This window comes from Acetobacter conturbans (assembly GCF_011516755.1).
GTDB lineage: Bacteria > Pseudomonadota > Alphaproteobacteria > Acetobacterales > Acetobacteraceae > Acetobacter > Acetobacter conturbans.
Window position 1 is genome coordinate 1 of record NZ_WOSY01000016.1, and the last position, 51,459, is coordinate 51,459.

Genomic DNA, 51,459 nt, shown 5'->3' on the forward strand with positions numbered 1-51,459 from the left:
GTCTCCGAACGAAGCTCGTCCGCAACCTGCTTCAGTTGATCAATCGACAGGTTCCGAAGATCAACAGGATACGAAACACGGTCCAGTAACGGAAAACGACCCCGCGTGGGGATATCAGGCGACGCGCCACCTGAGGAAGTGGAGGAAGCGATCGTGTTGTGAGCCATAACGTGTCACATCCGTTTCTGCGGTCGCCAACACACCCGGACACACGGAGTTCAGGACTTCCGTGGCCTGGAAAGATATGGCTGGACGAACGAACTCCAGGTGGTGGAGTTTTAAACGATCTTGTCCGGCAAACTCTCCGTCGGGCGATCGAACGGCTGGGGTTCGAAAAAACTGGCGGTTTGCTTGGTCGCCTTTAGGTCTGTCTGACAAGCATCATTTTCCGAATGGCCGGCCAGTGTGGTGTTATTGCAACATATATCCAATCAGCACTTGAGTGCTTCAAGCGGGTTATTCTATACGCCGTCCATTAAAGATGCGTCGTGCCGTATCTATGCACGCACGCCATGACTTGTCCGCAGGCCTGAGCCCCGAGACAGTTTCTTATTCTTTTTACCGGACATGGCCATATTATGTCCGCAACTTGACTGGAGGTTGGTCGCGTCTGACCAACCTGAGGAGCAGAGCGTAATGGCGGTACCCTTGATGCAGGCCGTCCGGGTCGGCGCATATGTTGTGAAACAGCATGTCACCCGGCGGAAGCGTTATCCTCTTGTTCTCATGCTGGAGCCGCTGTTCCGGTGTAATCTTGCGTGTGCCGGCTGCGGCAAGATCGACTATCCGGCTGCTATCCTGAACCAGCGCCTGAGCCTTCAGGAGTGTCTGGATGCGGATGCGGAGGCGGGTGCGCCCGTCATCGCGATCGCCGGAGGCGAGCCGCTTCTCCACAAGGAGATGCCGGAACTTGTCCGGGCGCTGATCGCCCGCAAGAAGTATGTCTATCTCTGCACGAACGCCCTTCTTCTGGAAAAGAAGATGGACGATTTCGAGCCGAACCCGTTCTTCTCCTGGGACGTCCATCTGGATGGCGACATGGAGATGCACGACGCTTCGGTGTGTCAGGAAGGCGTCTATGAGCGTGCGGTCGTGGCTATCAAGAAAGCCAAGGCCCGCGGCTTCCGTGTGTCGATCAACTGCACCCTGTTCGATGGTGCCGATCCGAAGCGGGTTGCTCACTTCTTCGATGAAGTGATGGCAATGGGCGTCGATGGCATCATGACCGCCCCGGGCTATGCCTACGAGCGCGCACCGGATCAGGAGCACTTCCTCAATCGGCAGAAGACCAAGCAGCTTTTCCGTGAGGTCTTCCGTCTGGGCAAAGGACACAAGTGGCGCTTTACACAGTCGCCGCTGTTCCTGAACTTCCTTGCGGGCAATGAAAATTATCATTGCACCCCGTGGGGCAAGCCGCTGCGGAACGTCTTCGGCTGGCAGCGTCCGTGCTATCTGCTGGGCGAAGGCTATGCCAAGTCGTTCGACGAACTGATGAGCGACACGAAGTGGGATGATTACGGCACCGGCAACTATGAAAAGTGCGCCGACTGCATGGTCCATTCCGGCTATGAAGCTACAGCCGTAAGGGACGCGGTACGTCGCCCTTGGCATATTGCGAAAGTCGCTCTCTTCGGGCCTCAGACCGAAGGTCCCATGGCTCCGGAAATCTCTCTCGCGAACCAGCGTCCGGCTCAGTACAATTATTCTGAGCAGGTCGATGAGCAGATGGAGGAGATCACGTCCCGCAAGAAGCCGGCAAAGCCGCCGCGCGTGACGAAAGTCGTCAGTTCCGCAACTCCGGCAGCCGCAGTTCCTGCGGATGCAGCGGACTGACCAGTCCCTCAGTTCGGTAATCCGATACGAGTCGGTTATACGGGGGCAGGACCTGCGGGTTCTGCCCTTTTTCTGTTTATTCGGGTGTCATGACTGTTTCGATTCTGATCATTCTGCTCCTTGTCGTGCTGAACGGCGTCTTCGCGATGGGCGAACTGGCCCTGATTTCCGTGAAGCGACCCCGCCTTGTCATGCTTCAGACGCAGGGCGTGCGCGGGGCGGACAGAGCACTCAAGCTGGCCGACGATCCTCAGAGCTTCCTGCCCACAGTGCAGATCGGCATGACACTCGTGTCGATTCTGGAGGGCACGTTCGGCGGTGTGAAAATCGAAGCCGCACTGACGCCCTGGCTGGCTCAGTTTCCGGCAATCGCGCCTTTTGCCGAAGATGTGTCCATGATCGTTGTGGTCGTCGCGATCACGGCCCTCATGCTGGTTCTCGGCGAACTCGTCCCGAAACAACTGGCGCTCCAGTTTCCCGAGCAGATTGCGGCGGCACTGTCGTTCCCTCTGGACATACTGGCGCTGGTCACGCGGCCGATCGTATGGTTCCTGAGGCTTTCTTCCAATCTGGTGCTGAAGATTCTACGCATCTCGACCGGCGACAAACGCGCCCTGACGGAAGAAGAGTTGCGCGCCGTGCTTCTGGAAGGCACGCAGGCAGGTGTGCTGGAGCATGAAGAACGCACGATGATCGAGCGGCTGCTCAGGCTGGCGGACCGCCCCGTGCGGGCCATCATGACGCCCCGCAACGAAATCATCTCGATCGAGCGCCATGCTCCCCGCGACCTGCTCATTTCAACGCTGCGCACCACGACCTTTTCACGTCTGGTGGTCTGCGAGGGAGGAGTGGACAATCCCGTGGGGGTGATCCTTGCCAGCGATATGTTGGACCGGCTCCTCGACGGTATGCCCGTGTCCGTCGAGGCGGGGCTGCGTCAGCCTGTTGTCGTGCCGGATACGATCTCCGCGCTCGATATGCTGGAAAGAATGCGATCCATTCCGCTGGGCATCGCGCTGGTCGTTGATGAATACGGCTCGTTCGAAGGGATCGTGACGGCGTCCGACCTGTTCGATGCCATTGTCGGCGAGGTCAAGGAACATGGGCAGCACGCACTGTTGCCGGTGAAGCCCGGTGATGTCGTGATGCTGGAAGGCTCGGAGCCGGCGGACGAGGTGAAGGACCGTCTTAATCTCGGACCCTTGCCGGGTGAGGGCGATTATCACACCCTTGGCGGCCTCATCCTCGCATTGCTGCGCCGCGTACCCGCCGTGGGTGACAAGGTGGTGTTCTCGGCATGGCTGTTTGAAGTCCTTGAAATGGAAGGCCGCCGCGTGATCCGTGTGAAGGCGAGTCGTCAGGCGCTCGCCGAAAACTGATACGGCCCGGCTGGGAATGTTATTCCACAGCCGCCCGTAACCCGGCTCCCGCAGCCAGCGGACAAAGCGGGAGCGCCCCTGCGAAGAAGGCCAGCAGAAGTTCCATGTCAGGCGCGTAGGGGAGGCCGGTTCGTGCAGCATCGACTGCAGCCGCCCCGAAAATCAGCACCGGCGTCACCAGAGGCAGCACCAGCAGCGGCAGCAAAACACCACCACGTCGCGCCCCCAGAACGATAGAAGCGGCCATTCCTCCAAACAGGGACAGGGCCATCGTGCCCGGGATCAGGCCAGCCATGAGCGCCGGGAGCGCACTGGTCGGCAGACCCAGCATCACCGCCATCGGAAAGGCGGCTATCAGTAGGGGCAGGCCCGTCGTCAGCCAGTGCGCCGCCATTTTCGCGAGAGCGACGAGGGCAGGAGGCAGGCCGATCAGCATCAGCTGATCCAGCGAGCCGTCTTCCAGTTCTGAACCAAAGAGCCGGTCCAGCGGCAGGAGAGACGCCAGCAGCGCGCAGACCCAGATCACGCCGGGCGCCATCCGTCGCAGCAGTTCGGGCGACGGGCCGAGGGCGAGCGGAAAGAGAGCCGCCGCCAGAATGAAAAACAGCACCGCCCCCAGCGTATCTGCGCCATGACGCAGGGCAAGGCGCAGATCACGCCCGATGATGCCGAAAAAGAGCTGCCCCACACTCATGCCCAGGCACCCTCATCTGCCCATTCATCCACGGGTTCTTCCTCCACGGGGGCCCCGGGGAGAGCCAGATGGCGCACATTGTCGAGAGGCAGTGGAACATGGGTGGTGGCGATGATCATGCCTCCGTCTTCGCGATGGCGGCGCAGGACGTCCCCGAGCCGTTCGACCGAATGCACGTCAAGTCCCAGACTCGGCTCGTCCAGCAGCCACAGAGGCGCTTGGGCCAGCATGATTCGGGCGAGAGCCGCACGTCTTTTCTGGCCAGCGGAGAAAAGGCGCACCGGGGCATCGGCAAGGTGCCGCAACTCGAAGGCATCCAGAGCCTCGTCCAGAGGAGCGCCATGCGAGAAGATGGTCAGATTTTCGATCAGGGTGAGACCGGGCTTCAGGGCGTCCTGATGGCCGAGATAAGCAATGCGGTGCGCATGGTTCGTGCGGTCCGCGAAGGCATTCTCCCCATCCCAGAGCAACTGGCCCGCATCCGGCTTCCTCAGACCTGCCAGCACTCGCAGCAGCGTGGATTTTCCCGCCCCGTTCGGACCCGTCAGCAGCAGGGCCTCTCCTGAGGAAAGAGACAGGCCGACAGTGTCGAGAACCAGCCGTTCACCGCGGAAAACCGAGATGTCCTGCGCCAGCAGGGTCGGAGAAAGAGGGGATGAAGCGGTAATGAGCCTGTTCCCTTATTTGTGACCTCGGGACACCGGCTTTTCGCGCTGCTCGCGTTCTTGTGGTCACCGGTACGCTTGTGCGGAAGCGCGCTCCCGGTATGTTCTAGCCCCGATCAGAGATCAAGCTGGCGACCCGGGACGCTTCCCGGGTAAAGGGCATCCACCGCCTGATTGTGGGGGGTGCTGCCGGTTCGACATACCAGCGGGATGCTGTTGTCGCGGAGGGAAGTTTTATGAAAGCGGTTGGGCACGATTCGTTGAAAACCGGGCGCGAGCTCAAGGTTGACGGCAAGACCTACCATTATTTCTCAATCCCGGAGGCCGAGAAAACCATCGGCAAGGTCGAGCGCCTGCCGGTGAGCCTCAAGGTGCTGCTCGAGAACGTCCTGCGTTTCGAAGACGGTCGCTCCTACACTCAGAATGACGCCAAAGCCATTGCCAGTTGGCTGGAGCATGCGCGCAGCACGAAGGAAGTCCCCTTCAAGCCATCGCGTATCCTGATGCAGGATTTCACCGGTGTTCCGGGGGTGGTCGACCTCGCTGCGATGCGCGATGGCATCGTGCAGCTGAAGGGCAACCCGGATAAGGTGAACCCGCTGGTTCCGGTCAACCTCGTTATCGATCACTCGGTGATGGTGGATGTCTACGGCACCCCAGATGCACTCCAGAAGAACATCACCATCGAGTTCGACCGGAACGGCGAGCGCTATGCGTTCCTGCGCTGGGGTCAGGAAGCGTTCGAGAACTTCTCGGTCGTTCCGCCCGATACCGGCATTTGCCATCAGGTGAACCTCGAATATATCGCACAGGTCGCCTGGACCGCCGAGGTTGGCGGCAAGGAATATGTCTACCCGGACACGCTGTACGGCACCGACTCCCACACGACCATGGTCAACGGTCTGGGCGTTCTGGGCTGGGGCGTTGGTGGCATCGAGGCTGAAGCGGCCATGCTCGGCCAGCCGATTGCCATGCTGATCCCCGATGTCATCGGCTTCCGACTGACCAATAAGCTCCCAGAGGGCGCTACGGCGACCGATCTGGTGCTGACCGTCACGCAGATGCTCCGCAAGAAGGGTGTTGTCGGCAAGTTCGTCGAATTCTACGGTCCGGCTCTCGATCACCTTCCGGTTGCTGATCGTGCGACCATCGCCAACATGGCACCGGAATATGGTGCGACCTGCGGGTTCTTCCCGGTCGATAAGCTGACGCTCGACTATCTGCATGACACGGGCCGTGATGCACACCGCATCAAGGTGGTCGAGGAATACTACAAGGCGCAGGGCATGTTCCGCACGGCGGAAACACCGGAGCCGGTCTTCACCGATACACTTGAACTCGATCTGTCCACGGTAGTTCCGTCCATCTCGGGTCCGAAGCGTCCGCAGGATCGTGTTGTCCTCACCGATGCGACAACCGCGTTCGAGAAAGAACTGACCAGCAGCCTCGGCGTGCCGGCAGCGGAAGCCAACAAGAAAGTTCCCGTCGCCAACACGAACTACGAGCTTGGCAGCGGCGATATCGTCATCGCGGCAATCACGTCCTGCACCAACACGTCAAACCCTGCCGTGCTGATTGCCGCCGGTCTCGTCGCCCGCAAGGCGCGTGCCCTCGGTCTGAAGCCGAAGCCATGGGTGAAGACATCGCTGGCTCCGGGATCGCAGGTTGTCACCGACTACCTCAACCGCGCCAAGCTGAGCGAAGACCTCGATGCTCTGGGCTTCAACACGGTCGGTTACGGTTGCACGACCTGCATCGGTAACTCCGGTCCGCTGGCTGAGAACATTGTCGACGCCATCGAGAACAACAAGCTGGTCGCTGTGTCCGTCCTGTCCGGCAACCGTAACTTCGAAGGTCGTATCTCCCCGAACGTGCGGGCGAACTACCTCGCGAGCCCGCCGCTCGTTGTGGCCTATTCGCTGCTCGGCACGATGCGCAAGGATATCACGAAGGAGCCGCTCGGCACGTCCAAGGACGGCAAGCCGGTTTACCTGAAGGACATCTGGCCTTCGAACAAGGAAATCGCTGCGCTGATGGGTTCCTCCATCAATCGTGACGAGTTCATCAAGCGTTACAGCACAGTGGATAAGGGCACGAAGGAGTGGCAGGATCTCAAGGTCGCCACGGGTTCCGAAACCTATAAGTGGGATGAGAAATCCACCTACGTGCAGGATCCTCCGTACTTCAAGGACATGCCGGCGGAACCTTCCGAGACGACGACCAACATCAAGGGCGCGCGTCTTCTGGCCCTGCTCGGCGACAACATCACCACCGACCATATTTCCCCGGCCGGTGCCATCAAGAAGGACTCGCCCGCAGGCAAGTATCTGATGGAGCATGGTGTCGAAGCGAAGGACTTCAACTCCTACGGTTCACGTCGTGGCAATGACCGCATCATGGTGCGTGGCACGTTCGCCAACATCCGCATCAAGAACGAGATGTGCCCCGGCACGGAAGGTGGTTTCTCGAAGCACTTCCCGGACGGTAAGCAGGGCTTCATCTACGATGTGGCCATGGAGTACAAGAAGGAAGGCACGCCCCTCGTCGTCATCGGCGGCAAGGAATACGGCATGGGGTCTTCCCGTGACTGGGCCGCGAAAGGCACCCTGCTTCTCGGCGTGAAAGCCGTGATTGCCGAGAGCTTCGAGCGTATCCATCGTTCCAACCTTGTCGGAATGGGCGTTCTGCCGCTGCTCTTCAAGGACGGCACGAGCCGCACGTCACTCAATCTCAAGGGTGACGAAGTCTTCGATATCATCGGTCTGGAGAAGATCTCGCCACGCATGGACGTGACGCTGGTCATCACGCGGGCTGACGGTTCGAAGGAAGAAGTGTCACTACTTTGTCGCATAGATACGCTGGACGAGGTCGAATATTACCGCCATGGTGGTATTCTTCAGTATGTTCTTCGTGGGATGCTAAAAGCTGCCTGATACACTTCCGTCTTACGACGACAGCAAAATGGCTGGCCCGGAATTTTCCGGGCCAGCTTTTTGCGTAGAAACGGTCCTTTGTGCTGAGTCGATCAGCAAGTCTTTTGACTCAAACAAGGTGCTCAATGGCGTTTCCCTGACAGTCGAGCGCGGGGAACTCATTTCCATCATCGGTCCGTCGGGCTGCGGGAAATCCACCTTTCTCCGGTGTCTGAATTTCCTCGAAATCCCCGATGAAGGCACCGTCACCATTGCTGATGACAGCATCCGGCGCGCCGGTGGCGCATGGAAAGCCTCCGACGAAGCACTGGCGCACAGGTTGCGCGCCCATGTCGGCATGGTGTTCCAGTCCTTCAACCTGTTTCCCCATCGCACCGTCCTCGACAACGTAATGCTCGCACCCCGCGTGGTGAAGAAGGTAGCGCCCAGCGTGGCCGAAGCTGAAGCCCGTGAACTGCTCGCCAAGGTCGGACTTGAGGCTGCCATCCTGCGCTACCCGGCCACGCTGTCGGGTGGCCAGCAGCAGCGTGCGGCCATTGCCCGGGCGCTCGCCATGCGACCCGATGTGATGCTGTATGACGAGCCGACTTCCGCCCTCGACCCCCGTGTGGCGGAGGAAGTGCTGGAAGTCATGCGGGCGCTCGATCGTGAGGGCATGACGCAGATCGTCGTCACGCACGACATTCATTTTGCCCGCGCTGCCTCGGACCGGATTGTGTTCATGGATGGCGGTGAGATCATCGAGATCGGCGACCCCGACGAAATGTGTGACAACCCCCGCGATCCCCGCACGCGGCGTTTTCTCGGAGCTTCATCATGAAGGCCGTCCTGTTCCGGGCCCGTAGCCTTCTGATGTCCGGCATCCTCGCGCTTGGCCTGCCTGCCTTGTCGAGCGCCACCGTCTGGGCGCAGGACACAGTCGCTGCTCCGGCTCCGGCTTCTGTCACGGTCCCGGTTTCGCCTGAATCCACTACCGTCCTGAAATGGGGCGCTGACGGCACCTCGAACGTCCCCTACACATTCCATGATCCGTCGGACGAAAACCGCATGAGCGGGTTCGAATACGACATCATGGAAGAAATCGGCCGTCGATTGGGCCGTGACGCCCAGTTCGTCCAGAACGACTGGGACGGTCTGATCCCCGGCCTCGAACGCAATTTCTACCTGATGGTCATTTGCGGCATCGAAATGACTCCGGAGCACATCGAGGCTGTCGATTTCAGCCAACCCTACTACATGACCTCGGAACGGATCGTCGTGCGCCGCGATCAGGCAGGTCTGGACTCATACGACCGTCTCGGCGGTCATACGATCGGCACGGTCAAGGACACGCTGGCCGAGCGCATGATGGGTGACCGACACGACATCACCGTGCGTGGCTATGATGAAGAATCCAACATGTTCGAGGATCTGCGCAACAAGCGCCTCGATGCGATTCTCATCGATGGCCCCATTGCGCTCTATTACGGCGAAGCCGATCCGGCCTTCCGGATCGTTGGCCCCCCGGTCGGGCATCTGTCCTACGGAATCGCTTTCGCCAAGGGCGGGAACATGGAGTTGCGCCAGCAGGTCGATGCAGCCCTGAAGTCGATGATCGTCGATGGCACGCTGCATCGTATTCTGGCGCGCTGGAACCTGTGGACACCGGAAATGGCCGCTTGGACAGGCGATCATTCCCAGCCCGGAATCACGCCGACGGAATGGGAGCGCTACATTGCCGCGACCTCTCCGCCAAAAGGCTGGAAAGCCCGCTTCGACCGCTATGTCAGCTTCCTGCCGCTGATCGGTCGTGGTGCCGTCATGACGCTTGCTGTCTCGGCCTGCGCGATGGTTCTCGCCGTGGCTCTGGGGCTGGTTCTGGCTCTTGCGCGACGGTATGGGCCGGGCTGGATGGCTGCGGTCGCAACGATTTACATCGAAATCGTGCGCGGCACGCCACTGCTGATCCAGGTGCTGTTCATTTTCTACGGATTGCCGGGAATCGGGATCAGACTTTCGCCTTTCGTGGCGGGTGTCATCAGTCTGGGCCTGAATTACGCGGCTTATGAGGCCGAGAATTATCGTGCCGGGCTGCAATCCGTCGCACGGGGGCAGATGGAGGCGGCTACAGCTCTGAACATGAGCCACACGCAGTCGCTTCGTTACGTCGTCGTGCCGCAGGCGTTCCGGGTCGTTGTGCCGGTGATGACGAATGACTTCATCTCGCTGCTGAAGGATTCGTCACTGGTCAGCATCATCACTCTGACCGAACTCAGCCAGACCTACGTCAGGCTGTCCTCGACCTATTTCGATTATTTCGGAACGGGGATGATGGTCGGCGGCGCTTATCTGCTGCTGGGATTGCCGTTTGTTCGCATGGCGAAACTCGCCGAGCGGCGGCTTGCTGTCAGTGAACGCCGCAGCGGTAACGAAAAATACTGAGTGCCAGAGAGTAGGGCGTCGGAGGGGGGCATCTTTATGTCTCCTCCCTCCTATGCGTTTCTGGTATATGAACCTTCGTTTTCGACATATTGTGTATAAATAAACAGTTTGTCATCATCGGCTGCACCTTTGAATTGCGATTGCGCCGATGGATCTTCTTTCCGCACTCCATAGTTTTGTCCGTGTCGCTGCGACCGGATCATTTTCCGCTGTCTCGCGTGAGACCGGAGCCAGTCAGCCCACCATCTCCCGCCATATTGCATTGCTGGAAGCTCATTACGGCACGACGCTGTTCGCCCGAACGACGCGCAGCCTGATGATGACGGAAGATGGACGGAGTCTGCTCCCTCATGCCTATGAGGTGCTGGAGATTCTTGAGACAGCCGAGACGGTCCTTGGTCGTCGGCGCGCTTCAGTCTCAGGGCTTGTAAGGCTGGGCGTCACGACGGCCTTCGGTCTTTACCTGACCAACCGGATCAATGATCTCCTCACCAAACACCCGGACCTGTCCGTGGAACTGATCATGCGTGACGGTTTCGGGGATCTGGTGGAGGAGGGGCTGGACCTTGCCATCCGCGTGGGTGAAATCGCGGAAGGTTCGCTGATCGCCCGCAAACTGGGGGCGGTTCGGCGTTCGCTGGTGATGTCGCCCCGCAATTTTCACCCGAAAGTAAAGCTCGACCATCCGCGCGATCTGGTGGGAGAATCCTGCGTCGTGTTCACTTACGGGGGAGGGCGGCAGGACTGGCATTTCTTCAATGACGGAGAAGAGAGCGTCGTTGCTCCGCCAACCGTATTCCGGGCCAATTCCAGCGAAGCAGCATTACATGCGGTGCAGGCTGGCGTGGGAATCGGATTGCTACCGGAATTTCAGGTGCGCGATCTGCTGATCGCAGGCGATCTGGTCGAGGTCCTGCCGAACTGGAAGGTTCCGCCTATGCCGCTGTATGCAGTGCATACAGGGCCGCGTACGTTGCCGCTGCGCACTCGCACGGTCCTGGATTTCCTCATCCAGATTTCCTCGGACGTTCTTACGCCGGGATGAGGCTCAGGTGGGTGGCATGTCGGCGCTGCCGTGCCAGGCAGGGTCGGCGGCGCCGGGGCGGATAGTGCCGCTCGCAACGGGCTGGAGCTTTCCCTGATAACCTTGAAGAAGGATGGGTGCCCACTGAAGCAGCCAGTTGTGCAGGTTGTTCATGAAACGTCCGGAAAACGGCGAGTTGCCAAGACCTTCGGGAGTCCAGTCGGCCAGAGGTGTGCTGAGTTTGGCTGTCCCCGGTTCCGCAGGACTGAGTGCGATGGAGACGACTTCGAAGTCCTTTCCGCCATCGGCTGCGTTGGCTTCATAGACCCATAGCCCGAGCCCCATGAGGGGAGGCATGGGGAAACCGAGAAGATTGAGACGGTGAAAAGCCCAGTCGATATCATCTCGTGAAGCTTTCTCATCGTGGGGCATGAAACCCACCCCGGTCGCCGCGCATTGAGTCGCGCCGCTCGGTGCCGCAAGAAGATGGCGAGAAACGCTGCGATCCTTCGGGCAGAAAGGTTCAAGGTTGCTGGCTTCTTTTGCGGGGACGCTCGCGGTGGTCGCCCGGACGAGGATGACCCCCGTGACGACGCCACGATCCGTGCGCACAAGGATATTGCTGGAGATCTCTCCATGCGGACCGCTTTCTTCGGTCAGTACGGGGTGCCATACGCCCGCAGGAAGAGGCAACTGACGCCCGGCGATCGGAATGATATCCCGCAGTTCCGCATCAATCGGAGGCGCGGCCGCCTTGCTGGATGTGGTGTAATCGCCACGATGACCGTTGTCGCCGCCTGCCGCGGCTGTCTGCTGCGGGGCTCGACCTGCGGGTGGCGGTGGCGGCGCAGCTCCCTGCGAAGCATCCGTATCCTGTTCTTCCGACGAGGAAGGGGTGTCGCCACCGCTGTCAGCCGAAGCGGCCGGATGATGTACGAGCGTGCCGATGGGGGGGTAGAGCTTCACCAGCCAATGCGGAGGATAAAGAACGGTCAGGCCGCTGAATGCGACCATTCCGAAAAGAGACAGACGCCACACGGGGGCGCGACGCCAGAGACGGGAAAATGCGGACATGCGGCGTCAGGTGGTCAGATGGGCGCGGGTCGGGGCAAGCGGCTCGGTCACGACCTGCGCCGTCACGCCATTTTCGGTCTGGATGATGCGAACCATCTTGGCTCCCTGCTGGCGGGCGACGATCAGGGATTCGCTGATCATGTCCTCAATCGAACGGGCCAGATCACGTGCCGACGCTCCGTCACCAAGGCGATTCTGCCGGCGCATGACATCGAACAGGATGCTCGGCTCGATGCCGCCCGGTTCGATCGACAGCCCGTAGCTGTCGATCATCGTCTCGATTTCGAGAGCCGAGACACGCGCGATATCGAGGCCTCTCAAGGGGCGGAACACGAAAATGCGGTCGATACGGTTGAGTACTTCCGGCGCGAAACCGGCCTGACGAAGTGCTTCCACCGATTCGGCACGCATCCGGTCAGGGTCGTCGCCCAGACGGTTGGCGATTTCGGTGAGAGCCTCGGTGGCGATATTGGACGTGAGGATGAAGATGGCCTGCGTGGCGGAGACGTGCGCACCAGTCGAGGCTTCCGTCACATAGCCATCGTTCCATGCCACGAGGAACTGCTTGAAGACATCCGGGTGCGCTTTCTCGATTTCATCGAGGAGCACGACGGAGTCGGGCTTTTCCTTGAGGCCGCCGGTCAGCTTGCCATAGGTGTCAGACCCCACATATCCCTTCGGCGAGCCGAAAAGCTGGGTCGCGGCGTGCGGGCTGCCCATCTGCGTCATGTCGAAATGCATGAGCGGACGGTCAAGCTGACGCGCCAGCTGCTTGGCAAGATAGGTTTTGCCGGTGCCCGGTGGTCCCGCAAGCAGGAAGATGCCCACGGGCTTGCCGCGAACCTGCAGGGCCAGACGTCGGCGAAGCTGGGTCGCCATGTCTTCGCAGACCTGATCCTGACCGATCACGCGGGCGCGCAGATTGGCGGCGAGTTCCTCAGCATCGATAGTAGAGTCCCGCTGTTCACGGGCCATCATTTCTTCCAGAGCCTGTCGGTTTGTGAGCCGCGCCAGAACGTCCATCATCCACCCCCGTCTCGGAATAAGCCCTTTGCGGGACAATTTTTCTGCACGCGTTTCATAGAGAAGACCCATCAGCGTGAAGAACGTCCCCGCTGCGGCCAGAACAGGCCAGAGCGGAGCACACCATTTCATGAAATGATCCAGCGTGGCGAGCGAAAGATGCAGGCTGACAGCAGCCTGAATGCTCGCAAGGATCAGAAAGATCACCATCATCACCGGCATGAACCGGTTGAGCATGGGAATCAGGCCCTTCATGGGACGATCATCCGAGGAGGGAGCATGAAAAGTCCCGTGACTGTCACTGCACGAGCACCGAAAGAAGCAGTGCTTCGTCCTGATGCAGGACCGGCAGCGCTTCGGGGCCGAGAACGGTGATGGCGCCGGTGGCTATGCCCGTGACGCCGGGATTGGAAAGAGGCGTGATGGTGACTTCTCCAGCGACTGTAATGGGCAGAACAATGCTCTGGGGCTTGGGTGAAAGCACGACGACCTTGCGCATGGATCCCGACTGAATCGCGATGGTGCCACCCGTATTGCCCGCGTCAAACACGGGCATGATGGCCAGACGATATTCGCGACGTTTGATGCCCGCCATGATCCGGGCCTGCTCCTCGGTGGAATACCCTGCTTTTCGCAGGGCCTGAGCGGCATGTTCCGGAGCGATGTAGGCCAGTTGCGCGGTCGCCGCGAGTTGTCCTTCCGCAAGTGCCGATCCTGATGTTTGCTGGGTCCCGCTTGCTGCGGCGCTCGCTTCGCTTCGGGTTTCGGCAGGAGCGGAGTGGTTGTTCGCCATCCATGATGCCCCCCCACCGATGACAAGCAGAGCAGCGATCGTAGCCACCATGAGCCGTGGCCCCTGATTGCCGGGATCCTTCTCCGGTTGTCTCTCTGGTGTGGGTGAAAAATGACCACTCATAGCGAATGTCATCAGACATCCGCCGTCGCCTCCACGCAAGAGGCAAACGGAAAGGTTACAAAGCTTTACCTCTCGGAACGTAAACCGAGGGGGCGCTGTTCAGTGTTGCGCTTCTTGGCCCGATGGCTTACAAGCAATTATTCCTTTTCATCTTCCGTTGTTTTGGGGGGTGGCCGTTTCGGCCGCCTTTTTTGTTATGGACGAAGACAACTCGACTCACGTCGGCCTTGAAGGCCGCATCCTGGCAATGATTGCTCCCACGCTGGAGGATCTCGGCTTCGAGATCGTGCGCGTGTCGGTGCTCGGTCGTGAGGTGCCGACGGTACAGGTCATGGCCGACCGTGCGGATGGCATGCTCATCACTGTTGAAGACTGTGAGCAGATCAGCCACGCGGTGGGTGCTGTCCTCGACGTTGAGGACCCTATTCCCGGTAACTGGACGCTTGAAGTTTCATCGGCGGGAATCGACAGGCCTCTGACGCGTCCGAAAGACTGGGACCGTTTCGCCGGTCATCTGGTCAAGGCGGAAGTGCTGGTGCCGGTCAGTGGGCGGCGCCGGTTCTCCGGTGTTGTGCTGGGAGCTTCGGAAGAAGGCGGTCGCCTTCGTCTGGATGACGGGACTGAAGTCGTTCTGCCGTTTCGGGAACTGAAAAAGGCCCGTCTGATCCTCACGGACGCCCTGATTGCCGCCACGCAGGCAGGTGATGAGCAGTCGGAGTCCGAAGAGGTGACGGAAAAGAAAAAGAAGTCCGAACCTCGCCATTAAGACTGGCAGGGGTGGTAAAATCGGGCTTTTGATATCATATGCAGCCCAGAGACTGGTTCGGAGCGATGGCTTCGACGGAATTCTGGCTTGCGGGATTGGGCTGATGCCGGGCGTCAGTTTCTGGTCTGTCGTGGAGTGGTGATGAGTATGGATACCTCTGTTGCACGTCCCGAGTTGCTTTTGGTGGCTGACGCTGTTGCGCGTGAGAAGCTGATCGACCGCGAGGAAGTTCTCGAGGCGATGGAGCAGGCCATTCAGAAGGCCGGTCGTGCCAAGTATGGCCACGAAAAAGATATCCGTGCGACCATTGACCGCAAGACCGGAGAAGTGCGTCTCTCCCGCTGGACGGAAGCTGTCGAGGCAGTCGAGAACGAAGAAACACAGATCCCGCTTCATATCGCCCGCAAGTTCAAGGCTGATATTGAGCTTGGCGAGCATCTGATCGATCCGCTGCCGCCGATTGATTTCGGTCGTATTTCCGCCCAGACCGCCAAGCAGGTCATCGTGCAGCGCGTGCGTGAATACGAGCGCAAGCGCCAGTATGACGAATTCAAGGATCGCGTGGGCGAGATCGTCAACGGCACGGTCAAGCGTACAGAATACGGCAACCTCATGGTCGAGATCGGTTCCGCCGAGGCGCTTCTGCGTCGCGATGAGCTGATTCCCCGTGAGACGTTCCGTAATTCGGACCGTGTTCGCGCCTACATCTATGATGTGCGTGACGAGCCGCGCGGGCCGCAGATTTTCCTGTCCCGCACCCATCCCGCCTTCCTTGCGAAGCTGTTCGCGCAGGAAGTGCCGGAAATCTATGACGGCATCATCGAAATCAAGGCCGTGGCCCGTGATCCGGGCTCCCGCGCCAAGATGGCCGTCATTTCGCGAGACGCTTCGATTGATCCTGTGGGTGCCTGCGTTGGTATGCGCGGTTCGCGTGTGCAGGCCGTGGTCGCCGAGCTTCAGGGCGAGAAGATCGACATCATCCCGTGGAGCCCACAGGCCGCGACCTTCGTGGTCAATGCCCTCGCTCCGGCTGAAGTCAGCAAGGTGGTGATGGATGAGGATGCCGGGCGCGTCGAGGTCGTTGTGCCTGATGACCAGCTCAGTCTCGCCATCGGTCGTCGTGGTCAGAACGTGCGTCTCGCCAGCCAGCTTACGCGCTGGGACATTGATATCCTGACGGAGGCCGAGGAATCGGAGCGCCGTCAGGAAGAGTTCCGTCGCCGCACGGGGCTCTTTGTCGAGGCGCTTGACGTCGATGACGTCATTGCCGGTCTTCTGGTGACGGAAGGCTTCGATACCATTGAGGATCTCGCGTATGCCGATCCCGATGAGCTCGGCAACATCGAAGGTTTCGATGAGTCGGTCGTTGAAGAGCTGATGCGCCGCGCTGAAGGTTCTCTTGTCCGCAAGGAAGAGGAACTCGACGAGAAGCGTCAGGAACTTGGCGTGACGGATGAAATCGTCGCCCTGAATGCGTTCACCAACCAGATGCTGGTGACGCTGGGTGAAAAGGGCGTGAAGACGCTTGATGACCTGGCTGATCTGGCTGGCGATGAGTTGATCGAGATTCTCGGCACCGAGTCCATTGATGAAGAGGCGGCGAACGAGATCATCATGCTTGCTCGTGCGCACTGGTTCGAAGATGAAAGCGAAGAGGCTCCGGTAGTCTCTGAGGAGGTGTCTTCTGAACACGACACCCACCAATGAACATTTCTGTGATATAAACGTCGGAGACGCCGGTTCGCCGGCGACCTCGTCGGAAACGGTAAATGCCGTTGACGAGGGCGACGTCTATGAAGAAAATGAAAAGGGGCCGTTGCGCAGGTGCGTTGTAACGCGCGCGCGGCTGGCTCCCGGGCAGATGATCCGTTTCGTGGTGGCACCCGGCCTCAGGTTGGTGCCTGATCTGGATGCGCGTCTGCCCGGACGGGGAATCTGGTTGAGTGCGCGGCGGGATGTGCTAGAAACCGCACGGACTCGCGGAGCCTTTGCACGGGCAGCCCGTTGTCAGGTTATCATTCCTTCTGATTTGGCGGGTGTGATCGAAGCCGGGCTTCTGCGTCGTGTGACGGAGACGCTCGGGTTGGCGCGTCGGGCAGGGCAAACGGTATGTGGCTATGCCAAGGTCCGGGAAAGGATCGAGGCAAAGTCTGCTGGCCTTGTGGTGCAGGCGTCGGACGGAAGTCCGGATGAGTGCGTCAGGCTGTTGTCTGGTGCACGCAGTCTGCCGGTGGTGAAGCCGCTGGCAGCTGCGGAATTGGGTAAGGTATTCAGTCGCGAGCGCATAGTGCACGCGGCGCTGCGGGCCGGGGCATTAGCTGACCGGTTGCAGCAGGACAGTGAACGTTTGGCAGGGCTGGTCGGTATGACCGAACTGCGTGCGCCGGGAATTTCCGGCGATCGGGTTGAACAGGCGGATAGATGAGCGAAGGCAACGATCAGGATCAGGGTAAGGGGCGTTTGTCCCTGCGGCCGGCAGGCCGTTCTGAAGTAGGACACACGGTCGATGCCGGATCTGTGCGCCAGAGCTTCAGCCATGGTCGCTCGAAGGTAGTGCAGGTCGAGGTTCGGAAAAATCGCAAGCCGGTTTCCGGCGCTCCCAAGGCAGGTGTGTCTGGTGGGCGCGGGGCCGGTGGGCGTCAGCCGGGAAAACGCGGCCTGACCGATACGGAACTGGCAGTCCGGCAGCGGGTGCTTGAGGAGCAGCGTAAGGAAACTGCGCTGAAGGAAGCCCAGCGCATAGAGCAGGAAAAGATTCAGATTCTTTCTGCGGCTGAAGAAGCGCGTCGTCGTGAAGACGACGAGCGTCGTGCGGCTGAAGAGAGAGAGCGCGAAGCGATCGAGGCTCAGCAGCAAGAGACGAGCAGCGACGCTGAAAGTTCGGAGGCCGCGGTTGCCTCTCCATCTGATGAGCGCGGGCCTGTTGTTTCTGCGCAGCCCATTCCCGGTGTCGTAACACTGGCACCTCCGCCGGGACGTCTGCGTCCTCTGGCGGAACGCGCCATCATGCCAACTAAGCCGCTTGTGCAGACGCGTCCGGCTCCGGCTCCTTCTGCCACGCCAGCAAGCGGCGCGGGCGAAACGCTGCGTCTGCGGACTGGTCGCGAGGGTGCTGAGGAAGAGCGTCGCGGGCCAGCTCGTAAGGGTGCAACGCCGCCTCCGAAAAGAAACGCTGGTCCTGCCAAAAAGGATACGGGTCGTCGTTCCGGGCGGATTGACGTTCAGGCCGCGATTGAAGGTGACGACGACAAGACTCGTTCACTGGCGTCCGTCCGTCGTCAGCGCGAGCGCGAGCGGCGGCAGGCCGAGCTCGAGCGTCTGCGCACGGATCAGGTGCGTGTCGTTCGTGACGTCGTGCTTCCGGAAACCATTACGGTGCAGGAACTCGCCAACCGTATGGCCGCCCGTCAGGGTGAGGTCATCAAGTCGCTCATGAAAATGGGCGTCATGGCGACCGTCACCCAGTCGATCGATGCCGATACGGCGCAGCTCATTGTCGAGGAATTCGGCCATCGCGTTCGCCGTGTGTCCGAAAGCGATGTCGAAATCGGCATTCAGGGCGTCGAGGATATCGAAGACGATATGACGTCCCGGCCGCCTGTCGTCACGATCATGGGCCATGTCGATCACGGCAAGACCTCCTTGCTCGATGCGCTCCGCACAACGGATATCGCAGCTGGCGAGGCCGGTGGCATTACACAGCATATCGGTGCCTATCAGGTGAAACTGGCTTCCGGTGCGAAGATCACGTTCATCGACACACCGGGTCATGAAGCCTTCACGGCCATGCGTGCCCGTGGTGCGTCCGTAACTGATGTGGTGGTGCTGGTGGTGGCGGCGGATGACGGCGTGATGCCGCAGACGGCTGAAGCCATCAAGCACGCCAAGGCTGCGAATGCCCCGATCATCGTGGCGATCAACAAGATCGACAAGCCGGGTGCAAATGCTGACCGTGTGCGTCAGGAACTCCTGAGCTACGAGCTTGTGGTCGAGTCCATGGGTGGTGATGTTCAGGATGTGGAAGTATCTGCGCTGAAGAGAACCAATCTCGACAAGCTTGAGGAAGCGATCCTGCTGCAGGCCGAGATTCTCGACCTCAAGGCAAACCCGGAGCGTGCAGCCGAAGGTGCTGTCATCGAGGGACGTCTTGATCGTGGTCGCGGGCCGGTTTCGACCGTCCTTGTCCAGAAAGGCACACTCCGCAAAGGTGACATCGTTGTCGCCGGTGCTGAATGGGGCCGCGTGCGTGCGCTGGTGGATGATCGGAACCGTCAGGTTTCGGATGCGCCTCCGTCCATGCCGGTCGAAATCCTCGGTATCGCAGGCGTGCCGGAAGCCGGTTCGTCCTTCGTGGTCGTCGAGAATGAAAACCGGGCCCGTGAGATTTCCGAGTTCCGTCAGCGGAAGATCAAGGAACATGCCGCAGCCGGTAAGACGGCGGCGCGCGGAACACTTGATCAGATGCTTGCTCGTATCCAGGCGGGTGCGCAGAAGGAAGTCGCTGTTCTCATCAAGGCGGACGTTCAGGGTTCTGCCGAGGCCATCAAGCTCACGGTCGAGAAGCTCGCTCACGAAGAAGTCGCGGTGCGTGTGCTGAATGACACTGTCGGTCAGATCACCGAGAGCGATGTTCAGCTTGCCAAGGCATCTGACGGCCTCATCATCGCCTTCAACGTGCGTGCAACATCGCAGGCCCGCGAGATGGCTCAGCGCGACGGTGTCGAGATCCGCTACTATTCCATCATCTATCAGGTGGCGGATGACATTGAGCAGCTGGTCAAAGGCAAGGTCGCGCCGAAGCATCGCGAGAAGTTCCTCGGCTATGCGGAAATCCGGCAGGTCTTCAACATCACGAAGGTCGGCAAGGTTGCGGGCTCCTACATCACGGAAGGCGTCGTCAAGCGCGGCTGTGGTGTGCGTCTGCTGCGTGACGGTGTGGTCATCCATGAGGGTGATCTCAGCCAGCTCAAGCGCTTCAAGGATGACGTCAAGGAAGTCGCACGTGGTTATGAGTGCGGTCTTTCCTTCGCAGGTTACAATGACCTGCGCGAAGGCGACGTTGTTGAGTGCTTCGAGATGGAACTGGTGCCAGCGTGACCCGGGGTTCCAACAAACGCCAGGACGCAAAGGGGCCGGCGGGGAGACTCGCCGGCCTCGCCGCTTCCGGTCCTTCCCAGCGACAGCTTCGCGTCGGTGAGGAAGTGAGGCGTGTGCTGGCGGAAGTGTTTGCCCGTACCGAGTTCCGTGATCCGGATCTGGCGGGTGTCATGATCACGGTGACAGAAGTGCGTATTTCTCCCGATCTGAAACATGCGACAGCTTTTGTTTCTGATCTTGGAAAAGGCGACATTGAAGCCCTGCTGCCTGGGTTGAAGCGTGTCTCCCCGTTCCTGCGCACCCAGCTTGCTCACACACTGCGCTTGCGCATCGCTCCTGAGCTTCATTTCCAGCCGGATACGGCGCTCGATTATGCGATGGAAGTGGATACTCTGCTGCGGCAGCCGGAAGTTCTGCGTGACCTAGGCAAGCACGAGGAAGAATAGCTCCTCGTCTCTTTCTACGCGCGTGATTCTATAAAAGCCGGGAGAGAAAAATTCTCCCGGCTTTTTATTTGCCGCTATGCCCATCTGGGGTAGGCGACCCGAAGGCACAAAAAAGGCCGACGCGGCGTGAACCGTGTCGGCCTTTCTTCGGCGCGGATCAATATCAGCCGTCGATCTGGCTGAAATCCGCAATGAGACGCGCCATGCGCACCAGTTCCGAAAGCAGCTTCAGACGATTGCCGCGTACCTGCGGATCGTCGCTGTTCACCGTCACTTTGTCGAAGAACGTGTCGAGCACGGGACGAAGGCTTGCGGCCTCACGCATGGCGTCAGCATAGCGTTCATCCCCGAAAGCCGCTTCCACCTTGGGAATGACTGCTCCCAGAGCATTGGCGAGAGCGATCTCTTCAGGCTGGGTGTAGAGCGCCGCATCCGGAGTGCCTTCGTGCGGTCCGTCCTTCTTGTCTTCGATGCGAAGAATGTTGGCGGCGCGCTTCGTCGCAGCCAGCAGGTTCTTTCCGTCTTCGGTCGCGAGCATCGACGCCAGAGCATCCGTGCGGGCCAGCAGACGGACGATATCGCTGTCCGTATTGCCGACCGACACGGCGGCGAGAATGTCGTGGCGCGCACCTTCACTTCGAAGCTGCACCCGCAGACGCTCCGCGATGAAGCCCGGAAGAAGATCCAGATCCGGCGCATTCTGAAGGGCAGGGGGGAGTGCCTCGGAGGCTTTGACGAACAGGGCCACAAGATCGAGCCGCAGGCCATTGGTGCGGATCAGGTTGATGATCCCCAATGCTGCACGCCGCAGACCATACGGATCGCCGGAACCGCTTGGTTTCGCGCCCACAGCGAAGAACCCGACGAGCATGTCGAACCGGTCAGCCAGCGCGAGAGCAATGGAGACGGGTGCAGTCGGGACACGGTCTGTCGGACCGCGTGGCATGTAATGCTCGGCGATGGCGGAGCAGACATCTCCGGCCTCGTGGTCATGGCGAGCATAATATCCGCCCATCACGCCCTGAAGTTCCGGGAACTCGCCGACCATGCCGGTGGAGAGATCGCTTTTGCACAATAGGGCGGCCCGGCCTGCGTGTTGCACGCTGGCACCCACCATTGGCGCGATGATCTCCGCCATACGCACGATACGCTTCACGCGCTCGCCCTGACTGCCGAGATCGGCGTGGAAGGTTACCCGGTCCAGTCCGGCCACACGGGATTCGAGAGTCTGCTTGCGATCGAGATCCCAGAAATGACGCGCATCCGAGAAGCGGGCACGGAGGACGCGCTCATTGCCGGCGATCACCTGAACACCACCATCACGCGGCTCGATATTGGCGACGAACGCAAAGCGTGGCGCCGCCGTCCCGTCACTGTGACGCAGCGCGAAATAGCGCTGATTCACCCGCATGGAGACCTGCATCACCTCGGCGGGCAGTTCCATGAATGTCTCGTCGATGCGACCGAGCAGGGGAACGGGCCATTCGACCAGACCCGCAACTTCATCCACAAGACCGCTATCGGGGACGATGCTCAGGCCCTCCTGCGTTGTCAACTCGGTGATGCCTTTGATAATGGTCTGACGCCGCTCTTCCGCGTTCACCATCACGCGCCGGGCACGCAGGCCATCACGCCAGTCCGTGAAACTTTTGACCGCGAACGGTTCAGGCCGGGTCGAACCAGCCGGGAAGAAGCGATGCCCTTCCGTCAGGTTGCCACTGGTCAGCCCATGACCCGTATCCGTGTCGGTCGCCAGCGAGAACGGCACAACCGTTCCGTCCAGAAGACAGAGGATGCGACGCAGCGGACGCACCCAGGTGAAGCTGCTGCCCGTGCCCCAGCGCATGGATTTCGGCCAGGGGAACTGACGCAGAATCTCGGGAAGGCGCTCAGCCAGATAGACTTCGGCTGAGATGGCCGGTGTCTGGCGGTTGAGCACCCAGAACCCGTTCTGCGGAACGAGATCGTCCTTGCTGGCGCCATGTTTGCGCAGGAAGCCAGCCAGCGCCTGTTCCGGCGCGCTCTCACGCGGACCACGCTCCGAGACGGTTTCGGCCGGAACCTCGGCGTTCATGTCGCAGGTGAGGGCAATGCGACGCGGACCGGTGAAGGTTTTCACATCACGCGGGTTGAGGGCCGTGAGTGCTTTCTGGAGCAGGCGCGCCAGATCCTCGCCCGCAGCTTCCTGCATACGGGCAGGGATTTCTTCCGAGAAGAGTTCGAGCAGAAGTTCGGCCATGGCTCAGCCCTCCACCTTCTTTGCGGCGACTTCTTCAGCCAGCCAGGTTTCGCAGCAGAGTTTCGCCAGAGTGCGGACACGGCCGATATAGGAGGCGCGTTCGCTCACGCTGATCACACCGCGCGCATCAAGCAGGTTGAACAGGTGACTGGCCTTCAGGCACTGGTCATAGGCTGGTTGGGCCACGCCCGCTTCCGCCAGAGCCACCGACTCTTTCTCGGCGTCGATGAAGTGGCGGTGGAGCATCTCCGTGTTCGCCAGTTCGAAATTGTGCCGCGAATAGTCTCGCTCGGCGCGCAGGAACACGTCACCGTAACGCAGGCCAGCGTCATTGAAGGCGAGGTCATAGACGTTCTCGACACCCTGCACATACATGGCGAGGCGCTCAAGCCCATAGGTCAGTTCCGTGGACGGAACCGAGACGGGAATGCCGCCGACCTGCTGGAAATAGGTGAACTGCGTCACCTCCATGCCGTCGCACCAGACTTCCCAGCCGAGACCCCATGCCCCGATGGTGGGGTTTTCCCAGTCATCCTCGACAAAACGGATATCGTGCAGATCAGGATCGATCCCGATGGCGCGATAGCTTTCCAGAAGAAGCTGCTGGCTCTCTTCGGGCGTCGGCTTCAGCAGCACCTGATACTGGTAATAATGCTGGAGGCGGTTGGGATTTTCGCCATAGCGGCCGTCGGAAGGACGGCGGGACGGCTGTACATAGGCGGCCTTCCACGGCGTATCGCCGAGGGCGCGCAGGGTTGTGTGGGGTGCGAGTGTGCCCGCGCCGACCTCAATGTCGTAAGGCTGGAGAATGGCGCACCCTTGTGCCGACCAGAAACGATGGAGGGTCAGGATCAGGTCCTGAAACGACAGGGGTTTGTCGGTGGGACGAGGAGACGCCGGGTCCATGAGACGAACAAAGCTCCGCTAGAATGCTGGGGGGCGCACCATACAGCGGTGTCGCGGGAACGGAAAGAAAGGAGCCGTCACACCCTATTCTTGCTGGGCGCAGACGACAGTTCCCGTAAGTGTTCCTTGTTGGAAGAAGCGGTTGGCGGCATGAAGATGTAAACAAAAAGAAAGGTGTTCCCGCTCATGAAGCGCTTTTTCAACGCCCGCGAAACGGTTGTGACGGAATCGCTCGACGGCCTGCTGCGCTCTTCAGCCGGGCGTCACCTCTGTCGCCTCGACGGCTATCCGGAAATCAAGGTGGTCCTGCGCAAGGAGCGCAATCCCGACCATGTCGCCATCATCTCGGGAGGCGGTTCCGGTCACGAGCCCGCTCACGCAGGGTTCGTGGGGGCAGGGATGCTGGATGCCGCCGTCTGCGGTTCGATCTTCGCTTCTCCCGGAGTGGATGCCATCCTCGCGGCGATTCTGGCCGTGACGGGCAAGGCAGGGTGCCTGCTGGTCATCAAGAGCTACACGGGAGACCGTCTCAACTTCACGCTCGCTGCCGAACAGGCGCGGGATATGGGGCTGGACGTCGAGACAGTGGTCATCGGCGATGACATTGCGTTGCCGGACAGCCGTTTCCCGCGCGGACTGGCCGGAACGGTGCTGGTGCAGAAAATCGCGGGATATGCCGCAGCGCAGGGCGATTCCCTGAAGGACGTTGCGCGGAAGGCACGTGAAGCAGCGACCAGCATGGCATCGCTCGGTCTCTCCCTCACGGACTGCAACGCCTATGACCCCCAACACGCGACGCGTCTTGGCGAGATGCAGGCTGAGCTTGGGCTGGGTATCCACGGAGAACCGGGCGCGCAGCAGATTGCCGTCGCACACGCTGACGAACTGATGTTGCTGGCGGCCTCCAGACTGGAAGAACATCTTCCAAAAGGAAAGGAGGGCCATCGTTACGGGCTGCTGCTGAATATGCTCGGCAGCGTGCCCCCGGTCGAAATGACTCTGCTGCTGGAGTCGTTCGTCAGGACGCCTCTGGCGAAAAAAATCGATCTTGTCATGGGGCCAGCGCCCGTGATGACGGCGCTGAACATGAATGGTTTTTCGCTCACCGCCATTGTCCTGACCGATGAAGTTCGTGCAGCTCTCCTCGCGCCGGTCGAACCAAAGGCGTGGCCGGGCACCGTCGATTTCGCCGGACCGTGTATTCGCGAAATGCAGCCTCTGCCTACGACCTTCGCTTTCAGGGTCTCGTCCAATCCGCCTCTGGAAGCCCTGATGCGCACGGGGGCCGAAGCCCTTATCGCCAATATCAGCAGCCTCAATGCACTTGATGCGAAAATCGGGGACGGGGATGCAGGCTCCACTTTTGGAGAAGCGGCGAAGGAAATCCTGAACGCACTGGACCGGCTGCCCCTTGCTGACCCGCATCAGCTTTTCAGCACCATCGGCAGCATTCTTAGCCGTCACACAGGGGGGTCAAGTGGGGCTCTTCTGTCGGTTCTGTTCTCGACAGCAGGACGCAGCACGGCATCATGGGCAGAGGCGCTTCAGGACGGACTTGCCGCGATGCAGAGGCTTGGCGGTGCGAAGCCGGGGGATCGGACGATGATCGATGCCATTGCGCCCGCCCTCAAGGCTCTGACCAGCGGTGGTTCTCTGAAGCAGGCTGCCGCAGCAGCCAGATCCGGTGCGCATGCGACACTCACCATGGGCAAGGCCCAGGCCGGACGGGCGTCCTATGTGCCGGATGCGCAGTTGAACGACGTGCCTGATCCGGGCGCGGAGGCGATTGCGCGTCTGCTGGAAGCCATGTCAGCATAACCGAGGAATGAATACCGATGAGTCTTGAGTCCGTTCAGGCGTTTCTCGCCGTTCACGCCCCTGATCTGCCGATTATCGATCAGGGAGCAAGCACGGCGACGGTCGCGCTGGCGGCTGAAGTTCTTGGTGTTGCCGAAGGACAGATCGCCAAGACGCTGGCCGTGAAGGTCGGAGATGAGCGATTTCTGATCGTCATGGCCGGGGACGCACGTCTCGATAATCGCAAGACGAAGGACTCTTTCGGCGCGCGGCCCCGCATGTTGCCTGCTGAGGAGGTCTTCGAACTGACCAGTCATCCGATCGGGGGCGTCTGTCCTTTCGGTCTTGCCCAGCCGATGAAGGTTTGCTGCGACGTTTCGCTGAAAGCCTTTGACGAGGTGTATCCTGCCGCCGGGTCGCGCACGGCGTCGGTGCGTCTGACGCCGGCACGACTGGCCGCGCTGGTGGATGCGCCCTGGGTGGATGTCAGTCAGCCTCAGATCGTTACCGTGGAGTGACGACGCGTGGGGCGATTAATTCACGATGCCAGAAGTTGTGAAAAAATCTTTCGCATCTTCATGACTTTCGGAGCCACGACGGCCTGACAATATCCGGTGCCGGGATTGCGTCGGAAATAGTCCTGATGTTTGGCTTCAGCGGGCCAGAAAATGGTGAGCGGCTCAATCTTCGTAACGATCGGCGCGCCCCACATATCCGACTGCTCGATCTCCCGGCCTACTACGATGGCACTTTCGCGTTGCTGTTCGGACGTCCAGAAAATAATCGAACGATACTGGGTTCCGACATCGTTGCCCTGACGGTTCAGGGTCGTCGGATCATGCAAAGTGAAGAAGACGCGCAGAAGTTGCTCATAGGGCATAATCGTCGGGTCGAAGATGATTTCCACCACTTCCGCGTGGCCCGTCAGACCGGAACACACCTGCTCGTAAGTCGGGCGATCAGTGGAGCCCCCCGCATAACCGGGGCGTACGGACAACACACCGCGCAGCGAGAGAAAGACGGCTTCTGCGCACCAGAAGCATCCTCCACCAAGAACGGCTGTTTCTGTCATTGTTTTCTCCACACTTCAGGGGCAGGCGGCCAGCGTTGCCCGCAGAAGGGAGATGCTCCTGCGGGTCTCTACTGTTAACACATCATGCCGCAACAAGTTTACCCAAGCCGTGCCAGTGCAGCCTTCAGACGATCGCAATCACCCTGCTGTGTGACCAGACGTTCGCGGGTTTCTTCCACCACTTCCGGCTTGCCGCGAGCGATGAAATCAGGATTCCCCAGCTTGCGCGCGGTCTTCTCGATCTCGACTTCAGCTTTTGCCAGTTCTTTCGACAGCCGTGTCCGTTCAGCATCCAGATCGATCAGATCGGCCAGAGGCAGGACCAGTGTGGCTTCGTCGAGCACGGTCTGGGCCGAACCATGCGGCACATCGTTCTGAAGCGCCCCAATTTCGGAGACACGCGCCATGCGGCCGATCGTCTCTTTCCAGCGGGAAGCCCGATCGATCGTGATAGGGGACGCGTCTTTCAGAAGCACTGGCGAGAGGCGCGAGGGCGGCACGTTCATCTCGGAGCGGACCGTGCGGATTTCCGTGATGAAACGGGTCAGCCAGTCGATTTCCGCGATGGCTTCTTCAGCACCGGACACGGACACCGGTGTCGGCCACGCCGCCGTCATGAGTTCACCGCGCGGCCCAAAGCCGAACTCGTGCCACAGCGTGTCCGTCACGAAGGGCATGATCGGCTGGAGTAGGCGCAGGATCGTGTCCAGAACCCATGCGGTCACTGCCCGCAGTTCCTTTGCCTCCGCCGTCTCCTCTCCCGAGAAGAGCGGTTTCGTGAGTTCCAGATGCCAGTCGCAGAAGCAGTTCCAGATGAAGCGATAGCAGGCGCTCGCATATTCATCGAAACGATAGGCTTCGAGCGCGCTGGTCGCTTCCGTGACAGCTTTGGAGGTTTCGGAGATGATCCACCGTCCGAGCGGGCTTTGCACTGTCGCCGGATCGAACCCGGTGACAGGCTTGATGCCGTTCATTTCGCAGAAGCGCGCCGCATTCCAGAGCTTGGTTACAAAGGCACGGTGATCTTCGACACGTTTCGCGCCGAATTTCAGGTCACGGCCCACACCGGTCAGCGCGCAGATGGTGAAGCGCACCGCATCCGCACCATATTTATCGAGCAGTTCCAGCGGGTCGATGCCGTTGCCCTTGCTCTTCGACATCTTCTGGCCGCGCTCGTCGCGCACAAGGCCGTGGATGAAGACGGTATGGAACGGGGGCGCCTTCATGAAATGCAGCCCCATCATCATCATCCGGGCGACCCAGAAGAAGATGATGTCGAAGCCCGTGACCAGCACGTCTGTCGGATAATAGCGGGCGAGTTCCGGCGTCTTGTCCGGCCAGCCGAGCGTGGAAAAAGGCCACAGGGCGGAGGAGAACCACGTATCGAGAACGTCCTCGTCCCGGATCAGTGCGATATCCTCACCGTAATGGGTTTTCGCCTGTTGCTGGACGTCCGCATCGTCATAGCCGACGAACACTTCTCCATCCGGGCCGTACCATGCCGGAATACGGTGTCCCCACCAGAGTTGCCGGGAGATGCACCAGGGCTGGATGTCACGCATCCATGCGAAGAACGTGTTTTCCCACTGCTTCGGAACGAAGGTCACATCGCCTTTTTCGACTGCCTCGATGGCAGGACCGGCGAGCGTTGCGGCATCGCAGTACCACTGGGTCGTCAGGCGGGGCTCGACCACGGCTCCGCCACGCTCGGCGTGAGGCACCTGATGGGTGTGCGGTTCGATCTCGACGAGATAGCCGAGGCGTTCCAGTTCCGCGACGATGGTCTTGCGGGCTTCCTCACGCGACAGGCCGTCAAGGCTGCGGACAAAGGCGGGATCAGCCAGATCTTCAACGGTCTGAAGTTCCTCGCCGATGTCCGAAAGGGTTACGGCGGCCCCTTCGTCGAGCACGCAGAGCATCGGCAGGTTGTGCCGCTTGCCCACTTCAAAGTCATTGAAGTCATGAGCCGGGGTGATCTTGACGGCACCCGTACCTTTTTCCGGATCGGAATAGGTGTCGGCCACGATGGGAATACGGCGTCCCGTCAGGGGCAGGACGACCGAGCGGCCAACAAGCGCCTTGTAACGCTCATCCTCCGGATGCACGGCGACGGCGGTATCACCGAGCATCGTCTCAGGCCGCGTGGTGGCGACAACGATAAACTCGTCTTTCGCATCTGCGACGGGGTAACGGATGTGCCAGAGATTGCCGCGGACTTCCTTATTTTCCACTTCCAGATCGGAAATGGCGGTGCGGAAATGCGGATCCCAGTTGACCAGCCGACGGTCACGATAAATCAGCTTCTCGCGGTACAGCGTGACAAACACTTCGCGCACGGCCTTCGAGAGACCGTCATCCATGGTGAAGCGTTCGCGTGACCAGTCGAGGGACGAGCCGAGACGACGGAGCTGTTGGGTGATGCCGCTGCCGGACTCGCCCTTCCATTTCCACACGCGCTCAAGAAATGCCTCGCGACCGAGTTCCTGACGGGTGGTCTTTTCGCCGGCAAGCTGTCGTTCGACGACCAACTGCGTGGCGATGCCTGCGTGGTCCGTGCCCGGCTGCCAGAGCGTGTCGCGGCCCTGCATCCGCCGCCAGCGGATAAGGGTATCCTGCAACGTCATGGTCAGGGCATGTCCCATATGGAGCGTGCCGGTGACGTTGGGAGGCGGGATCATGATGGTGAAAGGCGTTGCCTTGCTGTGCGGATCGGCGGCGAACCGTCCCTCAGTCTCCCAGGTTTCGTAGAGCTGGGCTTCGGTGTCGGCTGCCTGAAACGTTTTGCTGAGCATCGCTTTCAAACCAGATGAGAAACGGGTTGAACAAAAAGAAACGCAGCGACGGATACCGCGCTGCGTCCCTTATTAACGCCTGAGGCGGCTTTCTGGCCAGTCACTTGAAACCCATTGCTAAGAATAAGAAGCAGGGGATTCCCGGGCTGGACGCTGAACGATCAGCGATCGCTCAGACGCTCGATCTCTTTCTGGACCGCCTGCTGGACGATGCCGGACAGGTGCTGATCAAGCCATTCCTTCAGGAACGCCCGCACTTCGTCGCGAACAATATCCTCAATCGTCAGGTTTCCACCGCGCGTGATAGCCACTCGTCTCTCCTTGTGTTCCACTGCCTGTTGACGACGCAGCATCTGCTGCAATGCGCCGAATGAATGCTCCGTAGCACCGACTGTCTGCTTGTCCAGAGCAATCTGCACAGGCGTCGGCACTTCGGCGTCGGACGCTCCGGTATAGCCGGGTGTCTCTGCCGCGTTATTGTTGTCGCTCATTCTGATCCTTGCCAGTTGTGTCGGAATACTTTCCACCGCCGCTTCACGCTTGGGTTCAGCGGCTTCGACCGGCGCAGTCTGTGCGACGGGTTCGGAAACAGGGACGGGAACTGCGGACGGCTGTTCCTGCGATTCTGCATGAATGACCGGCTCTTCAGCCGCTGGCACCTCTTCAGGTGCAGCTTCGGGAGCGTGCGTTTCGGCGGCTTCGGGCTCCGGTGCTGCTTCCGCAATCGGTTCAGCAGGAGAAGCGGAAGCTTCGACTACCGGTTCCGGTGTGACGGCAGCAGGCTGCTCGACGGGAGCTTCTTCTTCCGGGGGCGCCTGCATGGAAGCATCGAGCACCAGCACATCGTCATCCTCAGCCGGTGGCGGTTCATGCATCACAGGCTCGGCAGGCGTTTCATGGTGCTGCGGCTGGGCATCTGCTTCGGCTGCACTGGCGGCAGTCTGCGCCGCAGCATGGGCTTCCTTGCCTTCCTGCAGCATGCGACGGATTGACGTGAGCACCGTGTCGATCGAACCACCGCCGGGCTGTACGTCGTTTTCGTCTGTCATAAAATAAACCTTTCCACGCGACGCTTATCGCCCAGGCTGATCAAGAGCGTAATCATTCAGACCCCAGAGACGGTCTTTCACAGCGTCATAATAGGCCTTCTCATTATAAAGAGGCACGTTCAGGTGCAGATCAAGTGCCGTCAGGCGCCCGATTGCTGATGCCACGTTATAAGAGGCCGTCACCATGTTGCTCAGGCTCTGCACCAGTGCCACCTGCGCCTGAAGCAGGGTACTCTGCTGCTGCAGAACTTCCAGCGTCGTGCTCGTGCCGACAATGGCCTGCCGCTCAACGCCGTCAAGCGCGACCAGTCCGGCATTGATGGCCGCACGATTGCTTTCAATGGCCGCCTTGTAGGACATCAGCCGCTGCCAGTTGGAGGCAGCCGCCTGCGCCGCCTTTCGACGCTGGACGTCCACTTCCCTGCCTGCTGACAAAGCCTGCTGCTTGGCCTGCCGGACGCCCGCATATTCTCCACCGCCCTGATAGATGGGAACGGTGACATCCAGCGTCGCGTATTTGTCTTCGTTCCGCTGATTGTTCAGTTCCTGATTGACCATCTTCATGTAAGCGGCGGTCGCCGACACGGTCGGCATCAGAGCCGCCATCGCCACAGCCACCGAATCCTTCTGTGAGGCCTCGGTGAAGAGGGCATTGACGACGTCAGGATTGTTTTTCACCGACATCGCCACGGCCTCGGTCTGAGACTTCACGGGCAGGACAAGAGGCTGGGGCGGCACAAGATTCGGCGGCGGGGCCATGCCGACAACCTGCATGTAGGTCGCCTGCGCGGTCTGGAGCGTCCCTTCAGATTGCTGGCGAGTCGCCTTGGCGCTGGCATAAGCCGCTTCCGCCTGAGCGACGTCGGTTCGCGTGATCTCTCCGACGTGGAATCGCTCGTTCGTCGCCTTGAGCTGCTGCTCAAGAACACGTTCGTTGTTGATGTTGAGCTGAAGAAGCTGCTCGTCCTCGATCACGCCGACATAGGCGTTCACGACATCCATGAACACCTGCTGCTCGGTGGAGATCAGCTTGGCGCGTTCCGCCATGACCTTGTTGACGGCCTGATGGGTCTGCGCCGTTGTCTTACCGCCCGTGTAGATGGGCTGCGTGATTGTGGCCTGAGCATCAAAGCCGAAGGTGCTGAACTTGCGCAAATATGCACCGGTCGTTTTCCCTGAATTAGGGTCGAATTCACCGGTGTAATTGTTCTCACCCTTGTAGTAGCTGGGATCGAACTGCCCCTTGATGGTGGGACGCCAGCCCGCCAGCGCGGTCGGCACATTTTCGTCCGTCGCACGGAGCGTTGCGCGCTCTTCCTGCAGGGTCGGGTTTGTCAGATAGGCGGCAGAGAGCGCTTCCTGCAACGTATGCGGGATGAAGCTCGGCTGGCCACTGCCGTCATACTTCTGGGCCAGAGCCGTCGAGCTGTACAGCAGGGCTGCCAGTCCCAAGCCGAAGCCACAGGAATGTTTCATTTAACGTCTCTCTTTGCTGCCGCTTCCACACCGAAAGGGCGGAGTGAACGGCTTATGCCACGCTGGTTCGGCATTTTCTACCATCGAACTTAACAGCAGATTGCCGAAGTCGCCCGGAGACCCCGATCTTTCTTCAGAAAAGCGGTTCAGAATGCGAAAGCGGGAGTTTTTTCGAAAGCAGGCAACATCGGGGTGACAGCATCAAAGAAACGCCGAATGGACCAGTTTCCCGGGGCTTCCTGTTCCGCGAGAAAGGCCGAGGACGTGCCGTCAGGGGAGCGCAGCACGCCTGCCACGCGACCGCCTTCCGCGATCTGCGTGTTACAAAATGCGGGAATTTCGGCGATCGCGCCGCCGAAAATGATGAGATCGAACGGTGCATCCTGCTCATTGCCTTCGGTCAGCGCCCCCTTGCGCCAAACGAGCCCCGGTGCATGGCGCGCCGTATAGGCCTGCCCGGTTGTCAGCAGATCGTCTTCGTCCTCAAGAGCCACGACCTTCGCGCCCATCACCGAAATGACAGAGGCGAGATAGCCGGTGGCGGCACCCACCACGAGCACGCGCTGCTCGGGAACGATCTGTGCCATCTGCACAAGACGGGCAACGATCATCGGTTGCAGAAGATAGCGGCCATGCCCCAGCGGAAGACTGCGATCCGCATAGGCGAGCAGTTCCTGTCCGACGGGGACAGCATCCTGACGCGGCAGCTCACGCATGGCGGTAAGAACCCGCGGATCGTTCACTTCGACAGGCCGGACCTGATCATTGACCATCCGCAGCCTGGCATCGGTGAAATCGAGGCCTGACTGGAGTGTGGCCGCGGAACAATTGAGGGAAGGAGGGGCGATCACCGAGGTCCGGATCTGATCTGCAGTCTGGGTCATGGAGCATCCCGCAAAAATGTCTGCTGTCCGGAAGCATCGGAAATCACCCGGAACGTCTCTCTTATGGAAAACGCCCTATGTCCGTCTGCGTCAACCGTGGGGGAGGCAAAAGAACGTCATCGGTGGCTTGACCTGTGCCGAGACGTGAGAGATACAGCGCTATCCGGTGAGGTCCGGTGGCAGAATGGTGATGTAGCGGACTGCAAATCCGCGTATGTGGGTTCGATTCCCGCCCGGACCTCCAGACGACTTCGTGAATGGCAGTTGCCCGTCGTTTTCGTCCGCGGTTTTTCAATTCCCAAAATTTGGTCTTAGAGGCGTTTCAAAAGCTCTCTGCTGCGTGCAATCGCCCCTGAGGGTAGGCACGACCGACGTGGCTTTTTGAGCACTGAAGCGAAGCGGCCATGCAGGCCGTGAGCATCGGATCATTAGCAGAGAGCTTTTGAAATAGGCTCTTACAGATGCAAGCCGCGTCACTGCCTGCTGCGTCAGGCGTTTCTGGTCAAATGCACGGGTATAGCGCGCAATCTCTGACAGATTTTTGTGACCTGTAATCGCCGCAATCTGGGGACTGTGCAGCCTGCTTCCGTCAGCCCGTGAGTGGACAAGCCTGCATCCCGGGCCCAGTCACGCTTCAATTCACCATAGTAACAGGTCCTAAGCCTAAACGAATAACGTTTCGTTCCGGCCCGGATCTCCCGTCGCTTCCCGAAGTTGAAGCAACCAGCCTCATATTATGCCTGTTTGCGTGCTTTCAGATTCATTGCCAGAGCGCAGGCTGCCCCGAAAAGACCCGGCTCCGGATGTTGAATCATCCGCACTGGGATTTTCCGCATCACCGTTTCAAAACGCCCCTTGGCGACGAACCGATGGCCGAAATCGGATGCGGGAAGAATGTCCATAAGCCTTTTGCCAAGGCCGCCGGCGATGACTATGCCCGTTGCTCCATGCGCCAGAGCCATGTCTCCGGCAAAGGAGCCGAGCGCCTGACAGAAACGCGCCATGCCTTGCGTGGCGATTCGGTCATGCCCTTCCAAGGCAAGCGTCCAGAGCTGTTTATCCGAGAGAATGCGATTCGCTTCGCCGCAGTCTTCGGCCAGTTGTGCACAGATCGGGATGATCCCCGGCCCGCAAATGACGCGCTCCGCAGAGACCCGGCCATGAAGAGTCCGCAGTCGCGCCATGAGGCGGTCCTCGAATTCGTCACAGGGGCTGAAGCCGATATGGCCGCCTTCCGCTCCGGAAACCCAGGTTTCGTTCTGCCGACGGATGATGATCGCGGTGCCCAGTCCGGTGCCCGGCCCGATGGTGAGGATGGTGCCTTCCTCCGGGAGGGGGCGGTCGGGGCCGGAGAGATAGGGCTGATGGTTGATGTCCAGATGAGCCACCGCATAGGCGACTGCTTCGAAGTCGTTCAGCAGAAGCGTGTCTTCGACGCCCAGCTGGGCCGGCAGTTCGGCCCTGACGATGGTCCAGGGGTTGTTGGCCATGACGAGGACATCGTCATGAACCGGGCAGGCGACAGCCAGCGCCGCGTGTTTGGGAAGAGAGGGACGACCCAGATGCTCGCGGAAATTGTTCCAGGCGCTTGCGAGCGTATCGTGCGCGGCCACGTTGACGATGTGAGGGGGCGCGACCGAAATGACGTGCCCGTTCTCCACAGTCGCGATGGCGAAGCGTGCATGAGTCCCGCCGATATCGGCGACAACAACTTCTTCCATGGGTTCCGTTCTCCGGCTTTCCACTTATGAACGAGAATATCTCAACGTGGTTTCTGGTCTGCGCTGATGCGGGACATGATCGCTTCCCGCAAGGGGCGAGGGGTGAACTTGTCGATGAGGCGCAGGACGCGGAAAGGCCACGGGAAAATCACTTCCGCCCGGTTTTCCGTAATGGCGCTGATAATGTGTCGGGCCGCATTTTCCGGTGTGACGAGAAACGGGCGCGGCCCCACGATACGGCGACTCATGGCCGTATCGACGAATCCGGGGGCGATGAGGGAGACGCGCACACCCAGAGGGGCAAGCGCGATACGGGCTGAACTCGCGAATCGCGCCAGACCCGCCTTCGAGCCACCATATCCTGCGGCAAAAGGCAGGTCGTGAAAGGCTGCGACCGAGCCGACCAGCGCGATGGCGCCCCCGCCACGGGCCTGCATTCTCTCCGCCGCCGCCATCGTGAGCGCGGCTGGGGTGGCATAATTCACCAGCCCGAGTTCAAGAACCATTTCAGGTTGTTCCGTCTTTTCGGACGTTTTCTTCATGTCCGAAAGACCGGCGCAAAGAATGACCGTGTCGCAAGGCGTGGCCTCATCGTCCGCTCGCAGGGCGATAATCGCAGCCTTACCGTCCGCAAGGTCTATTTCCCTGGTCAGGACATGAGCCCTGCATTCTCGGCAGGCAGCGGCCGTTTCCTGCAGGCGCTGGGCGTTGCGGCCCCACAGAACAAGCGTGACACCCGGCGCGGCATAAAGGAGGGCAAGCGCGCGCCCGATGCCCCCGGAGGCTCCCGTGATGAGAATGCAACCCGTTCGCGAGACGTCGCGGCTTGTGGTTGGATCGCTCCTGAGAGATGAAGAGTCAGGGCGTCGGATCAGCGAGTTGCGTCGTATCTCATTGGCAGCGGTTTCGTTCAACGGTATGTCCCATGCCCTTCAAGCACCGAATCACGCGGGTGCGATTTACAGTTTCGCGCGGAACCGCGTGTTTGCAGGGAGAGTTCATGACCCACTCGGCGCGCCTTGTCATTACCCCGGTAAGGGGGTTTCGTCAGCTTTCGGCCTTTATCCGGCTGCCGCGCCGCATCTATGCGGGGATGACAGGCTATGCGCCTCCACTCGACATGGAACAGCGGAGCCTGCTTGATCCTTCGCGCTCTCCGTTTTTCAGGCATGGCGAGGCGCAGTACTTTCTCGCATGGAAAGATGGTCGGCTCGTGGGGCGCATTTCCGCACAGGTGGATCGTCTGGTGCGCACCGTGTCGGTGGCTACGGAGCTGACCCCGGAAACCGGCTTTTTTGGCGCTCTGGATGTTGCCTCTCCGGACGTTGTCGCCCCGCTCGTGGACGCTGCCGCCTGCTGGTTGAGAGAGCGCGGCATGACCACCATGCTGGGGCCGTGGACGCTGAACAGCAACGGTGAATACGGCCTCATGATCGAGGGTCAGCAGGCCATGCCGATGGTCATGATGCCCTGGCATCCGACGTTCATCGGACCGGCCGTCGAGGCGGCTGGGCTTGAGAAGCGGATGGACGTTCTGTCCTATCAGATGGAAATGGGACCGGAGGCGGAAGCGGCGCATATCGTGCCGAATGGCCTGAAGGTCGGGGAGGGGCGTCTCGGGACACTCTCTGTCCGGCGACTGGATGCCAAGAATCTCGACAGGGACGGCGAGATCCTGCGCACCCTCTATAATGATACCTGGCGGGATACATGGGGGTTCGTCCCTTACACCGAGGACGACATGCACAGCATGATCCACGAGATCAAGCCGATCCTCAGGGAAGAACATTTCGTGCTGGTCGAGCAGAATGGCGAACCGGCGGGTGTCGCGCTCGTGGTGCCCAATGTGTGTGACGTGGCCGGAGATCTGGGTGGGGCGCCGTCGCCTCTTGGATGGATGCGACTCGGAAAACGACTCCTGCGGCACGAGTTTCAATCCGCCCGCGTCATTCTGCTGGGCGTCAGCAAAGCCCTCGCGGGTACGGCGCTGGGCGCAATGCTGCCAGCGCTGCTCATCAAGGAACTGATGAACCGGGGGAATGAACTGCCCTATCGCCGCATCGAACTCGGGTGGGTGCTTGAGACCAATCAGCCGATGCGCCGCCTGATCGAACGCATCGTCCCGGAACCGACCAAACGGCACCGAGTCTACTCACGCACGCTCTAACGCTTTTGAAGCCCTCCACAGGGGGGCTTCCCCGCAGCCGGATGAAGTGTTCAGCACATTGTGTCACGCGGCGCGTGAATATCACGGTGGTTGCTGACGCATACACTGCCATGTTTTGTTATTTGTAATCCGCTCCTCCTCAGTCGAAGAAAACAATTCGCGTTGAATCTGTTGAATGACGAGGTGGAAAAGCGAGGTGAATGCGGCTGACAAGACATCGCAACTACCTTGGTGGTCGTGGCGGCGACTGATATGGACGCCCACGATTAAAAGCGATTTCTTTCCGACAGGCTGGTTCATGTTCTGCCTGCGGACATGGTTCGCGGTCTGGCTGGCCCTCGCGACAGCCTTCTGGCTACAGATTTCCTCTCCCGGTTCCGCCGCCGTGACCGTCATGATTCTGGCCCAGCCTTTGCGCGGCCAGATGCTCTCCAAAGCCCTCTACCGACTGGCCGGCACATTTGTCGGTGCCTTTGTGGCGCTGGTGCTGACATCCTGCTTCAGTCAGGATCGCGCCCTGCTTCTGGGCGGCGTCGCGCTGTGGCTGACACTCTGCTGCATCATGGGAACGCTGGAGCGCGATTTCCGCGCTTATGCCGCCATGCTGGCAGGCTACACCGTGGCGCTGATCGCCATTGGCTGCATCGACACGCCCGAGACCGCCTATACCGTGACCGTCAATCGTGTTTCCGCCATTGTGATCGGCATTGCGGCGACAGCAGCGGTGAATGACGTGTTCGGCTCGCCCACGGCATGGGCGAAACTCACCCACGGGCTGGATGCTGTCACACGCATGGTAGGCCGGATCGCCCGGGACGCCGTGGCCGGACGCTCCGTGCCGGATGCCGCCGCTCTGGCCGGTATCGCCGGACAGATCATGGCTCTGACCTCTCAGGTCTCCTTCGCCCGCACCGAGATCGCTGACGGCCATCTGCGCATGATCGGCGCGCGCTCGGCGATGGTGGCGTTGCTGGAAATGCTGAATTGCAGCCGTGCCGTTGCGATGGCGCTGGAGCACGGCCTGATTTCCGATGACGTGGTCAATCGTGTTCGCTCCGCATTCGGCCGCGGTGAGGCGACAGTCTCGACACGCATGGCGATGGAGGATCTGGAACAGCTCGCCCGCGAGACTCATCTGGATGCCGCAGGCAATCAGACGCGCCTCAGCCTAGAGGAAGCATGGTTCCTCGAAAGGGTGATGGCGCTCCTGTCCTACTGGCGATGGGCGGAAGATGGCGTCGATTGCGTTCATAATGGCGGTCACGCACACACGCAGGCTCCCGAACTGAAGATCGTCACCCATCAGGACGTCGTTCTGGCGCTGCTCAATGGATTGCGCGTGCTGATCGGTTTTTCTCTGACGGCGGGGCTCTGCATCCTCAGCGGTCTCCCCCAGAGCTACGCCGCGCTCTCCCAGACGGCCATCGTGCTCACGCTCGCCGCCACGACCTACGATGTCCGGGCGTTCGGCATGGGAGCGCTGATCGGCATGCCGCTGGCGATCGCGACCGCTGCCGTGCTGAATTTCGGAATCCTGCCGCATGGGTCGGACATGCCGTTCTTCGCCCTGATGGTGCTGCCCGTCATTTTTGCCGGCTGCCTGCTGCTGCTCAACCCGAAGACGTCAGCGATCGGGTTCAATGCGGGCGTGTTCTTTTTCGTCATTCTCGGCGTGGCCAATGAACAGAGCTACGACCTCAAGGCGTTCATCGACCGCGACGAGCAGTATCTGTTCGCGGGGGTGCTGATCTTCATCACCCTGACACTGCTTATGCCGCCGTCAGCCCGCACCCGGCGTTTCCGTGTCGCCACAGCCATCGGTCACGATCTGCACCGGCAGTTCGAAGGGCATGGCGAGCAGGCGGGATCGGCTCTGATCAGCAGGCACTATGATCGGCTGATCAAGCTGAGGATGTGGAACAGCTACCTTCCGTCTTCCAAAGCCCGGGACCGCGTGTTCGCCCGTCTCGCCAGCCTTGATGATCTCAACGCGGCGCTGGCACGGGCGCGTCGTCACCTCCAGCGGGCTGCCACCATCCCTGTGGTGCGAACGGAAGCGGAGGCGGCTCTGCGCTCCTCGATTGTCTATAATGTCGGGTCCGCGATCACGCGGCTGACCATTCATGCCCAGCGGCTGCTGCTGCTTTCGGAAAACCTGCCGCATGGCGAGATGGCGACCGTGCTGGGTGCTGTTTCCGGCATGGCAGGCGCGATCCGCCTTCTGGAGCAGAACCGTTCCGCTATTGACGTGTATGGCATCCTGCCGGTTCCCACCATGCGCTGGAGAGCCCTGTGAACGCACCTCTTCGTTCTGTCATCAATATCGGAGGCCTGCTGGTCTCGTCCTTTCTCGTGCATGTCGGCCTCGGCCTTCTGACCATGCTCATTCTCAAGCCCATCCTGACAAAAACCCGCCTGGACCGGTTCTTGTGGAACGTGCCGCTGGCCGAGTTCGGGATGCTCATCATCTTCACGGGGATCTACACGATCCTGCTTTGAACCGGACGCCATCCCGGCTTTTCGCCCGGGAAGAAACAGGGAGCCTCGAAGAGGCAATGGAACAGCGACAGATCATGACGGGACTTTTGACGGCCTTTCCGGGCACGGTGCACCCTCATGTTTGAAAAAGCGCGGCGAGCCCTCCAGTACACCACAACCGGGGTCATTCTCCTTATCGCGCTCATCACGGCTTTCGTGCTCTGGGACTATTATACGTCGGCGCCGTGGACCCGAAATGGACAGGTGCGCGTCCAGACGGTCAACATCGCCCCCCGTGTGTCCGGCCCCATCATCGGACTGCATGTGCATGACAACCAGTTCGTCCGGTCAGGGGAAGTGCTGTACGATATTGATCCGTTCGACTTCCAGATCGCCCTCGCTACGGCCACCGCTGTCGCAGAGCAGAGACAGGCGGATCTGGCCCTCAAGATGGCGCAGCAGAACCGCCGCGACCGACTGACGGATGCCGCTGCCTCACGCGAGGAAAAACAGGTCTATGAAGCGACGGCCGCCGTGGCGCGGGCACAATATGCCCAGGCACTCGCCCAGCTTTCGCAGGCGAAGATCAATCTCGAACGGACGCATATCCACAGCACGGTCAGCGGTCCGGTCAACAACCTCATCATGCGGGTCGGTGACTTCGCGACCGCAGGCCAGCCGAATATCACCGTGATCGACCAGCATTCCTACTGGGTGGACGGATATTTCGAGGAAACCAAGATCGGTTCCGTGAACATCGGCGATCCTGTCCGCATCGACCTGATGGGGTTTCACGAACCGCTCGAAGGCCATGTCGTCAGCATCACGCGGGGCATTGCCACGTCCAACGCCAGCAGCGGGGTACAGGGCCTGCCCTCTGTCGATCCTGTCTATACATGGGTCCGACTGGCGCAACGCATCCCGGTGCGCGTGGAGATCGACCGTATTCCGGACACCGTCACCATCGCGGCGGGCATGACCGCCACCGTGACGATTGTCGGCAGCAAGGGGCACCGCGCCCACGACACGTTGCAGGATGTTTTCGAGCGTCTGCATGACACGCTGTTCGGGATTGGCGCGGGGACTCACCGCTAACGGAAGCTTTCTCACGGCTTGATATGCTCCCGTCGCGTGGTTACATTTTCCGGGAGGCCATATCAGGCTCTCAGAGTGAAGGTGTGCGTGCAGCGGATACGCCAGACGAACGTAGGAAGATGGATTGCCATCCTGCTGTTGCAGGTGGCGATGTGTCTGCCTGTCTTCGGGGCCACTCATGCAATCGCTGCCTCTCATCCGGACTGCATGGGCTGCAAGGCTCCTGCCATGGCCGCCACGATGGCGATGCCTGCTGAAGCCGTGCCCTGTCACCATCCGTCCGTCTTTGCCTCATCCCCGGCTCATGGTGCGGGGACCGTCTCCCGGCAGGATACGGGACATGGTCATTGTTGCGTGACGGGTGAGTGTGTCCAGTTCTCCCTGATGGCGGACCCGCCATTCGCGTTGCGATACAGATCCCTGCTTCAGCCAGCGAGAGCTTACCATCGTATCGCCAGTGCCCTGCGGCTCGGACAGATTGCAATTCCGGCACTTCCCCCGCCCAGACAGGTTTCCTGAAGCCGCTTTGAGCGGCGATCCGCGCCTGAAAGGTCGCTGAACGCGGCCTCTTTCATCCGTGATCTCTTCAGGATCGTGACCCATGTCTTCATGTATTCAGCCGAAACGTAAGGCGGTAAGCCGTCGGCGTTTTGTGACCAGTACGGCTCTCCTCGGTATCAGCTCCGTTTTTCCGCATCTGAGCCGGGCCGCTCCTGCCAGTGTGGCGTCGTCCGGTATGCTGCCAGAGGCCGCCTCGTCCTTTTCCCTCAATGTAGAAGAGGTTCCCGTTCATATCGGTGGCGAGAAAGCCACGTCCGTGGGGATCAACGGCTCCATGCCAGCCCCAACTCTTCGCTGGCGGGAAGGAGACACGGTCGAGATTCAGGTCAACAACAGGCTTGACGAAAAGACCTCAATCCACTGGCACGGCATACGCCTCCCAGCCGAGATGGATGGTGTGCCGGGACTGAGTTTCTCAGGGATACGCGCCGGAGAGTCCTTCACCTATCGGTTCCCGGTCCGTCAAAACGGCACCTACTGGTATCACAGCCACTCCGGGGGACAGGAACAGAGCGGGTTGTATGGGGCCATCGTCATCGATCCTGCGGGCCGACCGGCCTATGAGGCGGATCGTGATTATGTGGTCGTTCTCTCGGACTGGACCGATGCCGACCCGATGGACATCATCTCCAATCTCAAATTCAACAGCGATTATTACAATTTCCGCCAGCGGACCGTCGGGACGTTTGTGAGCGATGCGCGCAGGAACGGACTGATCTCCAGCGTGCGCGATCGCCTCATGTGGGGGCGCATGAACATGGCACCGACCGATATCTCGGACGTGTCGGGCGCCATCTATACCTATCTCATGAATGGTCACGCCCCTGACCACGGATGGACCGGGCTGTTCCGTCCCGGCGAGAAGATTCGGCTACGTTTCATAAACGCCGCGTCCATGACGCTCTTCGACGTGCGGATTCCCGGGCTCACGATAGAGGTTGTCGGAGCGGACGGAAACGATGTGGAATCGGTTTCCGTGGATGAGTTCCGCATTGCGCCCGCCGAGACTTATGACGTGCTGGTGTCGCCTTCGTCCTCCGGGCCTTACACCATTTTCGTGCAGTCGGAAGACCGCACCGGCTATGCCCGCGGGACGCTCGCCATGCAGGATGGTGTGCAGGGCGCTGTGCCGCCGATGGATCCGCGCCCGATGCGCAGCATGACCGATATGGGCATGGCGGGGATGGCCATGCCTCATTCCGGCGGCAGCATGTCGGGAAAGTCTCTTCCTGCGGCGGCCTCAAAACCTGAGCACCATGCTTCGCCGCGCGCAGTCTCCATGGACGACATGGATATGAGCGGCATGGACGATATGGATGGCATGGACATGCCACCTTCTCACACCATGTCGGGACAGGCGCATAAAGCCGGTCATGAAAAGATGAAACCGGTGCCTCACGCCATGAAGACGGCACCTGCTGTGCCGGTGCAGGCAGAGAAGATGCACATGCCTGCTTCGGCCGCCATCGGGTCATCCCACTCGGTGCATCTCAAGCCGGGTGTCGAAGTGCAGAGTATCGCCAGAGAAACGTCCAACCGCCTTGGTGAGGCAGGCGATGGTCTGGATGGCGATGGTCGCCGGTCATTGCGTTACACCGATCTGCGTGCGCTTCGCCCCGGTACCGACCCCCGTGAGCCTTCGCGCGAAATCGTTCTTCACCTCACCGGAAACATGGAGCGATTTATCTGGGGATTCGACGGGAAAAAGTTTTCAGAAGCAGGTCCGGTCGAACTCACTCTGGGCGAGCGTGTGCGGTTCGTGCTGATTAACGACACGATGATGGAGCATCCGATCCATCTGCACGGGCTATGGAGCGAACTGGAGAACGGGCAGGGGGAATATCGCCCGTATAAGCACACAGTGATCGTGAAACCGGGGGAACGTCTCAGTTATCTGGTGACGGCGGATGTACCCGGGATGTGGGCCTATCATTGCCATCTGCTCTATCACATGGAAACCGGCATGTTCCGGACGGTCGTGGTGTCATGAAAAACCGCGCCATCTTCCTATGGACAATGTTGTCTGCGTCGACATGTATGGATCATGCCCTTGCAGCGGGTGTGACTGTTTCCTCAAAGCCCAAGGCGATCTCATATATAAACGGGATCGTGCCTGTCATGGATCAGGGCACATATCTGCATGCCGTGCTGGAGCAGTTTGAGGCCCGTTACAGTGGGGCCGGAGGAGAGTTCCGTTACGACGGGCAGGCCTGGTACGGTTCTGATTACAACAGGCTCTGGGTAAAATCCGAAGGCACTATCGGAGTGGATGGTCGTTTCAGGGACGGAGATCATGAAATTCTCTACGACCGTCCCATTTCCCGTTACTTCGATCTGCAATCCGGTGTGAGGCTCGATATTGACCACGGACCGACACGGGCCTGGGGGGCGGTCGGGATTCAGGGGCTTGCGCTCTATTTCTTCGATGCGGAGGCTACGTTCTATTTCAGCGACCGTGGCGTAGCCGGACGATTGCACGGATCTTACGATATCCTCATCACCAACCGTCTCATTCTCCAGCCTCAGGCAGAGCTCAATTTCTATTCAGCCGCCGATGAGGCCCGGGGAGTAGGGCGCGGTCTGTCTGATGTCGATGCAGGTCTTCGCCTGCGGTACGAATGGCATAGAAAAGTCGCACCATACATCGGCGTTACATATTCAAATTCTCTGTATGCAACAGGGCAGGGAGCAGCATCGCGGGATTCTGGTGGGCATGTCAATTTCACATTCGGTGTTCGTAGCTGGTTCTGATAAGACAAGAAGAGGAAAAGTTCCTTTATTTATTTGGGATCTCTTCAGAGGAAGTGGAAAATCCCGCATCCGGATCACTCTTTAACCATTGATTAAGTTTTTTGCGGCATTCGTTTAGTCGAACCCGAGAGTGGCATGGATCATGATTGCTCCGGCAGGGTGCAACAGTTAACTTACTGTGACGACAGGATCTGGACAGATGCAGTACTTCCTAATTCAGAAAATTGCCGAAAGCAGAGCGATCAATCGTATGCGCGCTCTTCTGGCGGACCGAGAAGGCGTAACGGCTATTGAATATGCCCTCATTGCGGGACTGATCGCAGTCGCATCTTTTACTGCGATGAAAGCACTTGGTGGATCGCTGCAGACTCTGTTCAGCTCGATTTCGACGACGCTTAACAGCGCACCGACGGCAACGGGTAGCTAACGTCTAAGTTTCAGTTTGAGATGAGTAAGAGAGATGCTGCAAAAAGTTTTGCTGGATGCAGCATCTCTTGCTCTTTTATTCTCAGCTGTAACGGATATCAAATTTCGTACGATCTATAATTCAGTTTCGTTATTTATTTTTGTTGTATCGCTTGTTTGCGCCTTCGAGCGGGGTGAATTTAGCGAAGAATTGCTTGCGATTGGTGTCCTCGCACCGATTTTTTACGCTTTCTGGATTTTCAGAGTTCTCGGAGGAGGTGACGTCAAACTCCTTCTGGCGGTTATTCCTCTGGTGCCGATAAACGATCTTTTATCGTTGTTCATGTCAATTTCTCTCTGTGGCGTGCTGGTTGCCGTCATTTGTCTCATGAGATCGAAGATTGGCTGGCCTGGAACTCGTTCCACGATGTCTACAAAAAATGGAGAAAAGGTAGCTGCTCATTTGGTGGTTTCGGTCCCTTATGGGGTTGCCATAGCGTTGGGCGTTATTGTGGAAACATTGAAAATTCTGGAAATGTAATGAGATTTTATAGATATTCGTTGTTTTTCTGCGTTGGTGTTTTGACGATCATGTGCATTTTTCTCGTGGTCAAGCTTTCATCCCGACCTGAACCCCAAGAGAAAATCGTTCAGGCAGTGAAGCCTGAACCTATGGTTACGATACTTGTCGCCAATCGGCAGCTTTATGCCGGAGAAGTCCTTCAGTCCGCAGATATATCCTCTTCGAAAATTCCGCAGGCTTTTGTGTTGCCCGGAACAGTTGCTGATTCCAGTTCTGCACGCCAAGGTATCGTTGGAACCTTGCTGCGTGTATCCATTCCCAAAAGCAGTCCTATCAGAGCGGAAGATGTCGTTCATCCGGGGGATGGTGGATTCCTTGCTGCATTATTGAATCCTGGCAAGCGAGGTATCGCCGTGCCGGTGGATCCATCCAACGCTGCGGGGGGATTGATATGGCCGGGTGATTTTGTGGATGTCTTGCTTATGCCCAACATCTCCAGAAGTGATGAGGGCTCAGCGCAGCATGATTCAGCAGTCAAAACCCTTCTCCATAATGTCCGTGTCGTTGCCGTAGACCAGCATCTGGTGCGGGGAAAGGGGCCAGCCGCCGCAAATCAGAATGCTAAAACCGTCGTTCTGGAGTTGCTTCCTGATGAGGCGCAGAAATTAGCGCTGGCAGAGAAAATAGGCAAAATCGTTTTAACTTTACGATCGCTTAGTCAGGTATCCGCAGATCACCTGCCTTCCGATGCACTGTGGAATGACGATATTTTTGAAGCTCAGGTTAAAGAAAAAAAAGTGAATCCACCGCAAGATACCAATCAGAAGACAATGATCCGTGTTTTTAACGGGCTGACGGAAGTTTCCAGCAATGCTCATGAACATAATTAAAATTACAAAAAAACTCTTAATACCGATGATGTTGTTTATGGGCGGTCTCTTCCAGTTTTCTTCAGAATCCCATGCTCGAAATACGTCCACAGTTCTCACATTAGAGGTTGGTAGTGGACGACTTATCGAATTGCATAATAATGTTGCCAGTGCATATGCGGCAGATCCTAAGGTGGCTGAGGTTAGGCCTGCGAGTTCGACGACGTTGTTTGTGTTTGGGACTGGTGCGGGTCACACAACTCTCTCGATTGCGGACACTGAAGGACACGCGGTTGGCCAGTATTCGATAACGGTGGTTCCGTCTCAATACGCAGCGAATCAAACACAAAATGTGGTTCATCGTGAAGCAGTCCGGGCAGATGTTAATCTAAGAGCCGGGCAGAATGGTCTTGGTCTGAATGGAACCGCTTCCTCGCCAGAGCAGGGAGAGCGTGCCTGGGAAGCTGCTAAGGATGAGGGTGGCAAAGCTGATATATATGACCACGTCAGATTGAGTGGCTCAACGCAAGTCAATCTCCAAGTTCAGGTTGTGGAAATGTCCCGAGAGCTTGTGAGGGAGATTGGTGTGGAGTGGGAAAGTGTGAATGCCTTGGGCACAAGTGCTGCGATTGGTCTGGCCACAAAAAATCCCTTGGCTGCGCTTTCTGCCAATGAGAGTAGTTTTTCTTTCTTATCCCGTTTCCGTATCGCGGGTCGACAAACGACGCTGGAAACCGTTATTGATGCTCTGGCTCAGGATGAATTGGTTCATATGTTAGCCGAGCCAAATCTTACGACAATCAGCGGTGAGCCGGCTAATTTCCTGGTTGGAGGTGAATATCCAATCCCGATTTCATCTTATAATAATACAGTTTCCGTTCAGTTTAAGCAATACGGTGTTTCACTATCATTTATTCCTACGGTTTTGTCAGATGGCAGGATAAACCTGCATGTCCGACCAGAAGTAAGCCAGCTAACCAGTACTGGTGCGGTTTCATTTGGCGAAGGCAATCAAAACATTAGTATACCAGCAATTACTGTTAGTAGAGCCGATACTACGGTTGAGCTGGGTAGCGGACAAAGTTTTGCAATAGCAGGTCTTTTTCAGGATAATACGACCGTACAAGGTCTTGGATTGCCTGGCTTAGGTGACATACCAATTCTCGGTGCTTTGTTTAAGTCTGATAGCTTTCAGCATAATCAAAGTGAACTGGTTATTATAGTAACTCCTTATATTGTCAGGCCTGTAAAGAATCCTGATATGTTGTCTAAGCCAGACGATGGGTGGTCTCCACCAGATGATTATCAGCGTGTTTTTCAAGGAAAACAAAATGGAGGGAAAAAAAATAAATTCCTACAAACGAAAAAATATAATGGCAATGAAATGAATGTTGGGTTCATGGTGGAATGATGAGAATAAAATTTAAAAATAACGTTTTTATTCTTATAGGTTTTGCCTTATCTGGTTGTGCGCAGATAGACCCGCTTTATGAAGCGAGTAGGTGGAATTCTCCTAGTTCCAATAGGAGAAATTTATTTTTACAGGTGGAACGTCCGACAGATTTGACGTTTGGACGATATGAAAATGATTATGATGGTTCATCAGCTATAGATGCAGTAAAAAGGTTCCGTGATGGAAAAGTAAAAAATATAGAAAAAACTCGTATCACGGATGTTGCCAATAGCCAGTCAGGTGGACAGGGGGGGCAATGAGTCAATTTAAATCTACCGATCATTTCAGTTCTCTGGATGTATCGACGAAAAAAAAATCTCCTGAAACCCGGATTCAGGGTTTTGTTTCTGATCAAGCGAGTGAAAGTGTTCTCCATGAAGTTCTTGACGAATTTCAGCCGGGAAATTTTTCTATATCATGTCTTTCATGCTCAGTTGCGATTGCAAAGCTAAGAAAAGGTGCTTCTCCCGATGTTATTATAATAGATGTTTCTGGGGAAGAACAGCCTGTAACAATTCTGGTTGAGTTGTCGAATATATTAGAACCAAATGTAAAAGTTCTGGTTGTCGGGGAACGGCAGGATGCAAACTTTTATAGGCAGCTTACTCGTGGTTTGGGAGTAGCTGAATACTTATACAAACCTCTTAATAGATCTATGGTCACTAGATTTTTTGGCCCTTATTTAGCTGAAGATGAATATGTGCCGGACGCAGCCCGAGGTGGGCGTGTTTTAGGTTTTATTGGAGCAAGAGGAGGCGTCGGAACCACTACTATTGTCGCAAATTTTTCATGGTACTTGGGGGAGGTGGCGCGACGCCATACTCTCATTGTTGATGCAGATCTTTATACAGGCGCAATATCAGTATTGTTAGGAGTGAAGGCTGATGGTGGCCTTCGTACTGCCTTTGAATCACCTCAACGAGTAGATGAATTATTTGTAGAAAGAAGTGCCCAAAAAATTGGCGAGCGTTGCGATGTATTAAGTAGTCAAGTTGATATTTCTGATTCGATTTCTATTTCGAGAGAGGGGCCTCGTCATTTAATTGATATCGTCAAAAGAAAATATAATTATATTACGATAGATATACCTAGAGGAATAAATGATTTTTCTAAAGAAATATCAGAACTATCAGAACAAAAAATTATAGTTATAGATGCGTCTTTACCTGCATTACGTGATGTTTTGCGTTACATAGATTACCAGAGACGCAATAAGAATGCAGCACGTCCGCTTATTGTTTTAAATAAACTGGGTGAGCCAGGCACTTTATCTTTGAAAGAAATTTCAGATGGCTTAGGTCGCCCTCCAGATGTGGTTATTCCATTTGTCCCGCGCATTGTAAATGAGAGCGAAATATCAGGCTATCCTGTTGCGGGTTCAAAAAATGCTTTTACTTCAGGAATTTCTGAACTGGTGCAAGAGGCGGCTTCCGTTTCGATAGAAAAAAAAGAGAAAAAAGAAAGTATATATAAAAATATTTTTCATAGTATGGTTGAAAGGTTGCGTTAATGACGCTTGCTCCTACATTTGGCAAAAGACCAACGGGTCAATTGGAACCGCAAGGATCTGGAGGAGGAGGATTTCACCTTCAAAATCGAGATTCAATAAGCCAATGGTCTGAACTACATGCTTTATGTTTGGAACGCTTGGATCCAGTAGCTGTTTCTAAGTTGTCTCCCGAGCGGTTGATACCTCAAATTGAGAAAATTGTTGATGAAACTGCCAATGAAAAACGCATACAACTTAATGCGCGTGAACAAAAAGCGTTAGCTAACGAACTCGTAAACGATATTAATGGGTTGGGACCTATTCAACCGTTGCTAGAAGAAGATAGTATCACTGACATTATGGTCAATGGTCCGTATAAAATATTTATTGAACAATATGGGAAGTTACTTGATTCAGGAGCTAAATTCCGTGACAGAAGGCACTTGATTGCTGTTAGTCAACGCATTGCATCTGCCATCGGGCGGCGAATAGATGAATCTAGTCCGACAGTTGATGCGCGTTTAGAAGATGGTTCCCGCGTCAATATTGTTTTCCCACCTTTGGCTTTAGATGGCCCATATTTGTCCATAAGAAAATTCTCTAAGAAGAAGATCGATTTTAGGAAATTAGTTGAAAATGGAAGCTGCTCTATTCAAGTTGCAAAAATATTAGAGATTGCGTCCAGAGTTAGATTAAATGTCATTGTTTCCGGAGGAACAGGATCAGGAAAAACCACATTAATGAACGCAATGTCCCGCTTAATAGATTCTACGGAGAGAATAATAACTGTTGAGGATGCTGCTGAATTACAGTTTCAGCAACCACACGTCGTAAGATTAGAAACACGACCAGCTTCGATTGAAGGAACAGGAGAAATCACTCAGAGAGATCTAGTTCGTAATGCATTGAGAATGCGACCCGATAGAATTATTATTGGTGAGGTGCGTGGCTCTGAGGCTTTTGATATGCTTCAGGCGATGAATACAGGGCATGATGGTAGTATGTCTACAATTCATGCAAATAGTACTCGCGATGCTATTACACGAATAGAAAATATGGTTCAAATGGGTAATTTTGGTTTGCCCACCTCGTCTATTAGAAATCAAATTGTCGGTGCAGTTGATTTAATTGTACAAGTAGAGCGTCAACGAGATGGAGTTAGACGTATAGTTCAAATTACAGATGTTTCTGGTGTGGAAGGAGATGTCGTTACTCTTAATGATATAATGAATTTTCAAATTGATGGTGAAAATTTTAACGGAATAATTTCTGGGCATTATAAAATATCTCGGTCCAGGCCGAGTTTTTATAAAACTCTTGTGTATTATCAGCTTGATAGTGTGTGGAACAGAATTTTTGAGGAATAATTTATGATTGATTTCTACACTTTGGTTTTTTGTATATCTGTTATGTTTTTCTGTATTTTTTTCAGTGTATTTATTTTTTTAAGAAATTTAAAAAATATTAAATTGAGAAACTCTAGAGTCGAAGGTATTATTTCTAGTGATAAAATAATTGCGTCTGATTACGACAGTAGTATTGTAATAAATAGAGATGTTCCATTTGTGGATAGATTTACAAAGTTTGTTTTTTTGTATGACTCTAAGTCAGTATTTATGAAAAAAAATCAATTTTTGAAATTATTTTATATTTCTGTATTAATGTTTTTACCAATAATAGTATTTTTATCAAGTTATATTTATTTTTTACATTTACTTTTTGCAGTTTTATTGGGTTGGATCTTCGTATTGCGATTTATAGTTTCAAGAAATTACAATTCCTATCGAAGAAAAATAATAAATCAACTCCCAGATGTGATTTTCATGATGGCCCGCAGTCTGAAGATCGGTGTTTCGCTCTCAAAGACATTTGAGTTGATTTCTAGGCAAGCTCCAGAGCCGACAAAAACGTTGTTTTCAGATTTAGTTAAAAAAATAGCTGTAGGAAAAGATTTTAGCGATGCCTTGGATGAGTTGGCTGACGGTGTTCATATTAAAGAATATACTTTTTTCTCTATAATAATAAAATTGCAAAGTAGGACGGGAGGTGGATTGGCGGAAATATTGGATGGATTTGCATCGAATATCAGGAAAAGAATAATGGCGAGAAAAAAAGCTGTGGCCTTAGCCTCTGAGGCTCGAATGAGTTGTTATGTTTTATCTGCTCTTCCTATATTCATGGCATTTATAATTGGAATAATGAATCCAAGCTATATTTCTGTATTATATAAAACTAATTCTGGTATAAAACTTCTCTATGCAGCTGTTATTTTATTTTTAATAGGTGTTTGTTCTATGGTTTTCGTAACAAAAAGAACGTTGAGATAGTGATGATGTATTTTTTTGTTTTGTTTTGTTTTGTTTTGTTTGTATGTATTTTTTTTATGGATAAGTGTATTTCCTCTTATCACAAAAGAAAAAAAAGGGTGGAGAATGTTTGTTTGTATTTTCAGAAGTCTGATGTTGAATTTATAGAAGAAAAAACATTTTTTCATTTAATTTTAAGTGCATCAGGATCTTTTCTGTTTAGGTTAAAATTATTTAACGAGTCTTATATTGATAGGATAAGTAAGAATAAATCTTCTAAAAATAGATACTTTGATTATAATTTTTTCGTTGGTTTGAAAATTCTGTTATTTATTTTGTTTTTATTTTTATCAGTTTTTATTTGTTATTACTTCAATATTAATGGTTTTTATAAGTGTATTTTATTTTTTTTGTTTGGTTGTGTCGGGTTTTTTATTCCTGATTTTGTCTTAAGTAAAAAAAGGCAGCATCATCTTGTTCAAGTGGACCTTGGAATGGCTGATGCTTTGGATCTATTATTGGTTTGTGCAGAAGCGGGTTTAGCTATGGAGGCTGCGCTTGAATGCGTGGCTACCGAAACAATAAAATTAAATCGTGATATTTCAGAAGAGTTTAGAATAACCTTGGACGAAATGAGAGTAGGAAATGATCGCGTTAAAATATTAGAGGACCTTGGAAGAAGAACTGGTTCTGAGGCAATGCAGCGTCTTAGTGTGGCATTAGTCCAAACATTTGAGACAGGCTCTTCTCTTGCATCAGTTTTGCGAGTTTTGGTTTCCGAACTTAGAGAAGATTCTTTAACAAAATTTGAGGAAAAAGCAGCCCGTTTATCTGTTATTCTAACATTCCCAATGATACTTTTTCTTCTTCCATGTATGTTTATTGTTATCGCAGGTCCCGCTTTGTTAAATGTACTCGGTGTTCTTAGGAATTAAATACATTTATAAATTAAAATTTTTTATGTATCAGTAGCTGTTTGGAAAGTCCGGGATGAGAATTTCGGTGTGAAGGATTGCTGACTCTAGGGCGTGTCGTCAGTTAACTCCCCGTGGCATGAGCCTTGTACTCCTGCGTATTTTGTGATGTTTTCTCTCTGTTTTCAGGGAGAGATGTGAATGCGGCGGTATGGTCTGAGCGACAGTCAGTGGGATCGGA

The 51,459-nt window shown here is 57.0% G+C and carries 42 protein-coding genes, 1 tRNA gene and 1 pseudogene; 30 read left to right on the forward strand and 14 right to left on the reverse strand.

Features of this window, described 5'->3' with window-relative positions:
* The first annotated feature begins 636 nt into the window (after positions 1-636).
* Together hpnH and GOB81_RS13705 are read left to right on the forward strand one after the other, a co-directional pair.
* On the forward strand, positions 637-1,833 hold the full coding sequence (gene hpnH, locus GOB81_RS13700) for an adenosyl-hopene transferase HpnH (protein WP_173570994.1): 1,197 nt from the start codon (positions 637-639) through the stop codon (positions 1,831-1,833).
* Between the two features lie 89 nt (positions 1,834-1,922).
* Complete coding sequence (locus tag GOB81_RS13705) at positions 1,923-3,212, forward strand: hemolysin family protein (protein WP_173570995.1); 1,290 nt, start codon at positions 1,923-1,925, stop codon at positions 3,210-3,212.
* Positions 3,213-3,231: 19 nt separating this feature from the next.
* Here the strand turns inward: GOB81_RS13705 and ccmB are convergent, their stop codons facing one another.
* Positions 3,232-3,906 (reverse strand): heme exporter protein CcmB, encoded by a 675-nt coding sequence (gene ccmB, locus GOB81_RS13710; RefSeq protein ID WP_173570996.1) that lies wholly within the window; start codon positions 3,904-3,906, stop codon positions 3,232-3,234.
* A complete protein-coding gene (gene ccmA / locus GOB81_RS13715) occupies positions 3,903-4,574 on the reverse strand; it encodes a heme ABC exporter ATP-binding protein CcmA (protein ID WP_173571030.1) in 672 nt (223 codons plus the stop codon). Before ccmA ends, ccmB begins: the two co-directional genes overlap by 4 nt.
* 233 nt (positions 4,575-4,807) lie before the next feature.
* On the opposite strand from ccmA, the gene acnA reads away from it, so the two are divergent.
* From acnA to GOB81_RS13735, 4 genes are all read left to right on the forward strand, one after another.
* Positions 4,808-7,504 carry an aconitate hydratase AcnA gene (gene acnA, locus GOB81_RS13720; protein WP_173570997.1) on the forward strand — a complete coding sequence of 899 codons (2,697 nt, stop codon included), beginning with the start codon at positions 4,808-4,810 and terminating at the stop codon, positions 7,502-7,504.
* Positions 7,505-7,532: 28 nt separating this feature from the next.
* Positions 7,533-8,324, forward strand: coding sequence for an amino acid ABC transporter ATP-binding protein (locus tag GOB81_RS13725; protein WP_173570998.1), 792 nt, complete (start codon positions 7,533-7,535; stop codon positions 8,322-8,324).
* Positions 8,321-9,925, forward strand: a complete 1,605-nt coding sequence (locus GOB81_RS13730) for an ABC transporter substrate-binding protein/permease (protein WP_173570999.1) — start codon at positions 8,321-8,323, stop codon at positions 9,923-9,925. Before GOB81_RS13725 ends, GOB81_RS13730 begins: the two co-directional genes overlap by 4 nt.
* Positions 9,926-10,073: 148 nt before the next feature.
* Positions 10,074-10,970 (forward strand): LysR family transcriptional regulator, encoded by an 897-nt coding sequence (locus GOB81_RS13735; protein WP_173571000.1) that lies wholly within the window; start codon positions 10,074-10,076, stop codon positions 10,968-10,970.
* 3 nt (positions 10,971-10,973) lie between these two features.
* On the opposite strand, the gene GOB81_RS13740 is transcribed toward GOB81_RS13735, so the two are convergent.
* From GOB81_RS13740 to GOB81_RS13750, 3 genes are read right to left on the reverse strand one after another with little or no spacing between them, the layout of a single operon-like run.
* On the reverse strand, positions 10,974-12,023 hold the full coding sequence (locus tag GOB81_RS13740) for a hypothetical protein (RefSeq protein WP_173571001.1): 1,050 nt from the start codon (positions 12,021-12,023) through the stop codon (positions 10,974-10,976).
* A gap of 6 nt (positions 12,024-12,029) precedes the next feature.
* Positions 12,030-13,301, reverse strand: a complete 1,272-nt coding sequence (locus GOB81_RS13745; RefSeq protein WP_173571002.1) for an AAA family ATPase — start codon at positions 13,299-13,301, stop codon at positions 12,030-12,032.
* Between the two features lie 43 nt (positions 13,302-13,344).
* Complete coding sequence (locus GOB81_RS13750; RefSeq protein WP_242010284.1) at positions 13,345-13,974, reverse strand: hypothetical protein; 630 nt, start codon at positions 13,972-13,974, stop codon at positions 13,345-13,347.
* 157 nt (positions 13,975-14,131) lie between these two features.
* Here GOB81_RS13750 and rimP point away from each other — a divergent pair, with 157 nt between their 5' ends.
* From rimP to rbfA, 5 genes are all read left to right on the forward strand, one after another.
* Positions 14,132-14,728 carry a ribosome maturation factor RimP gene (rimP, locus tag GOB81_RS13755; RefSeq protein WP_173571003.1) on the forward strand — a complete coding sequence of 199 codons (597 nt, stop codon included), beginning with the start codon at positions 14,132-14,134 and terminating at the stop codon, positions 14,726-14,728.
* Between the two features lie 147 nt (positions 14,729-14,875).
* Complete coding sequence (gene nusA / locus GOB81_RS13760; protein WP_173571032.1) at positions 14,876-16,435, forward strand: transcription termination factor NusA; 1,560 nt, start codon at positions 14,876-14,878, stop codon at positions 16,433-16,435.
* A gap of 109 nt (positions 16,436-16,544) precedes the next feature.
* Entirely contained in the window at positions 16,545-17,153 is a 609-nt protein-coding gene (locus tag GOB81_RS13765; RefSeq protein WP_242010285.1) for an RNA-binding protein, read from the forward strand.
* Positions 17,150-19,825 (forward strand): translation initiation factor IF-2, encoded by a 2,676-nt coding sequence (gene infB, locus GOB81_RS13770; protein WP_173571004.1) that lies wholly within the window; start codon positions 17,150-17,152, stop codon positions 19,823-19,825. The genes GOB81_RS13765 and infB overlap by 4 nt, the downstream gene beginning before the upstream one ends.
* A complete protein-coding gene (gene rbfA / locus GOB81_RS13775; RefSeq protein ID WP_173571005.1) occupies positions 19,822-20,271 on the forward strand; it encodes a 30S ribosome-binding factor RbfA in 450 nt (149 codons plus the stop codon). The genes infB and rbfA overlap by 4 nt, the downstream gene beginning before the upstream one ends.
* Positions 20,272-20,434: 163 nt before the next feature.
* Here the strand turns inward: rbfA and glyS are convergent, their stop codons facing one another.
* On the reverse strand, positions 20,435-22,510 hold the full coding sequence (gene glyS / locus GOB81_RS13780; protein WP_173571006.1) for a glycine--tRNA ligase subunit beta: 2,076 nt from the start codon (positions 22,508-22,510) through the stop codon (positions 20,435-20,437).
* Positions 22,511-22,513: 3 nt separating this feature from the next.
* Positions 22,514-23,416 carry a glycine--tRNA ligase subunit alpha gene (locus GOB81_RS13785; protein WP_173571007.1) on the reverse strand — a complete coding sequence of 301 codons (903 nt, stop codon included), beginning with the start codon at positions 23,414-23,416 and terminating at the stop codon, positions 22,514-22,516.
* A 186-nt stretch (positions 23,417-23,602) separates the two neighbouring features.
* Between GOB81_RS13785 and GOB81_RS13790 the strand changes: the two genes are divergently transcribed.
* Positions 23,603-25,234 (forward strand): dihydroxyacetone kinase subunit DhaK, encoded by a 1,632-nt coding sequence (locus tag GOB81_RS13790; protein WP_173571008.1) that lies wholly within the window; start codon positions 23,603-23,605, stop codon positions 25,232-25,234.
* 17 nt (positions 25,235-25,251) lie between these two features.
* On the forward strand, positions 25,252-25,731 hold the full coding sequence (locus tag GOB81_RS13795; RefSeq protein WP_173571009.1) for a YbaK/EbsC family protein: 480 nt from the start codon (positions 25,252-25,254) through the stop codon (positions 25,729-25,731).
* Between the two features lie 20 nt (positions 25,732-25,751).
* On the opposite strand, the gene msrA is transcribed toward GOB81_RS13795, so the two are convergent.
* The 5 genes from msrA to GOB81_RS13820 form a co-directional block, all read right to left on the reverse strand.
* On the reverse strand, positions 25,752-26,285 hold the full coding sequence (gene msrA, locus GOB81_RS13800) for a peptide-methionine (S)-S-oxide reductase MsrA (RefSeq protein WP_173571010.1): 534 nt from the start codon (positions 26,283-26,285) through the stop codon (positions 25,752-25,754).
* 98 nt (positions 26,286-26,383) lie between these two features.
* Positions 26,384-29,077 (reverse strand): valine--tRNA ligase, encoded by a 2,694-nt coding sequence (locus GOB81_RS13805; RefSeq protein WP_173571011.1) that lies wholly within the window; start codon positions 29,075-29,077, stop codon positions 26,384-26,386.
* A gap of 161 nt (positions 29,078-29,238) precedes the next feature.
* Positions 29,239-30,126 (reverse strand): DUF2497 domain-containing protein, encoded by an 888-nt coding sequence (locus GOB81_RS17765; RefSeq protein ID WP_242010286.1) that lies wholly within the window; start codon positions 30,124-30,126, stop codon positions 29,239-29,241.
* Between the two features lie 24 nt (positions 30,127-30,150).
* Entirely contained in the window at positions 30,151-31,602 is a 1,452-nt protein-coding gene (locus tag GOB81_RS13815; protein WP_173571012.1) for a TolC family outer membrane protein, read from the reverse strand.
* A gap of 146 nt (positions 31,603-31,748) precedes the next feature.
* Positions 31,749-32,486: a protein-L-isoaspartate O-methyltransferase family protein gene (locus GOB81_RS13820; protein ID WP_173571013.1), complete on the reverse strand. Its 738-nt coding sequence runs from the start codon at positions 32,484-32,486 to the stop codon at positions 31,749-31,751.
* Positions 32,487-32,656: 170 nt separating this feature from the next.
* On the opposite strand from GOB81_RS13820, the gene GOB81_RS13825 reads away from it, so the two are divergent.
* Positions 32,657-32,730, forward strand: a tRNA-Cys gene (locus tag GOB81_RS13825).
* A gap of 490 nt (positions 32,731-33,220) precedes the next feature.
* On the opposite strand, the gene GOB81_RS13830 is transcribed toward GOB81_RS13825, so the two are convergent.
* Positions 33,221-34,207: a glucokinase gene (locus GOB81_RS13830; RefSeq protein ID WP_173571014.1), complete on the reverse strand. Its 987-nt coding sequence runs from the start codon at positions 34,205-34,207 to the stop codon at positions 33,221-33,223.
* Between the two features lie 41 nt (positions 34,208-34,248).
* Positions 34,249-35,007 carry an SDR family NAD(P)-dependent oxidoreductase gene (locus GOB81_RS13835; protein ID WP_173571035.1) on the reverse strand — a complete coding sequence of 253 codons (759 nt, stop codon included), beginning with the start codon at positions 35,005-35,007 and terminating at the stop codon, positions 34,249-34,251.
* Positions 35,008-35,207: 200 nt separating this feature from the next.
* Here GOB81_RS13835 and GOB81_RS13840 point away from each other — a divergent pair, with 200 nt between their 5' ends.
* From GOB81_RS13840 to GOB81_RS13915, 16 genes and pseudogenes are all read left to right on the forward strand, one after another.
* Positions 35,208-36,374, forward strand: coding sequence for a GNAT family N-acetyltransferase (locus GOB81_RS13840; RefSeq protein ID WP_173571015.1), 1,167 nt, complete (start codon positions 35,208-35,210; stop codon positions 36,372-36,374).
* Positions 36,375-36,549: 175 nt separating this feature from the next.
* Positions 36,550-38,670 (forward strand): FUSC family protein, encoded by a 2,121-nt coding sequence (locus GOB81_RS13845; protein WP_173571016.1) that lies wholly within the window; start codon positions 36,550-36,552, stop codon positions 38,668-38,670.
* On the forward strand, positions 38,667-38,873 hold the full coding sequence (locus GOB81_RS13850; RefSeq protein WP_173571017.1) for a DUF1656 domain-containing protein: 207 nt from the start codon (positions 38,667-38,669) through the stop codon (positions 38,871-38,873). Before GOB81_RS13845 ends, GOB81_RS13850 begins: the two co-directional genes overlap by 4 nt.
* A 117-nt stretch (positions 38,874-38,990) precedes the next feature.
* A complete protein-coding gene (locus GOB81_RS13855; RefSeq protein WP_173571018.1) occupies positions 38,991-39,947 on the forward strand; it encodes an efflux RND transporter periplasmic adaptor subunit in 957 nt (318 codons plus the stop codon).
* Between the two features lie 87 nt (positions 39,948-40,034).
* Complete coding sequence (locus GOB81_RS13860; protein WP_173571019.1) at positions 40,035-40,466, forward strand: hypothetical protein; 432 nt, start codon at positions 40,035-40,037, stop codon at positions 40,464-40,466.
* An 82-nt stretch (positions 40,467-40,548) separates the two neighbouring features.
* Entirely contained in the window at positions 40,549-42,498 is a 1,950-nt protein-coding gene (locus GOB81_RS13865; protein ID WP_173571020.1) for a copper resistance system multicopper oxidase, read from the forward strand.
* A gap of 113 nt (positions 42,499-42,611) precedes the next feature.
* Positions 42,612-43,259, forward strand: a pseudogene (locus GOB81_RS13870) (copper resistance protein B); the annotation flags it as partial.
* Between the two features lie 199 nt (positions 43,260-43,458).
* Positions 43,459-43,686 carry a Flp family type IVb pilin gene (locus GOB81_RS13875; protein WP_173571021.1) on the forward strand — a complete coding sequence of 76 codons (228 nt, stop codon included), beginning with the start codon at positions 43,459-43,461 and terminating at the stop codon, positions 43,684-43,686.
* Between the two features lie 33 nt (positions 43,687-43,719).
* Positions 43,720-44,205 (forward strand): A24 family peptidase, encoded by a 486-nt coding sequence (locus GOB81_RS13880; protein ID WP_173571022.1) that lies wholly within the window; start codon positions 43,720-43,722, stop codon positions 44,203-44,205.
* The gene (cpaB, locus tag GOB81_RS13885) at positions 44,205-45,077 is read left to right on the forward strand and encodes a Flp pilus assembly protein CpaB (RefSeq protein ID WP_173571023.1); all 873 of its coding nucleotides are present in this window, start codon (positions 44,205-44,207) and stop codon (positions 45,075-45,077) included. Before GOB81_RS13880 ends, cpaB begins: the two co-directional genes overlap by 1 nt.
* On the forward strand, positions 45,064-46,467 hold the full coding sequence (locus GOB81_RS13890) for a type II and III secretion system protein family protein (RefSeq protein WP_242010289.1): 1,404 nt from the start codon (positions 45,064-45,066) through the stop codon (positions 46,465-46,467). Before cpaB ends, GOB81_RS13890 begins: the two co-directional genes overlap by 14 nt.
* Positions 46,464-46,769: a hypothetical protein gene (locus GOB81_RS13895; RefSeq protein WP_173571025.1), complete on the forward strand. Its 306-nt coding sequence runs from the start codon at positions 46,464-46,466 to the stop codon at positions 46,767-46,769. The genes GOB81_RS13890 and GOB81_RS13895 overlap by 4 nt, the downstream gene beginning before the upstream one ends.
* A complete protein-coding gene (locus tag GOB81_RS13900) occupies positions 46,766-48,019 on the forward strand; it encodes an AAA family ATPase (RefSeq protein WP_173571026.1) in 1,254 nt (417 codons plus the stop codon). The genes GOB81_RS13895 and GOB81_RS13900 overlap by 4 nt, the downstream gene beginning before the upstream one ends.
* Positions 48,019-49,365: a CpaF family protein gene (locus GOB81_RS13905; protein ID WP_173571027.1), complete on the forward strand. Its 1,347-nt coding sequence runs from the start codon at positions 48,019-48,021 to the stop codon at positions 49,363-49,365. The genes GOB81_RS13900 and GOB81_RS13905 overlap by 1 nt, the downstream gene beginning before the upstream one ends.
* Before the next feature lie 3 nt (positions 49,366-49,368).
* On the forward strand, positions 49,369-50,325 hold the full coding sequence (locus GOB81_RS13910) for a type II secretion system F family protein (RefSeq protein WP_173571028.1): 957 nt from the start codon (positions 49,369-49,371) through the stop codon (positions 50,323-50,325).
* A gap of 2 nt (positions 50,326-50,327) precedes the next feature.
* Positions 50,328-51,239: a type II secretion system F family protein gene (locus tag GOB81_RS13915; protein ID WP_173571029.1), complete on the forward strand. Its 912-nt coding sequence runs from the start codon at positions 50,328-50,330 to the stop codon at positions 51,237-51,239.
* The last annotated feature ends 220 nt before the right edge of the window (positions 51,240-51,459 follow it).

Excerpts from the sequence above, each read along its gene's own strand:
- GOB81_RS13830 (WP_173571014.1), bottom strand. The coding sequence starts at position 34,207 with ATGGAAGAAGTTGTTGTCGCCGATATCGGCGGGACTCATGCACGCTTC.
- GOB81_RS13895 (WP_173571025.1), top strand. The coding sequence starts at position 46,464 with ATGATGAGAATAAAATTTAAAAATAACGTTTTTATTCTTATAGGTTTT.
- ccmB (WP_173570996.1), bottom strand. The coding sequence starts at position 3,906 with ATGAGTGTGGGGCAGCTCTTTTTCGGCATCATCGGGCGTGATCTGCGC.
- acnA (WP_173570997.1), top strand. The coding sequence starts at position 4,808 with ATGAAAGCGGTTGGGCACGATTCGTTGAAAACCGGGCGCGAGCTCAAG.
- GOB81_RS13910 (WP_173571028.1), top strand. The coding sequence starts at position 49,369 with ATGATTGATTTCTACACTTTGGTTTTTTGTATATCTGTTATGTTTTTC.
- GOB81_RS13900 (WP_173571026.1), top strand. The coding sequence starts at position 46,766 with ATGAGTCAATTTAAATCTACCGATCATTTCAGTTCTCTGGATGTATCG.
- GOB81_RS13875 (WP_173571021.1), top strand. The coding sequence starts at position 43,459 with ATGCAGTACTTCCTAATTCAGAAAATTGCCGAAAGCAGAGCGATCAAT.
- infB (WP_173571004.1), top strand. The coding sequence starts at position 17,150 with ATGAGCGAAGGCAACGATCAGGATCAGGGTAAGGGGCGTTTGTCCCTG.
- GOB81_RS13790 (WP_173571008.1), top strand. The coding sequence starts at position 23,603 with ATGAAGCGCTTTTTCAACGCCCGCGAAACGGTTGTGACGGAATCGCTC.
- GOB81_RS13905 (WP_173571027.1), top strand. The coding sequence starts at position 48,019 with ATGACGCTTGCTCCTACATTTGGCAAAAGACCAACGGGTCAATTGGAA.
- GOB81_RS13745 (WP_173571002.1), bottom strand. The coding sequence starts at position 13,301 with ATGAAGGGCCTGATTCCCATGCTCAACCGGTTCATGCCGGTGATGATG.
- GOB81_RS13865 (WP_173571020.1), top strand. The coding sequence starts at position 40,549 with ATGTCTTCATGTATTCAGCCGAAACGTAAGGCGGTAAGCCGTCGGCGT.
- GOB81_RS13705 (WP_173570995.1), top strand. The coding sequence starts at position 1,923 with ATGACTGTTTCGATTCTGATCATTCTGCTCCTTGTCGTGCTGAACGGC.
- GOB81_RS13815 (WP_173571012.1), bottom strand. The coding sequence starts at position 31,602 with ATGAAACATTCCTGTGGCTTCGGCTTGGGACTGGCAGCCCTGCTGTAC.
- GOB81_RS13750 (WP_242010284.1), bottom strand. The coding sequence starts at position 13,974 with ATGACATTCGCTATGAGTGGTCATTTTTCACCCACACCAGAGAGACAA.
- GOB81_RS13840 (WP_173571015.1), top strand. The coding sequence starts at position 35,208 with ATGACCCACTCGGCGCGCCTTGTCATTACCCCGGTAAGGGGGTTTCGT.
- GOB81_RS13785 (WP_173571007.1), bottom strand. The coding sequence starts at position 23,416 with ATGGACCCGGCGTCTCCTCGTCCCACCGACAAACCCCTGTCGTTTCAG.
- GOB81_RS13855 (WP_173571018.1), top strand. The coding sequence starts at position 38,991 with ATGTTTGAAAAAGCGCGGCGAGCCCTCCAGTACACCACAACCGGGGTC.
- GOB81_RS13915 (WP_173571029.1), top strand. The coding sequence starts at position 50,328 with ATGATGTATTTTTTTGTTTTGTTTTGTTTTGTTTTGTTTGTATGTATT.
- glyS (WP_173571006.1), bottom strand. The coding sequence starts at position 22,510 with ATGGCCGAACTTCTGCTCGAACTCTTCTCGGAAGAAATCCCTGCCCGT.
- GOB81_RS13735 (WP_173571000.1), top strand. The coding sequence starts at position 10,074 with ATGGATCTTCTTTCCGCACTCCATAGTTTTGTCCGTGTCGCTGCGACC.
- GOB81_RS13890 (WP_242010289.1), top strand. The coding sequence starts at position 45,064 with ATGAACATAATTAAAATTACAAAAAAACTCTTAATACCGATGATGTTG.
- GOB81_RS13805 (WP_173571011.1), bottom strand. The coding sequence starts at position 29,077 with ATGCTCAGCAAAACGTTTCAGGCAGCCGACACCGAAGCCCAGCTCTAC.
- GOB81_RS13730 (WP_173570999.1), top strand. The coding sequence starts at position 8,321 with ATGAAGGCCGTCCTGTTCCGGGCCCGTAGCCTTCTGATGTCCGGCATC.
- msrA (WP_173571010.1), bottom strand. The coding sequence starts at position 26,285 with ATGACAGAAACAGCCGTTCTTGGTGGAGGATGCTTCTGGTGCGCAGAA.
- cpaB (WP_173571023.1), top strand. The coding sequence starts at position 44,205 with ATGAGATTTTATAGATATTCGTTGTTTTTCTGCGTTGGTGTTTTGACG.
- GOB81_RS17765 (WP_242010286.1), bottom strand. The coding sequence starts at position 30,126 with ATGACAGACGAAAACGACGTACAGCCCGGCGGTGGTTCGATCGACACG.
- GOB81_RS13845 (WP_173571016.1), top strand. The coding sequence starts at position 36,550 with ATGACGAGGTGGAAAAGCGAGGTGAATGCGGCTGACAAGACATCGCAA.
- GOB81_RS13820 (WP_173571013.1), bottom strand. The coding sequence starts at position 32,486 with ATGACCCAGACTGCAGATCAGATCCGGACCTCGGTGATCGCCCCTCCT.
- GOB81_RS13880 (WP_173571022.1), top strand. The coding sequence starts at position 43,720 with ATGCTGCAAAAAGTTTTGCTGGATGCAGCATCTCTTGCTCTTTTATTC.
- nusA (WP_173571032.1), top strand. The coding sequence starts at position 14,876 with ATGGATACCTCTGTTGCACGTCCCGAGTTGCTTTTGGTGGCTGACGCT.
- GOB81_RS13725 (WP_173570998.1), top strand. The coding sequence starts at position 7,533 with ATGGCTGGCCCGGAATTTTCCGGGCCAGCTTTTTGCGTAGAAACGGTC.
- GOB81_RS13740 (WP_173571001.1), bottom strand. The coding sequence starts at position 12,023 with ATGTCCGCATTTTCCCGTCTCTGGCGTCGCGCCCCCGTGTGGCGTCTG.
- GOB81_RS13795 (WP_173571009.1), top strand. The coding sequence starts at position 25,252 with ATGAGTCTTGAGTCCGTTCAGGCGTTTCTCGCCGTTCACGCCCCTGAT.
- hpnH (WP_173570994.1), top strand. The coding sequence starts at position 637 with ATGGCGGTACCCTTGATGCAGGCCGTCCGGGTCGGCGCATATGTTGTG.